Genomic DNA, 55,165 nt, shown 5'->3' with positions numbered 1-55,165 from the left:
GGCAGGCAACCGACTCTCGAAGGCGGTGCACCCATCGTGAGTGATCAACCGGTGATCGCGGCGCGCGATCTCACCAAGACGTACACGTTCCACCAGCAGGGCGCCGGGCTGGGTGGGGCGATCAAGAGTTTGGTACGGCGGAAGTACGAGACGCGGCTCGCGGTCGACGCGGTGTCGTTCAGCATCGAGCGGGGCGAAGTCGTCGGCCTGCTCGGGCCCAACGGGGCGGGGAAGACGACGACCCTGAAGATGTTGTCGGGGTTGCTCTACACAACGTCCGGCGAGTTGCAGGTGCTCGGCTGCCGGCCGTCGGACCGGAAGTACGACTACCTGCGACGGATCGCGCTCGTCATGGGCCAGAAGACGATGCTGTGGTGGGACGTTCCGGCCATGGAGAGCCTCCTGCTGCACAGGGACATGTACGGGCTGCCGGCGGCGGAGTTCGAGCGGAACGTTGCCGAGCTCGCCGAGCTGCTCGACGTACAGGACCTGCTGAATGTCCAGGTTCGCAAGACGTCCCTCGGTGAGCGGATGAAGCTCGAGTTGCTGGCGGCGCTCGTGCACGGGCCGGAGATCCTGTTCCTGGACGAGCCGACGATCGGGCTCGACGTCGTCGCCAAGGCCCGGGTCCGCACGTTCCTCGAGGACCTGAACCGAGTTCGCGGTACGACGATCCTCGTCACCAGCCACGACATGGACGACATCGAGGCGCTCTGCTCGCGGGTGATGATCATCGACCACGGGCGCCTGCAGTACGACGGCGGTCTCGACGATCTCGTGCGTACGGCGCGACCCCGCAAGCTCGTCCGGGCGACGTACGCGAACGAGGTCGACGCCGGCCCGCTGGCAACGCTGGACGATGTGACTGCGGTCGAGAGCTCCGGCCTGGTGGTCAAGCTCGAGGTGGATCGCGAGCGCGCCGGCCAGGTGCTGGAACAGCTCACGCGGCTTGGCCCGCTCGTCGACCTCGACGTCGCGGACGCCGACATCGAGGAGATCATGCGCGACCTGTTCCTGCGCCGCAGCACGCTGGCGGACCCGTCGTGAGCGCACTGGTCCGCAACCTCCGGGTACTGCGCCGGATGACCGCGGCCGAGATCGCGCAGCAGTCCATCTACCGCGGCGCCTGGGTCATCTTCATGGCGGCCAACATCTGCGTGCCGATCATCTCGTTGCTGATCTGGCGTACGGCGATCGCGAACGGGGCCCGCCTCCCGGTCGACGAGAGCTACCTCACGACGTACTTCGTGCTGCTGAGCTTCGTCACGATGGCGACCTCCTCGTGGATGACCGGCTTCCTCGCCAACGACATCCGGCTCGGCAAGCTGTCCAGCTGGATGGTGCGGCCGGCGTCGCTGCTGATCGGGTTCGTCGCGAACAACCTGTCGGAGAAGTTCCTGAAGATGATCGCGCTGGTCCCGATGATCGGCGTGCTGTGGTGGATCTTCCAGGACTCGATGAGTATCCCGGCCGGCCCGGGCCACTGGGCGTTGTTCGGGGTCAGCCTGGTGCTCGGGGCGATCCTGGTGTTCACGATCGACATCCTGATCGCGTCGCTCGCGTTCTGGATGGACGACGTGACCGCACTCGCACAGGCCCGGGTGATCATCGCGGGCGTCCTGTCCGGCGCCGTCGTACCGCTGGCGCTGATGCCGGACTGGTCGCGTGGGTTCGTCGACAACCAGCCGTTCCGGTTCACGGTGTCGTTCCCGGTCGAGATCGTCGTGGGGTCGTTGTCCGGGGCGGAGCTCCTGGTGGGGTTGGGGCTTCAGCTCGGGTACGTCGTCGTGTTCGGCGTACTCGCTCGACTCGTCTGGTCGGTCGGGATCCGCGCGTACTCGGCGGTCGGCGCATGAGCGACCTCCGTACCCACGCCGACGAACGGCGGCCGCTGGATCGCACCTGGCTGCATGTGCAATTGCGGCACCTCCGGCTGTGGCGGCGGTTCCTCGCGCAGGCGATCGTCCGCGAGACGCACTACCGGGCGCACTTCCTGACCACGTTGCTGGTCGGGTTGGTCCAGCTCGGGCTCGGGACCGTGCCGATCCTTTTGCTGTACGGATACACCGACGAGGTGCACGGCTGGTCGCGGGCCGAAGTGATCGCGCTAGTAGGGATGTACCAGATCGCGACCGGTCTGCTGGCGACGTTCGTCGCCCCGAACCTGAACCGGATGACGTCGTACATCACCGAGGGCGAGCTCGACGGCGTGCTGCTGCGGCCGGTGTCGAGCCAGTTCTACTTGACGCTGCGGTGGATCAACGTCGCGGAGCTGAGCAATGTTGCCAGCGGCATCGTTGTGCTGGTCGTCGGCCTGGTGCAGGCCGACGCCGGGCCGAGCGCGGTGGACATCCTGCAGGCGGTGGTGCTCGCCGCGGCCGGCCTGGTGCTGCTCGTCTGCGTGTGGAGTGCGATGTCCTTCCTCGCGTTCTGGTTGCAGTCGGTGAGCCCGATCGGGTTCGTGTTCCTGAACCTGGTCGAGGCGGGGCGCTATCCGCTGGTGTTCTTCCCGACTGCGGTGCGCGCGTTTCTCACGTTCGCGTTCCCGGTGGCGTTCGCAACGACGTTCCCCGTGCAGGCGGTGGCCGGTGGGATCGGGTGGGCGCCGGTTGCGGGCGGAGTCGGGTTGGCGCTCGTGGCCGTCGTACTGGTGCGTCTGTTCTGGCGACACGGGGTTCGTTCGTACGCGAGTGCGTCGAGCTAGCCTCACAGTTTGGCCGACTGCTTCGTCGTACCGGTATGACACAGACGAGCTATGACGTGGCAATCGACGAGTTGCTGGAGCGGCGGGTCGAGGCCTGCCGAAGGACATCGACGCGCTGATGTCGCTGTACGCCGACGACATCGTGTACTACGACGTGATCGCGCCGCTGCAGTTCATCGGCGCAGACGAGGTACGGCGCAACTTCGTCCGCTGGTTCGACGAGTACGACGGGGGGATCGGCCTGGAAACCCAGGACCAGCGCGTCGCCGTGAGCGGGGATGTCGCCTTCGCCCACATGCTCCACCTGGACAGCGGCACCCGCCGCAACGGCCTCGAACTCGCAGTCTGGGTCCACTCAACCGTCTGCCTACGCCACATCAACAACCACTGGCTGATCACCCACGAACACATCTCAATCCCCCACGACCCCAACGACTGGACCGCCGTAGTAGACGCAACCCCCTGACGGTGGCCGCACCCTCGTCGGGGCTTTAGCGCCCACCGGTCCCACGATCGGCAAACCTTCGTCGAGGCGTCGCCCCCACCGGCCTGACCGCGGCGAGCTCGTTGCGGGTGCAAGTGGTGGTCGCCCGGCTCGTGGCAGGATCGGCTGCGGGAGGCGATCGCGATGGTCTCAGCCGATGAGGGACGGCCGCCAACGAGTCATGAGCGGATGGCGGGGCAGCCTTGGGATGCGTCGTACCAGGACGGACCGCCCGCTTGGGATTTCGGCGGCCCGCAGCCGGCCGTCGCACAGGCAGCTTCGCGTTTCACAGGCCCGGTGCTCGACGCCGGCTGTGGGACCGGCGAGAACGCCCTGCACGTGGCATCCCTCGGTCTGCCCGTGCTGGGCATCGACGTCGCCGAGACCGCGCTGGCCCTCGCCCGCGAGAAGGCCGCTGCGCGGGGGCTCAAGGCCGAGTTCGCGTACGCCGACGCCCTTCACCTCGACCGCTTGGGCCGCAGCTTCCAGACGGTCCTCGACTGCGGCCTGTTCCACACCTTCGACGCCGACGAGCGCCAGGAGTACGTCGCAAGCCTGGCCGCAGTCACCCAGCCCGGCGCAACCCTCTACATCCTGTGCTTCCGCGACGCCGGCCCCACCAGCGGCCCACACCCCCTCACCCAGGCAGCTCTTGAGGCCCCCTTCACCACCGCCTGGTCCGTCATCACAGTCACCCCAACCGAAATCCGAGCCAACCTCCCCCACACCACCACCGCCCCCGCCTGGCTAGCAACAATCCGCCGTACGACGTAGCGCTGAGGCCCGGAGCTGACCGAGCAGTCCCGCGACGGCGTGGGCGCGAATCGAGACCTTGACACCCCCGCAGTGGGCAACTACCGGAAATTACGCGTGCTCGCCAACCGCTCCCTGTTCAAGGCCCCGCCCCGTGTCCTCCGCACTCCGCCGGACCCGGGTTGCGGTGTGCGACGCCGCCGGAGGCGGCCGACAAGACAGCCACCGCGCAGCGGTGTCCGACCAACCTCGCCCGAGACTCCCCCGGTCGCGGAACTTCCCACCCCGGTTCCGGAACTTCTGCCATCCCCACAACTTCAGCTGCACGCGCCGTGGGAGCATCGAGGATGGTCGAGCCCATCATTCAGCGCGGCATCAAGATCGCCGGCGAGAATCCGATGATCGTTCTGTATCGCCCGGGCAGCGACGACATCGTCGTACTGGTGAGCATGTGGACAGCGCGGTACTCGCCTGTCGGTGCAGGGCGGGCGCTGTTGATCTGGACCGATCCGGACGGGTCGGGACTCGGGTCCGACGCGCCGGTCGGGATGTACGCCGACAACCCGGAGTTGGCCGGGTACGTCTGGGAGCACTTCTATCGCGACTACGACCTGATCCGCGGACGCGGGATCGAGACCGGCCCGCCGGTTCCGGCCCGGTTCGTCGAGGTCTCCGGCGGCGAGCGGTTCCACCGGATCACGGGCGTCGCCGCTGCGACCACGATCGAGCTCGAGTGGCGCGACGTACTCGACTGCTTCGAGGTGCGAACACAACTCACCGGCTTCGACACGTACGCCGTCGCCTGCCCATGCGCCGCAGCCGACGTCCGCGTGAACAGCACCACCGCCCGCGGCGAAATCCACCAACCCGAAGGCTGGTTCGGCAGCTCCGCCGCCTTAGCATTCGCCGAAACCTGGCGCGAGACCTAACCGGCGAACATCTCGCGGAGGGCAGCTTCCTGTTCGGCTGTGAGGTTCGACTGGATGAGTTGTGGCATCTGGAGGCCGGTGGCGGCGAAGGCGGCTCTGATCTTGTCCTGTACGGCGTCGCTCGACAGCAGGAACAGGGCCGACGTACCAGGTGTGACCTGATCGCGCACCGACTTGATGAAGTCGTCGCTGATCCCCACGTCGACCAGCGATCCGGCGATCGCACCTGACGCGGCCCCGATCGCAGCACCGGCGAACGGCATCAGGAAGATCATCCCGAACAACATCCCCCAGAACATGCCGCCGATCGCACCGACTCCGGTCAGATTCCGCACCTGCCGAGTCTTCGGCCGCCTGGCCTCCGGCTGCCACGACACCGACGCGGCATCATGCACCTTGATCAGCCCCTGCTTGGCCAACCCCTCCAAAGTGCCGATCGCCTGATTCGCCCCATTCCACGTACCGAACTTCCACACCGTCAACGTCGCCATCCGCCACCTCCAACTCCCACCCTCCCGGACCACCCCCGCCCTCACCTCATCCCTTGCAGGTGAGGCCTACTCGCCTCGGTCCGCTGACACGAGCGGCAACGTACGGGCGCTCTCCCACAACGTCTCGAACTGGCTCGCGAAGAGCTCGAACCACTGCCCGTCACGATCGGCGCGCAGGCTGAACGACGGATCGCCTCGATGCTCCGGTGCTGATGGGGCCGACCGGCGGGGAGCCTGGTGGACTCCCCGCCGGGGTCTCGGTTGATCGCCGAACGCGGCTAGGCGTGTGCACGACTCGCGGCGTCGACGAAGTCGGCCAAAGAACAGGCGCCGTCGGAGGCGGTGTCCTTTCAGTCTTTCAGGCCGGATTGGGTTACTCCTTGGATCAGGTAGCGCTGCAGGAACAGGAAGATCAGGACCAGCGGCAGGATGGAGACGGCCGCGGCCATGAAGAGTTCGTGGATGTTGATGGTTTGGGCGGTGACGAAGGTGGACATGGCAACCTGGACGGTCCAGGAGGAGGAGTCCTGGCCGATCACCAGGGGCCAGAGGAACGAGTTCCAGTTGCCGATGAAGGTGATCGCAGCGAGCGCCGCGAAGAACGGCAGGGAGTTCGGTACGACGATCCGCCAGAACACCCCGAAGTGCCCGGCCCCGTCCACCCGCGCCGCCTCCTCCAACTCCCGTGGGAAGTTCAGGAAGTACTGCCGGAACAGGAACGCCGCGAACCCACTGAACAGCGTAGGAATGATCAGCCCGCGCAGTGAGCTGACCCAGCCCAGCGACGACACCACGATGAAGCTGGGGATGAACGTGACCGCGGCCGGGATCATCAGCGTGGCGACGATCGCGTAGAACACCTTGTCGGCGTGCCGGTACGGGATCCGGGCCAGGCCGTAGCCGGCCATTGATGCCAGCAGCAACTGTCCGGCCGTGCCGACGATGCCGACGACGGCGGAGTTGTACAGCGAGCGCGCCATCGGCACCTCGGTGTCGTTGAACAGTTCGCTGATGTTGCCCCACTGCAGTTCACGCGGGAACAGCGTCCAGTCCGGCGCGGTGATGTCGGCTTCGGTGGCCAGCGCGTTGCGCAGGATCAGGTAGAACGGCAGCAGGAACAGCACCACCGCCACGACCAGCGCGACCCACCGGAGCGCCAGCCCGACCCGGCCGGCGGTGCTGCGGCTGAAGCCGATCGGCTGCGGGGTTCCCGTCGTACGCTCGGTGACGGCCATCAGTCACTCGCCTTCCCGAATCCGAAGATCCTGTTCTGCAGCAGCGTGACGAGCATGATGATCACCGCCAGGATCAGCGCGCCGGCCGAGCCGTGGCCGAGGTCCTGGATGGACCCGAGCGAGATGCCGTAGAGATAGACCAGCGGCGGCCGGGCGAAGTTCACGTTGCCGACGAGGTTGTAGAACTCGTCGAACGCCTGATACGCCGCGATCAGGTTCAGGATCAGTACGGCGACCGACGTCGTCCGCAGCTGCGGCAATGTGATGTACCGGAACACCTGCCATCCCGGCCGGGCGCCGTCGACGTACGCCGCCTCGTAGAGCGTCGGCGAGATCCGCTGCAACCCGGCGATGAACAGGATCATGTAGAACCCGAGCTGCAGCCAGAGCCGGACGGTGATGAGCGGGATCCAGTACCACGGCGGGTCGACCGTGGACAGCCAGGCGATGTTCTCGATGCCGAACCAGCCGAGCACGGTGTTCGCGAGACCGAAGCGGACGCCGTTGAAGATCGACAACCGCCAGATCAGCGAGGCGACCACGTACGAGCAGGCGGTCGGCAGGAAGAACACCGACCGGAAGAACGCCCGCGCCACGTTCACCTGGTTGACCAGCAGCGCCAGCCCCAGTGACAGCACGAACGTCAGCGGCACGATGAACACCGCGAAGACCGTGAACGTGCCCAGGCTGGACAGGAACGCCTGGTCGGTCAGCATGTCGATGTAGTTCTGCAGCCCGACGAACTTCGAGGGCGTGACCGTGTTGTAGGCCTCGAAGAAGCTGAGGACCAGGCTCCAGATGATCGGCAGGTACGAGAAGACCAGCAGGCCGAGGAAGAAGGGCCCGACGAAGACCCAGAACCAGCGGGTGTTGCCTGCGATCCCCTGCTTCCGCCGCCGGCCCCGCTGCTCACCAGTGGCAGCGGGGCGCTCCGTCTTCGCGGGAACGGTACTGGTCATCCGAACAGCCGCGTCAGCTCGGTGTTGACGGTCTTCTCGGCTTTGGCGATCTCGGCGGCGGGGTCGGCTCCCTTCCGGATGATGTTGGTGAGCATGTCGTTGAACGCCGTGTTCATCTTCGGCGTCCAGGCCGGGTCGTCGGTGTGACCGTGGTCCTGGGTGAGCTTGACCGTCTCGGCCGCGACGCCGCTCTGCAGCTTGGAGGCCTTGGCGGCGAGACTCTTGCGCGGCGGGATGTGGAAGCCGTAGTTGAGCGACCAGTCCTCCTGGAAGTCCTCCTTGTCGATCCACAGCCACTTGACGTACTTCTTGGCGGCGTCGATGTTCGGGCTCTTCGCGGAGACGAACTGCGTCCAGCCGCCGGAGTACACGGCCGGCTGACCCTGCGCGTCGAGCTTCGGGAACGGGATCACGCCGAGGTCGTCGCCGAGCGCCTTCTGCATCCCCGGCACCGCCCACATACCGATCCACTGCATCGCGACCAGGCCCTGGTTGATCGCTCCCGGGTCCCACCAGTCCGTCGGCGCACCGAGCAGCACGCTCTTGTCGGCGTACAACTGGTGCAGCTTCCCGAAGGCCTGGGCGGCGCGGGCGTCGGTGAATCCGGGCTTGTGGTCCTCGGTCAGGCGGTCGCCACCGGACGACCAGAGGGCCGGCCCGCCCATCGCGAGACCGCCGTCGTTGCCGACGAAGATGCCCTTCATCTTGTTCGTGGTGAGTTCCTTGGCCGCGGCGATCAGGTCGTCGACGGTCTCCGGCGGCTTGATTCCGGCCTTGTCCAGCAGGCTCTTGCGGTAGTAGATGACCTGCGGGTCGACGATCATCCGGATGCCGTAGACCTTGCCGTCGACGGTGTTGGTGGCCAGGTCGCCCGGCTGGAAGTCGTCCTTGACGTCGGCGATGATGTCGTCCAGCGCCACCACCTGGTTGCTCTTCACCATGCCGATGTTGAGCTGGCTCTCGAAGACGTCCGGTCCCTTGTTGGACAGCAGGCCGGACGACAGCTTGCTGCCGTAGTCACCCGGGGTCCACTGCACGGCGACGTTCGCGTCGGTGTACGCCTTGGCGTACTTGAGCGCTGCTTCCTTCGTGCCGGTCTCGCCGTACTGGTGGTACCACTGCGACAGAGTGACCTTGGCTCCGCCGGCGTCTCCCCCGCCGCCGGACGGCCTGCCGGTATTGCTCCCGCACGCGGCGGTGAACGCGGCCAGCGCGGCCAGGCCGCCGGTTCGCTTCAGCAGGTCCCGCCGGGTCAGACCGGCGTTCGGAACGTGAGCAGGCATGCACAAACCACCTTCCAGGAGAGCTGCAGAGAGTTACTTAACGGTGTTAAGCATCTCCGGTTTCGCACACGCTACAACTCCACCGACCGATCGCAACAGAGCTTGGCAGATGACGGTTCGGGTACGGAAACCCGGACCGGCGGCGCCTTTCCCTCGCCAGGTGAATCGTTGGAGAAGTGCCAGCACCATCGCTCAAAAGCGCGTCCGGCGCAAGACCGGACACGCTCTTGTTTGTGCGAGTTTGTTGAATCGAGTTCTTGAGGATCAGCCGAACGTCTCGCCCGCCTCGGCCTTGCGGACCAGCAGCGCCGGCGGCTCGAACCGATCGCCGTACGACGCCGCGAGCTCGCGGGCCCGCTCGACGAAGGCCGGCAGACCGTACGCGTTGACGTACTGCAACGCGCCACCGTACAGCGGCGGGAACCCGATGCCGAAGATCGAGCCGATGTTGGCGTCAGCGACGGAGCGTAGTACGCCCTCGTCGAGACACTTGATCGTCTCCAGCGACATCGCGAACGTCATCCGTTCCTGCAGGTCGACCATCGGTACGGCGTCCCGCGCCCGGTCGAAGTGCTCCCACAGACCCCGCCACAACCGCTTCGGTCCATCGGCCGGGTAGTCGTAGAACCCGGCGCCGGCCGCCTTCCCGCGCCGGTCGAACTCGTTGACCAGCCGATCCGTCACGGCCATCCCCGGATGGTCGTCGAACGCGCCCGCGCTGTCGCCGGCCGCGAGGGCCGCGTCGCGGATCTTCTGCGGCAGCGTCAGCGTGACCTCGTCCAGCATTGCCAGCGGCGGCGCGGGGAAGCCCATCTGGGTCGCGGCCCGCTCGATCGTCACCGGGTCGACGCCTTCGGCAACCATCGCGGCGCCCTCCATCACCAGGGTGCCGAACACCCGCGAGGTGAAGAAGCCCCGGCTGTCGTTGACCACGATCGGCGTCTTCTTGATCTGCCGAACCACGTCGTAGGCCTTGGCGATGGCCCGGTCCGAGGTCTTCTCCCCCACGATCAGCTCGACCAGCGGCATCCGGTCGACCGGCGAGAAGAAGTGCATGCCGATGAAGTCGCCCGGCCGGTCGATCCCGCCGGCCAGCGAGGTGATCGGCAGCGTCGACGTGTTCGAGCAGAGCAACGCGTCCGGCTCGACCACGCCGGCGATCTCGGCGAAGACCTTCTGCTTGAGCTCCTCGCTCTCGAACACGGCCTCGATCACCACGTCGCAGCCGGCCAGGTCGTTCGGGTCCGCGGTCGGCGTGATCAGGCTGAGGAACTCCTCCACCTCGCCCGCGGTCTTCCGGCCCTTCTGCACCTGCTTGGCGAGCAGCTTCTCGGAGTACTCCTTGCCGCGAGCGGCCGCCTCGAGCGAGACGTCCTTCAGGACCACCTCGATCCCGGCCTTCGCGCACACGTACGCGATCCCGGCGCCCATCATGCCCGCGCCGAGCACCCCGACCTTGCGGGCCGAGTACTTCGGTACGCCGTCCGGCCGCGAGGCGCCGGCGTTGATCGACTGCAGGTCGAAGAAGAACGCCTGGATCATGTTCTTCGCGATCTGCCCGGTCGCCAGCGACACGAAGTACCGGGACTCGATCCGCGAGGCGGTGTCGAAGTCGACCTGGCTGCCCTCGACCGCGGCGCTCATGATCGCCCGCGGCGCCGGGTACGGCGCGCCCTTCAGCTCCTTGCGCAGGTTCGCCGGGAAGGCCGGCAGGAACGCGGCCAGCTTCGGCGAGGCCGGTGTGCCGCCGGGGATCTTGTATCCGTCGCGATCCCAGGGCTGCTTGGCGTCGCCGTCGTACGACGCGATCCACCGGTAGGCCGCCTCGAGCAAGTCGTCGGCCGGGACGACCTCGTCGACGATCCCGACCTTGAGGGCATGCGCGGGCTTCATCCGCTGGCCCTGCAGCAGGACCTTCATCAGCGCGTCCTGCAGGCCGAGCATCCGGACCGTGCGGGTCACGCCGCCGCCACCGGGCAGCAGACCGAGCGTCACCTCGGGGACGCCGAGCTCGATCCGGTTGTCGTCGGCAACGATGCGGTGGTGGCAGGCGAGTGCGATCTCGAGCCCGCCGCCGAGCGCGCTGCCGTTGATCGCGGCAACCACCGGGACGCCGAGGGTCTCCAGCAATCGCAACTGCCGCTTGACCTCTTCGATGGTCTCGAAAACCTCGGCCGCGTTCTCCGGCTGGATCTTCGACAGCATCTGCAGGTTGCCGCCGGCAAAGAAGGTCGGCTTGGCGCTGGTGATCACGACACCCTTGAGTGTGTCCTTCTCGCCGCGCAGCCGGTCGACGGTCTCCCCCATCGCGGCGACGTAGGCCTCGTTCATCGTGTTCGCCGAGGCCGACGGGTCGTCGATCGTCAGCGTGACGACACCTTCGGCGTTGTTCCAGGAGATCATGCCGCGAGCCTCTCGATGATGGTTGCGACGCCCATGCCGCCGCCGACGCACAGGGTGGCCAGGCCGTACCGGAGCTCACGCCGCTCCAACTCGTCCAGCAGGGTTCCGACCAGCATCGCGCCGGTGGCGCCGAGCGGGTGGCCGAGCGCGATCGCGCCGCCGTTCACGTTCACCTTCTCGTGCGGTACGCCGAGATCCTTCATGAAGTGCAGTACGGCGGCCGCGAACGCCTCGTTCATCTCGAACAGGTCGATGTCGCCGACCGCGAGCCCCGCCTTGGCCAGCGCCTTGCGGGCCGCCGGCGCCGGACCGGTCAGCATGATGGTCGGGTCGGCCCCGCTGACCCCGGTCGCGACGACCCGGCCGCGCGGCGCCTGGCCGAGCGCCTCGCCGGCCTGCTCATTGCCGATGGCAACCAGGGCGGCGCCGTCCACGATGCCGGACGAGTTGCCCGCGTGGTGGACGTGCTCGATTCGCTCCACCGTCACGTACTTCTCCAGCGCGACCGCGTCGAAGCCGCCGTGCTCGCCGATGGCCGCGAACGACGGACGCAGGCCGGCCAGCCTCTCGACCGTCGTACCAGGACGGACCAGTTGGTCGTGGTCGAGGATCTGCAGTCCGTTGCGGTCGCTGACCGGGACGACCGAGCGGGCGAAGTAGCCGTTGGCCCAGGCCTTGGCGGCCCGTGCGTGCGACTCAGCGGCGTACGCGTCGACGTCGGTGCGGGAGAAGCCGTCCAGGGTCGCGATTAGGTCCGCGCTGATGCCCTGCGGGATGAAGTTCGTCTGCAGCGCGGTCTCGGGGTCCATCGCCCAGGCGCCGCCGTCGGAGGCCATCGGGACGCGTGACATCGACTCGACGCCGCCGGCCAGGATGAAGTCCTCCCAGCCGGAGCGCACTCGCTGAGCCGCTTGATTGACCGCCTCCAGGCCGGACGCGCAGAAGCGGTTGAGCTGCACGCCGCCGGTCGTCTCCGGGTAGCCGGCCGCGAGCACCGCCGTACGAGCGATGTCCATGCCCTGGTCGCCGATCGGCGTGACGACGCCGAGGACGACGTCGTCGATCGCGGCCGGGTCGAGGTCCGGATGCCGATTCCGCAACTCGTGCAGCAGGCCGGTGATCAGCTGGATCGGCTTGACCTCGTACAGCGCGCCGGTCGGTTTGCCCTTGCCACGCGGAGTCCGGATCGCGTCGTACAGGAACGCTTGACTGGTCATGCTCCAGATTGTGACAGTTATGGTGTCACGATGGTCAAGTAGGGGTCGTTATGATCTCCGCCATGTCGGAAGTCGCGGGGGACGAAGCGACCCTGACCGTCGACGAGTTGTCGACGCGGGTCGGAATGACGGTACGGACGTTGCGGTTCTACGCCGGGCGTGGGTTGATCCCGCCGCCGATCCGGCGTGGGCGGGTCGGGTACTACGGTCCGGAGCACATCGCGCGGCTCGACCTGGTGCGGGAGTTGCAGGCGCACGGGTTCACGCTGTCGGCGATCGAGGGCTACCTGGACCGGATCCCGGCCGACGCGACGCCGCAGGACATCGCGCTGCACCGGACGCTGCTGACCCCGTGGATGCGTGACCTGCCGGAGACGCTCGACCGGGCGACCTTGGTACGGCGTACCGGCCGCGAGCTCACCGACGACGACATCGAGATGCTGGTCGCGCTCGGCGTGGTCGAGCCGACGCCCGACGAGGACGTGTTCCAGGTCGCGACCGCGCACCTGAGTCTCGGGGTCGAACTGCTCGACCTGGACCTGCCGGTCGAGGCGGTGCAGGCAGCCGGCCGGATCTTCACCGAGCACGGCCGCGCGATCGCCGAGGAGCTGACCGAGGTCTTCCGGACGAAGGTCTGGCCCCACTACCGCGACTCCGGCGGCCCCCCGGAACACATCCAGCAACTCGTCGAACGCTTCAAACCCGTCACCATCCAAGGCCTGGTCCTGGCCTACGAACGAGCCGTCGGCGAAACCCAACGAGACACCATCAGGCGCACGGGCACCAAACCACCAAGGCGTTGAGTACCACGCGGCCGGAGCACCTCGTGCGAGGGCTCCGGCCGGGTGGGTCAGAACTTGCCCGCGTTGAGGGCTTCCTGGAGTTTGCGGGTGGTTGCGCTGCCCCAGGTTCCGTCGACGCCGGCGCCGACCTTCGCCTGCAACGCCTTGACGGTGATCGGACCGATCCCGCCGTCCGGAGTGACGCCGAGGTACTTCTGCAGCGCCTTCTTCGTCTGCGGACCGAACTTGCCGTCCACCGCCAGGCCGGATCCGTGCTTGTTGAGCGCTGTCTGCAGCGCGGCGTACGTCTTCGGGCCGAGTTGGCCGTCGACCACGAGCTTCCCGCCGCCGGGCTGAGGCCCGATCACGCCGGTTCCGGAGAACGGGTTGTAGGACCCGATCGAACGGCTGCACCAGTCCGACCGGATCGAGACGTGCAGGTGCTGGTCGGAGTGCGATCGCTCCCGCCAGTCCCGGCGGGCCGAGAACTGCTTGCCGCCGAAGTTCAGGTACTTGACCCACGGCGCCTTGCCCGCCTTCGCGTCGGCGAGTAGCCGGGCGCCCAGGCCGGGGGCATTCTGCAGGTCGATCGCCGTCACGACGTACCCGGGCAGCTTGCCCGGCCACGCATCGATCGTGAACGGCGTGTGGTCCTCAGGGGTCGCATCGGTCAGATGACCCTTGTCTCCAAGAGTGCCGAGCACCTTCACGCCATGCTTGCGCGCGAGCGCCTCCAGCTCCGCGATCGGTGTGGCCTTCTTCCACGGTTTCCCCGCTGCAACCCAGTCGCGGTACGCCTTTGTCGCCATTGGTTCTTCCCTTCGCCGGTCACTGTTTCCGCAGACCGTAGGCAGTTCCGGCGCGCCGCGACGCAGACTTCAACCCTGTTTGAAGTAACCGTTGGCCGCGGGGGTACGGCGTCGTACGATCGCTGCACGCCATGGTCGGCAAGTCACTCGGGGGTCGAGATGCTGCGCGTCCATTTCTCTGCGGGCGATCTCGGTCGCGTCCGGATCGCACCCGGTGTCGACCCACTGTGGGAGACCGTGTTGAGTCTGCAGCGGCTGCAGACCAGGTCTGGGGCGCTGGTGTTCGACGGGTGGTTGCGGGCGACGCGCCGGCGGCTCACCGATCGGCGGCAGCGCAACCTCGTCCATGTGCTCTCGTCGATCGCCCCGCGGCAGCGGTACTTCCCGGACTTCCTCACCCCGGCCGAGTCCCGCGACGGCTTCGAGTCCGGGATGGACGCCGTACTGTCCACCCCGCGGCCAAGGCTCACCGCCGAACTGGAGAAGGTCTGCCGGTACGGCGGCCGGCCGATGCCGCCGTGGATGAGCCGGATCGCGCGGTCCGAACGCCACGCGATGAGTTCACTCGGGACGATGCTCGCCGCCTACTACCGCGCTGCGATCGTGCCCCACCTGGCCCAGGTCGAACAAGCTGTTGCGGCGGACCGGGCCGTTCGCTCCCAGGCGATCACGGCGAACGGCGCCGAGGGGCTGTTCGCGTCGCTCGGTCCGGACGCGGTCTGGGATGCGAACGTCCTGCAACTGCCCTATCCGTGTGAGGTCGACATCCGGCTGGACGGTCGCGGCGTGACGTTCGTGCCGTCGTACTTCTGCTGGGGCAAGCCGGTCGCGCTCTCCGACAAGAAGCTGCCGCCGGTCGTCGTCTACCCGATCGAGCATCCGGTCGACGCGTGGCACACCTGTGGACACGCCGACCGGCGCCTGGGCTCGCTGCTGGGCCGGACCCGGGCCGAGATGCTGTGGCGCATCGCCGACGGCGCGAGCAGCAGCGAACTGGCCGCGGCTCTCGACGTGACCCCGGGTGCCGTGACGCACCACACCGCCGTACTGCGGGAGGCCGGGATCATCGTGACGACCCGCGACGGACGGTTCGTGCGGCACGCGATCACGCCACTCGGCGCGGCGCTGCTCCGGGGGTTCATAAGGTGATGTCGAAGGTCGTTCGGCCGCTGGGTGGTTCTTCGGTTACGTCGATGTGGTTGACGGTGGCGTACGGCGGGCCGTGGGCGGACCAGTCGATCATTCGCCGGACGGCGTCCTCGGGGCCCTCGAACAGCGCCTCGACAGTGCCGTCGGGCCGGTTGCGGACCCAGCCGGCGACTCCTGCCGAGCGGGCTTCGCGGCGGCAGGAGTCGCGGAAGAACACGCCCTGGACGCGTCCGTGGACGACGACCCGACGGCAGATCACTCGTTCGGCACCTTGAGGTACGTGAGGCCGCGCAGGTCGAGGTAGGTGTCGGTCGGGGTGGTCACGACGCGCAGCAGCACGCTGTCGCAGCCGGTGCAGCGGGCGACGAGTCCGGGCGCGTCGACGTACAGCCTGGTGTCGGCGAACACGCCGGTCTGGCCGCAGCCGGCACAGCGGGCGATCGCGGCGGTGATGTCGACCGCGAACAGCTGACTCATGGCGCCGGCAGCCGCATTGCCGTCAAGGTGGGTCGCCTCACTCATCGTCGTCCTCGCTTCGCTGCGGGCGCCGATGAGGCACCGGGCACACTGTGCTTGATGGTGAACTCGCTTCGCTCCTTCACGATGAGCCTCCTGTCGGTCCGAAACGTTCGGTTCGCACTCGGGCCGGATCGTGGCCGGCCGCGACCAGCAGGTCCGCGGCCGCCTCCACGAACGGCGTCGGCCCGCAGACGTAGGTTGTCGGGTTCTCGGCCGGCGTGAACGCGAGCCGCTCGATCACCTGGGCGTCGATCCGCCCGACCCGCGGCTCACCCTCCGGCGCCTCCCGCGTGTAGACGAGACTCACATGGACGTGGTCCGCCGCGGCATGGTGTTTCAGGTCGTCCACGTAGATCACCGAGCCAGGACGCCGCACCGAGTAGATCAGGCGGACCGGCGCCGTACTGGCCGCGGCGGCGTGGGCGCGCAGGATCGCCATCAGCGGGACGATCCCCGATCCCCCGCCGATCAGCTGCACCGGCCCTTCCTGCTCCGGCTTCCACACGAACCAGCCGCCGACCGGTCCACGGATCTCCAGCTGGTCGCCGGGCTTCACGACCTCGACCAGGTACGGCGAGACCTCGCCGTCCGGCACCACCTCGACGGTCAACTCGATCGTGCCACCGGCCCACGCAGACCCGATCGAGTACGACCGGGAGGCGCGGTACCCGTCCGGCGCGGTCAGCCGGACGTCGAGGTGCTGCCCGGCCTGGTGTCCGGGCCAGTCCGGTACGTCGAGGACCAGCGTGCGAGCCGACTCGGTCTCCCGCCGTACCTCTGTGACCGTGGCAACCTGCCAGGTCAGTCGCCGGCGTATCGCTGTTCTTTCCATGGATCTCCGTACTCGTGGTAGCCGGCGGTCTCCCAGAAACCGAGGTCCTCGGTGTCGGACAGGACCAGCCCGCGGACCCACTTGGCGCTCTTCCAGAAGTACAGGTGCGGTACGAGCAGCCGGGCCGGGCCGCCGTGCTCGGCCGGCAGCGGGTCACCGTCGTACTCGTAGGCGATCCAGGCCTGGCCGTCGAGCAGGTCCTCGAGCGGCAGGTTGGTGGTGTAGCCGCCGTAGCTGTGCGCGAGCGCGAAGTCGGCCCCGGTCTCGACGTCGGCCAGCAGGGTGTCGAGCGAGACGCCCTTCCAGGCCGTCTCGAGCTTGGACCACCTGGTCACGCAGTGGATGTCCTTCGTGATCTCCTCGGCCGGCAGCCCGAGCAGCCCGGCCCAGTCCCAGCGGTGCTTCTCGCCCGACTCGGTCGTGACCGTGAACTCCCAGTGCTCGGTCAGGATGTGCGGCGTCGGCCCGGCCGACAGCACCGGAAAGTCCTCGGTCAGGTACTGCCCCGGCGGAACCTGCGCTCCACCCCGCCGTCGTCCGGCGAATCCCTCCGAAACGATCCCCATCACGACCTCCCCTCTTCGCCTACAGCGCAGTCAATCACGGCCACGCCGGATTCGGCCCGTCCCGGGCCCGACTTGCATAGACTGCTCCTTGCCGTCGCTGCCCCGGCCCCTGGCGGCTCCCTCGACGGAAGCAGCCCGGGAGGCGTCCCCTGATGAGTGAGTGGTTCGCGCTGCGACCGGTGCACGAGCCGAAGTCGCGGGAGCCGGAAATCAGGAGGCGCCGGCCGCCCGAGCCCGACCCGGAGCCGGTGCCGGCTGAGGAGGCGGCCGACGACGAGTGACGATGTCGGCCTCTGGGTACCGGACCTATCGGGCTGTGGTTCGAAACGGGGTGTGAACGGATCGCAGCGAGAGTCCTGGGTGTGGTCCTGCGTGCGGATGAGCGGGGTTTCAGCGGTCGGGCCGCTAGGGTGGAGTATCCGTATCCGCCCGGTGGCGGCAACATTCTGGACGGAGTGGGTGGACCAAGACCGCAAGGCCCGGATCTGGGCGGCGATCGACGCCGTTGCCGAGCGTGAGAAGGCATCGCCGTCGCTGCAGCACGCAGTACTTGCCTGCGCCCAGGTTCTGTCTGCGACGGGCGCCGGATTGTCCATGATCCGTGACGGCGGCGGGTTGGAGCCGGTGCTCGCCACCGGACCCCTGATCGGCGAGCTCGACGAGCTGCAGTCGACCCTGGGGGAAGGGCCGGGCTGCGACGCCGTCGTGGCCGGCGCGCCGGTCCTGTACGCCGATCTGAGCGGCGCCGAGGCAGGCTGGCGCTGGCCGGCTTTCGCACCTGTCGCTGCCGAGCGGGACGTGTGCGGCGTGTTCGCCTTCCTGGTCGGCGCAGGCGCTGCCAGGCTCGGCGTACTGAACGTGTACCGGCGCCAGGCAGAACCGCTGCGACCCGACGAGCTCCAGGATGCGCTGGTCTTCGCTGACGCGCTGTTCGTCCTAGCTCTGGACGAACAGCGCGGCCTCAGCGCGGACCTGCACGCGGTCATCGACACCGCGTTCGTCACCCGCCGGGCTGAGGTCCACCAGGCGGCCGGAATGGTCGCGGCGCAACAGAAAATCACCGTCACCGATGCGCTCGCACGACTGCGGGCGCACGCTTACAGCCAAGGGGATCCGTTGCACCTGATCGCCGCTGACGTCATGGCCGGGCGGCTGCGCCTGGCGAGCGATCCCGACGACGGAACGAATATGAGGAGGAGCGATGGGCGCGACTGACCGGCGGGTGCGGGAGGTGTTCATCGAGCTGACCGACACCCTCGTCGACGACTTCGACATCATCGACTTCCTGGACCGGCTCGCGGGGCGTTGCAGCGAGCTCCTCGGTGTGACCGCCTGCGGCATCCTGCTGGTCGACCACCACGGCGCGCTGAACCTGGTCGCGGCGTCCAGCGAGCAGGCCCGGCTGGTGGAGCTGAGCCAGCTGCAGAACTCCGAAGGGCCATGCCTGGACACGTTCGCCACCGGAGAGCCTGTGCAGCGCGCCGACCTGCGCGACGACGACCCGCGCTGGCCGCGGTTCACCGCGGCGGCGATCCGGGCCGGCTACCGGTCAGTACATGCGGTGCCGATGCGCCTGCGCGACGTCGTGCTGGGCGCCGTGAACCTGTTCGGCGACGACGCGGGACCGCTGGACCCGGACACGCTCGCGCTCGCCCGGGCACTGGCGGATGCGGCGAGCATCGGGATCGTTCACCAACGCGCCATGTTCCGTCAGGAGGTCGTCACCGAGCAGCTGCAGACCGCCCTGAACAGCCGGATCCTGATCGAGCAGGCCAAGGGGTACCTCACCCACAGCCTCGGTATTGGCATCGATGCAGCCTTCGCAACACTCCGCAGATACGCGCGGGACCACAACCGTCGCCTGACCGAGGTTGCCCAGGACGTCGTCGACGGCCGCATCTCGTTGTCCGCTCCGGACACGCCAGGCACCTGATGTTTACGGAGTGCGACAGATCTGGCGTTCGCCCGGTCTGAGGGTTACTCTGAGCGAGCCTGTTCAGGCCTGCCCCAGACCCCGGCAGCCGACGGTGCCGCACGTCGGAGGGGTCGCGCGGCGCAGGGAGGTCAGCGTGCGGACGCCCGCCGCACGACTGACGGAACGAGGCGCAGAACCCCGCCGTTCTGCGCCAGGCCCGGGCAGTACGGCGGGTCTGCCGCGGCTCAGATGCCCATTGTGCGGCCGATGATCTCCTTCATGATCTCCGTGGTGCCGCCGTAGATGGTCTGGATGCGGGTGTCGAGGTAGGCCTTGGCGATCGGGTACTCGGTCATGAAGCCGTAGCCGCCGTACAGCTGCAGGCAGCGGTCGGCGACCTTCTTCTGCAGCTCGGTGGTCCACCACTTGGCCATCGCGGCCTCGGCCACCGTCAGGGTGCCGGCAGTCAGCTCCTGGATGCAGCGGTCGACGAAGACGCGGGCGATCTGGGTCTCGGTGGCCAGCTCGGCGAGCACGAAGCGGCTGTTCTGGAACGAGCCGATCGGGCGGCCGAACGCCTTCCGCTCCTTCACGTACTCGAGCGTTCGCGCGAGCAGGTTCTCGCAGGCCGCGGCCGCGACGACCGCGATCGCGAGCCGTTCCTGCGGAAGCTTCTCCATCAGGTAGACGAAGCCCTTGCCCTCCTCGCCGAGCAGGTTCGCGACCGGGACCCGGACGTTGTCGAAGAACAGTTCCGCGGTGTCCTGTGCCTTCAGCCCGATCTTGTCCAGGTTGCGGCCGCGCTCGAACCCGGGCATCCCGCGCTCGACGACCAGCAGCGAGATGCCCTGGGCGCCCGCCGCCGGGTCGGTCTTCGCGACCACGATCACGAGGTCGGCGAGGATGCCGTTCGAGATGAACGTCTTCTGCCCGTTCAGCACGTAGTGGTCGCCGTCACGCCGGGCTGTGGTCTGGATGCCCTGCAGGTCGCTCCCGGCGCCCGGCTCGGTCATCGCGATCGCCGTGATGGTCTCACCGGAGCAGAACCCGGGCAGCCAGCGCGCCTTCTGCTCGTCGGTCGCGTAGTCCAGCAGGTACGCCGAGTTGATGTCGGTGTGGATCGCAAACCCCACCCCGCTCGCCCGGGCCCTGGTCAGCTCCTCGATCACCACGGCGTTGAAACGGAAGTCGCGGGCGCCGCCACCGCCGTACTCCTCCGGCATCATGAAGCCGAGCAGGCCCGCGTGGCCGGCGGCGGTCCACAGCTCGCGCGGGACGATGCCGGCCTCCTCCCAGGCGTCGTGGTGCGGCACGATCTCCTTGTCGCAGAAGGCCCGGGCAGTCTCCCGGAAGGCGTCGTGATCGGCGTCGAAGAGCTGGCGTTCCACAGGTGGTTCCTCTCAGGCTCTGATCAGTTCTGGACGGCGGCGCCGGAGTCCAGCAGGTCGTCGATGTCGGTGACACCCCAGTCGGCCAAGGCCTCGCGGGTGTGGCTCCCGGCGGCCGCGGGCGGTCGCCCGAGGCTGGTCGGCGTACGGGAGAACCGTGGCGCCGGAGCGGGCTGGCGGACGCCGTCCTGCTCGACGAAGGTGCCGCGGGCAACGAGGTGCGGATGCTCGCCGGCGAGCGCGAGGACCGGCGCGACACAGGCGTCCGAGCCGTCGAAGACCGCCGTCCACTCGGCCTGGGTGCGCTGGAGGAAGGTCTCGGTCAGGACCTTGCGGAGCTCGGGCCAGTTCGCCGGGTCGTTGCGGTCCGGTACGGCGATGCCGAGCGTGGCGATCAGCTCGTCGTAGAACGGCTGCTCGATCGCTCCGACAGCGACATGCTTGCCGTCCGAGGTCTCGTACACGTCGTAGAACGGCGCGCCGGTGTCGAGCAGGTTCGTGCCGCGTTCCTGCCGCCACGACCCGGCCGCCAGCGCGCCGAGCATCATCGTGGTCAGGTGCGCGGAACCGTCGACGATCGACGCGTCGACAGTCTGACCACTGCCGCTCCGCTGCGCCTCGTGCAGGGCGGCGAGCACGCCGACGACCAGGTAGAGCGAGCCGCCGGCGAAGTCGCCGAGCACGTTGGATGGCACCTGCGGCGGGCCGCCCGCACGACCGATCAGGTGCAGCGCGCCCGACAGCGCGATGTAGTCGATGTCGTGCCCGGCGGTCTGCGCGAGCGGCCCGTCCTGACCCCAGCCGGTCATGCGTCCGTAGACGAGCTTCGGATTGATCGCGAGCAGGTCGTCGGGCCCGAGCCCGAGCCGCTCGGCGACCCCGGGCCGGAACCCCTCGACGAGTACGTCGGCCTGCGCGACGAGGCGTCGTACGACGTCGATCGCCGCCGGGTTCTTCAGGTCCAGGGCCACGCTGCGGCGACCGCGGTTGACCAGGTCGAGCTCAGGCGGCCCGAAGGACAGGCCGCCGCCGGGCCGGTCGATCCGGAGCACGTCGGCGCCGAGCTCGGCCAGCACCATGCAGGCGAACGGCCCGGGACCGATCCCGGCCAGCTCGACGACCTTGACCCCTTCGAGTGGACCCATGCCGCCTATTGTGACAGTCCTACTGTCACAGTCGTCAAGCCATCCTGCGTGTGCCGACGAGGGCGCTGATCAGAGCGGTCAGTGGCAGCAGCACGCTCAGCGTGATGATCGCGACCAGCACGGCCGACCACCCCGGCGAATCGCCCTCGAGATGCCCGAGGTGGAACACCATGTGCGTCACGGAGAACGCCAAGTAGGCCAGCAGCGCGACCCGGGTCAGCAGCCAGTCGAAACTGACCGCGGCCGCGGTGAGCACGATGGCCATCCCGAGCTTCATGCCACCCAGGTCGCGGAAAAGATGCTCGCTGTACGGCGGCGTCCAGTCCACCGTCGGCATCTCGTAGAAGCTGGCCGGCAGGAACGTCATCCACACGCCCAGCACGAGCTCGAACGCGGCGAAAATCACCAGGACGGACCGCACGTAGAGGTTCACTCTTTGCCGCCGAGGTAGTCGTCGAAGGTGACCGTGCCGTACGGCGGCCCGACGACGTTGGCGTAGCCGTCGACGAAGGCCCCGAACATCTTGCCTGGGACCTTGACCGGCACCACCGGCCGACGCGATCCCCGGGCAGCCTTCCAGGCCCGGGCGAGCTCCGGCACCGGCCGCGTCTCCGGCCCACCGATGTCCGCTGCCCGGCCGATCACCGGCCGGCCGACGAGCTCGGTCAGGCGGGTGGCGACGTCGGACACGGCGATCGGCTGCAACGCGGCGGCCGGCGCGAAGATGGCCGGCATCTTGATGCTGAAGATCCGGTCGAGCAGGTTGTGGAACTGGGTGGCCCGCAGGATCGTGTACGACGCCCGGGCCTCGATCAGCCGCTCGGCCTCGAGTTTGTGCTGGTAGTACGCCAGCGGGATCCGGTCGATGCCGGCGATCGACATGTACAGCACGTGCGTCGACGCCGGCGCGGCGTCGAGCAGGTTGCGGGTCTGCTGGATGTCCTTCTTCCCCTGCGCGGTGGCGAGGTGGACGATCATGTCGACGCCGTCGGCGGCCGCGCGGATGCCGTTGCCGGTGGTCAGGTCGCCGGTGACCAGGCCCGGTCCGGTCCGGCGGCTGAGCACCCGGACGGTGTGCCCGGCGGCGCGCAGCTGTTCGACCGTCGGCCGGCCCAGGGACCCGGTGCCGCCGGTGACGAGGAGGGTTGTCATCTTTGGTGTCCTTTCGGTCACCAAGGAAGATCTGACAGCCCTCCGATTCGTGACAGTTGTGCGGCCGCGAACGTGAGTTTGTCCGGATTCATCACGAACCGGAGGTCGGTCACCCCGCCGTCGTCGCCGAAGTCGACGAAGCAGACCGCCTCGACGCCACGGGGGCTGACGGCAAGGAACGTCGGCTGCCCGTTCGCCTCGCCGAACCGGACCTCGAGGCCCTCGCCGAACTTCTGCAGGGCACCGACCAGGTAGCGCGCGACCCGCTCCCGGCCGGTGAGCGCGTTCCGCGCCGCGAACACCTTGCCGCCGCCGTCGGCCCGCGACACCACGTCCTCGGCGAGCAGCGCCTCCAGCTCGGCTAGCTCGCCCTGCTGGGCGGCCGCGATAAACCGTTCGACCAGGCGATGCCACTCCTTCCGGTCGACCCGGCGCTCGCGCCGCGGCTCGGCAGCCACCCGCTTCGACGCCCGGGAGACCAGTTGCCGGGCGTTGGCCTCGGACGTGCCGATCAGTTCGGCGACCTCGCGGTAGCTGTAGGCGAAGGCTTCGCGCAGTACGTACGCCGCCCGCTCGGCCGGCGTGAGCCGTTCGAGCACGACCAGCAACGCCATCGACACCGAGTCGCGCTCGGCGACCACGTCCAGCGGGCCGAGCTCCTCGAAGCGCCCTCCGGTGAGCACCGGCTCGGGCAACCACTCACCCACGTACGTCTCGCGCCGTACCCGGGCCGAGCTGAGCTGCTTGATCGACAGGTTGGTGACGATCTTCGCCAGGTAGGCGTCGGGGTCCTTGACCGTGTCCTGGTCCACACCCTGCCAGCGCAGCCAGGCCTCCTGGACGATCTCCTCGGCGTCGGCCGCCGTACCCATCATCCGGTAGGCGATCCCGAACAACCGCCCACGCAGGCGCTCGAAGTCATCCACGCTGCCCAGTGTTCCGCATCGGGTTCGGGCCTCAGCGGAAGGTCTCGGCGGCGCGCTGGATCTTGGTGTAGAAGTCGGTCCAGGCGGCCTGGTCCATCATGTCGGCGTCGGCGCCGCCCTGGCCGTCGATCAGCTCGCGGACGATGTCGGCGTGACCGGCGTGGTGGGCGGTCTCGTCGACGACGCGGACCAGCAGGGCGCCGAACGTCGTACTGCGCTTGCCCTCCGCCCAGTGCGGGACCTCGGCCGGCGCGTCGAGCGGGAGGTCGGCGATGCTGCGGTCGCTGTGCGCACAGGCGGCCCGGTAGAGATCGGAGATGTACTCCGTGCTCTCCGACGGGAGCGCCCACATGTCGGCGCCCTCCCAGACCGAGCCGTCCTCCTCCCAGGGCAGCGGCTTCTCCGGCGGGCGGCCGACGCTCGTGCCGAGGTAGACGTACTCGATCCCGGTGAGGTGCTTGACCAGGCCGAGCAGGTTCGTCCCGGACGGCACCAGCGGGCGGCGGCGATCGTACTCGCTCAGTCCGTCGAGCTTCGCGAGCATCAGCGCACGGGTGGCCTGGAGGTACTTCTGCAGCTCAGCCTTCATGACTGAGCACGCTAACCGAGACCTCAGACAGTTTCCGGCGCACCCGGCGGGACGAAGGGTACGGCGCTCGGTCCGTGCTCGATCAGCTTCATCAGGTCAGCCGTGTCGACGTACGCGTCGATCGCGTCGGCCAGCCGGTCGAGCCGGGCCTCACGCAGCGCGGCGAACGAGACCGTACCGTCCGGCGCCGGCTTGCCGGTCAGGCCGGCGACCTCGGTCAGGAACGCGTGCCGGGCCGCGTCGTCGTCGAGCAGCCCGTGCCAGATCGTCCCCCAGGTGTTCCCGACCCGGCACCCGCCCGGGAACGCATCCGCCACCCCGGTGACCGTCACCACGCCGTGGTGGATCTCGTACGCCGTCGCCGCCGGCCGAGCCAGCACCTTCTCGGCCGCGAACGCAGTTGCCACCGGCAACAGCCCAAGACCGCTGTGATCCCCGCCGCCCTCGACGCCGTGCGGATCCGAGATCGCACCGCCCAGCAACTGGTACCCGCCACAGATCCCGAGCACCGGCCGCCCGGCCGCGACGCGAGCCGCCACCGCCTCGGCCAGGCCGTGCTCACGCAGCCACTGCAGATCCGCCACGGTCGCCCGCGACCCCGGCAGCACGACCAGATCGGCGTCCCGGATCTCGGCCGGGCTGGTCGTGAAGAACACGCTGTTCGTCGGCTCGACCGCGAGCGCGTCCAGGTCGGTGAAGTTGCTGATCCGCGGGAACCGGACCACCGCGATCGTGAGCAGGTCGGCCGGGGCGCTCCGCCGTACCGGGATGTCGAGGGCGTCCTCGCTGTCCAGCCACAGCTCGGGCAACCACGGGAGCACCCCGTACGTCGGCCGGCCGGTCGCGGACGTGAGCATGTCGATCCCCGGCTGCAGCAGCGACACGTCACCGCGGAACTTGTTCACCAGGAACCCGCTGAGCAACGCCTGGTCCGCGGCGTCCAGCAGCGCGACCGTCCCGAACATCGACGCGAACACTCCCCCGCGGTCGATGTCGCCGACCACGACGACCGGCGCTTTGATGTGCTGCGCGAGTCCCATGTTCACGTAGTCGGACTGCCGCAGGTTGATCTCCGTCGGGCTGCCCGCGCCTTCGCTGATCACCACGTCGTACCTGGACGCCAGGTCGTCGTACGCGGCGAACGCAGCCTTGGCCAGCTCGGCCCGCTCGGTGAGAAAGCCGCGCGCGCTCAGCTCGCCCCACGGCTCCCCCATCAGGACGACGTGACTGCGGCGATCGCTGCCCGGCTTCAGCAGCACCGGGTTCATCGCGGCCTCCGGCTGAGCGCCGGCGGCGACGGCCTGGATCCACTGCGCCCGGCCGATCTCGGCGCCGTCCGCACAGACCATCGAATTGTTCGACATGTTCTGTGCCTTGTACGGCGCCACCCGGACACCCTGACGCGCCAACCACCGGCACAGCCCGGTCACCACGGTCGTCTTGCCCGCGTCGGACGTCGTACCGGCAATCAGCAGCGAACCCACCCGGCCTACCTTAGTGCGCGCATCACCAGTGCCAGGTAGAGGCGGAAGCGGCCGTTGGGATTGCCCAGCTCGAAGCCCAGCACGCTCTCCGCATGCTCGAGGCGGTAGGCCACCGTGCTGTGATGCCGGTAGACCAGCGCGGCCGCCTTCCGGACCGAGTCGGTGAAGCAGTACGCGCGGAGGATCGCGAGCAGATCGTCACCGCCCGGCTCGGCCGCGATCCGATCGAGTGCGGCGACGTCCGGCGAGGCCGCGATGTCCTCGGGACGCAGCCGCTCGGCCAGGACCAGCAGACCGCCGAGAGCGTCGGTCCTGACGACTGGCTCCTCCGGTGAGGTGAGGCGCAGCGCAGTACAGGCGTCCCGCCAGGACTCGGCCGCACGAATCGCAGGCAGCGCCGGTCCGACGCCGGTCCGCACTCCGCTGGCCGCCTCAACCGGTACGTCTCCCGGCCACAAGGTGACCACGCGGTCGCCGACAACTGCGGAGAGCGTGCGCATCGCGGGCGGACCGGTTGACACGGCGACTCGCAGCGACGCGGTCGGACCGACGCCGAGCAGGTGCAGGGCACGGGACCGCTCGGCGATCCCTGCGGAACCCGAGACGACCAGCTCGACCAGAGCCGGATCGCCGACCGCAGGCAGGCCACTCACGGTCCGGTCGAGCAGCACCGAGCCCGCTAGCGCGAACCGCTCGAGCACGATCTCGTCGAGGGACAGCGCGGCCCCGTCGCGGGCCAACCAGAAGAGGGCGTCGCCGTACTCGCGGACCTGGGCGGCGGCAGGTGGTCCGGCGATGTCAACGGCGCCGGATGGGTCGGCCCGGAGCACCAGGCCACGACCGGCGGCCTCGATGCCGACCGGGCTCTCGGCGAGTGCCGCCGTACTCTTCAGAAGCGTGGTGAGGTCGGCCTTGCCGGTCATCAGGGCGTCGAAGAAGCCGATCACGCGCACGGCGCTCTCCGCGTCCGCGTCCAGCGCGGACAGCCGCAGCAACAGGCCCTTCATGAATCGAGGCTACCGGCTCACCGCTCCGCCAGACGGCGGAATCCCGGCGCCGGACTACCGCCATCCGGCGGCTGTGGCATGGCAGGGTGGACCCGCATGCTCGACTCACCCTCGAGCAAGGAGACCGCGATGACCGACTACCCGTTCGACCCCGAGCTCCAGCCCTGGCTCGCGATGCTGCCCGAGATCGACCTGGCGGACATCGTGGCCAGCCGCAGTCAGACCGACGAGCTGCTCAGCCAGCTCCCGCCGGTGCAGGTGCCGGACGGCATCGGCATCCGTGACGTGTCGATCCCCGGCCGGGACGGCGCACCCGACATCACCGCCCGGGTTTATGCGCCCACTGAGGCGAGCGACGCGTTGCGGCCGGGGTACGTCCAGATCCATGGCGGTGGATTCGTGCTGGGTGACCTCGACACGTTCGAGCAGGCGCCGGTCGACGTCGCCGCGACCTGTGGTGCCGTGGTCGTTGCCCCGGACTACCGGCTTGCTCCGGAGCATCCGTTCCCAGCTGGGCTCGAGGACTGCTACGCCGCCTTGGAGTGGCTCGCTGCCAACGCCGACGAACTGGGTGTCGATCGGGACCGGATCGCGGTCGGTGGGGAGAGCGCGGGCGGTGGTCTGGCTGCTGCTGTCGCACTGCTCGCTCGCGACCGCCAGGGGCCGGCGCTGTGTTTCCAGATGCTCGACATTCCCGAACTCGACGACCGGCTGGACACCGAGTCGATGACGACGTTCGTCGACACGCCGTTGTGGAACCGGCCGGCCGCCGTACTGAGCTGGAAGTACTACCTGTCCGGGGATCCCGAGAAGCTCGGGTTGCAGTACGCCGCTCCGGCGCGGGCCGAGGACCTTGCCGGGCTGCCGCCCGCGTTCGTGTCGACCTGCGAGTTCGACCCGCTGCGCGACGAAGGGCTGATCTACGCACAACGTCTGCTCGCGGCCGGTGTCAGCACGGAGCTCCATCACTACCCCGGCACGTTCCACGGCTCGTCGATGGTTCGCGGCGCTGCCGTCACCCAGCGCATGGAGGCCGACAAGCTGGCCGCCCTCCGCCGGGCACTCGGCTGACGCCTACTCGACGCCGTCGACGGCAGGAGTGACGAACCGGTCAGTCAGTCGGTGACGCGAGTTGCAGCACCTCGGCGGTGGCGAGCTTGGCCAGGTCGGCGCCTTCGACGAGCAGCTTGGACGCGCGGACGCCGCTGCCGATCACGACCGGTCCGGCGTTCACGACCGCCTCGTCGACCAGGACCGGCCAGTCCGGGGGCAGTCCGATCGGCGTGATGCCGCCGTACTCCATCCTGGTCGCGCTGACCGCGTCGTCCTGGGCGGCGAAGGAGATCTTCCGCACCCCGAGGTGCTTGCGGATCACGCCGTTCACGTCGGCCCGGTGGGTGGCGAGCACCATCACCGCGGCGTACGTCGACTCGCCGGCGCGCTTGCCGTGCACGATCACGCAGTTCGCCGAGGCGGCCATCGGTACGTCGTACTCCGCGCAGAAGGCGGCCGTGTCCGCGAGACCGGGATCGATCGCGGCGGCGTACCCCGGGATCGTCCCGAGCGCGTCGCGGACCGGCTCGGCCAGCAGCTCGGGGACCTCGGCGGCGGGCTGCCAGTCGAGCTTGCCCAGCACCGGCCCGGTCACTCCGACTTCCGCTTCGTCAGGTCCTCGTACTCCGGGTGCTCGGCGAGGAACTCCTGGTAGAACGGGCAGGCCGGCTTCACCCGCAGGCCCGCGTCCCGGGCGTCCTCCAGCGACTTGATGGCGATCCGCCCGGCCACGCCGCGCCCGCGGAACTCCGGAATCGTCTCGGCATGCAAGAAGCTGATGACCTCGGGGTACAGCTTGTAGTCGACGAAGCCCATCAGGTTGCCCTCGGAGTCGACCGCCTCGTACCGGCTGCGCTCCTTGGCGTCCACCACGCTGATCTCGTTCTCCATGCGGGCCACTGTAGGAGGTGCGGCAAGGAAGTCTGTGGACGGGTTACTGCCTGTTGCCGTGGACAGGCGGTAGCATCGCGGGCTGAAATGGGTGCGTGGACGGGTGCTGGGTTGGGTGACCAAGTGACGGTGTCGGGTGGCGAGGGTGGACCGACCGCTCTCCGGATCATGCTGGGCGGACAGCTGCGGCGGATGCGGGAGCAGGCCGGGATCAGTCGCGCCGACGCCGGCTGGCAGATCCGCGCCTCCGAGTCCAAGGTCAGCCGGATGGAGCTCGGCCGGGTCGGGTTCAAGGAGCGCGACGTCAGCGACCTGCTCGAGCTCTACGGCATGCAGGACGAGGAAGAGCGCTTCCGGCTGATGGAGCTTGCCCGGGCCGCGAACAACCCGGGCTGGTGGTCCCGGTACGGCGACGTGATGCCGAGCTGGTTCACCAACTACGTCGGCCTGGAGGTCGCGGCGACGCTGATCCGGACCTACGAGGTGATGTTCGTCCCGGGCCTGCTGCAGACCGAGGAGTATGCGCGGGCCGTCGTCCAGATGGGCAAGGCGTACCTGCCGGCCGAGGAGATCGAGCAGCGGGTCGCGCTGCGGGTGACCCGCCAGCAGATCCTGAACCGGCCCAACCCGGCCCGGCTGTGGGTGGTCGTCGACGAGTCCGTGCTGCGCCGCCCGGTCGGCGGTGAGGACATCATGCGGGCCCAGATCGAGCACCTGATCATGTGGGCGCAGCAGCCGAACATCACCCTGCAGATCATGCCGTTCAGCAGCCTCGGCTACCCGGGCGCGGGTGGCGCGTTCAGCATCCTGCGGTTCCCCGAGGGCGACCTGCCGGACATCGTCTACATCGAGCACGCGGCCAGCGCGCTGTACCTGGACAAGCTCGAAGAGGTCGACGAGTACGTCGCGATCATGGAAGCCCTCACGATCGCGGCCGCGCCGATCTCCCAGACCGAGAGCCTCCTCAAGGAGGCCCTGGCCCGGATGGACTGACCTCAGGCCACCGTGAGGTCGACCTTGATGTTGCCACGGGTGGCGTTGGAGTACGGGCAGACCTCGTGGGCCTTCGCGACCAGCTCCTCGGCGACGGCGCGCTCGACACCCGGCAGGCTGACTTCGAGGACGACCTCCAGGCCGTAGCCGGCGCCGCCGTTGATCGGGCCGATGCCGACCTGCGCGGTGACGGTCGAGCCGTCGGCGTCCTGGCGGGCCTTGCGGGCCACCAGCTTGAGCGCGCTGTGGAAGCAGGCGGCGTACCCAGCAGCGAACAGCTGCTCCGGGTTGGTGCCCTTGCCGTTGCCGCCCATCTCGACCGGCGGCGCGACGACGACGTCCAGCTTGCCGTCGTTGGTTGCGACCTTGCCGTCCCGGCCGCCCTGCGCGGTGGCCTTGGCGGTGTACAGAACCTTCTCTACGGCGATCGTCATATCTGCGTCTCCTGGGGGGTTCAGCGGGTGGGGTCGAGGACGAGCTTGCCGACGGTGCGGCGGGCTCGCAGGTCTTCGTGGGCGGTGGCGGCGTCGGACAGCGCGTACTCGCCGCCGACGATCGGGCGGAGCTGGCCGCTCGCGGTCAGGTCGAACAGCTCGGCCAGCGGGTCGCCGAGCAGCGCCGGCTCCTTGAAGCAGTCGGCCAGCCAGAAGCCCGCGATCGTCTTCGAGCCCTTCATCAACCGGCTCGCGTCGATCGGCTGCGCGGCCTGCCGGGACGCGGCGCCGAAGGTGACCAGCCGGCCGAACCGCGCGAGCGCCGCGAACGACTCGTCGAACGTCGGCCCACCGACCATCTCCAGCACGATGTCGACCGGCTTGCCCCCGTTCGCCTCGAGGATGCGGTCCTTCAGCCCTTCCGGCTCACCGTCGATCGCGGCGTCCGCACCGAGCTCGAGCACCTGCTTGCGCTTCTCCTCGCTGGACGCGGTCGCGATCACCCGACCGGCGCCCCACAGCTTCGCGAGCTGTACTGCGAGGGACCCGACACCACCGGCGCCGGCGTGCACCAGCACGGACTCCCCCGGCTGCAGATGCGTCGAGGTCTTCAGCAAGTGCCAGGCCGTGGTGCCCTGCAAAACAAGGGCGAGCGCCTGCCCGTCGGTGACACCCTCCGGCACATCCCAGGCGTACGGCGCGTGCGCGACAGCCTTCTCCGCATAGCCTCCGGACCCAACCAGCGCGACGACCCGGCGACCGTCGCCGGTCGTGCCGACCACCTCGCCGCCCGGGATCAGCGGGAGCACGGTCTTGGACAGGTACGAGTTCTCGACCTGATGGGTGTCCGCGTAGTTGATGCCGGCCCGGTCGACCGTGATCAGGACCTGCCCGTCGCCGGCGACCGGCTCCGCGACGTCGCTGACCTTGAGGACCTCGGGTCCGCCGAACTCGGTGATCTCTATCGCACGCATACACCGTACTATACACTGTACGTTATGGATGTCGAAGGGAGGTGCGTCACATGGCGAGGACGCCGCGGAACACGCTGAGCTCGGAGCTGATCGTCCGGACTGCCCTGGAGTTGATGGAGTCCAAGGGCACCGACGGCTTCAGCCTGCGCGGGGTGGCCGCGGAGCTCGGGGTCGGGCCGATGGCGCTGTACACGTACTTCCGCAACAAGGACGACCTGTACGACGCTGTCCGCGACCACCTGATGGGGCTGCTGCCCGCCGTACCTGAGGATGTGGAGTGGCCGGAGCAGGTGCGGTTCGTGTGCCGGAGCCTGCGGTTGCTGATGTTGCAGCATCCTTGCCTGGCGCAACTACTGTCCGGGCGGCCGTTGAGCGGTCACGAGACGGCGCGGGTCGCCGAAGGGTTGCTCGGCGTGCTGCGGCGAGCCGGGTTCGACCCGGAGACGGCGGCGCGGACGCACACCACGTTGTTCACTTACGTGCTCGGGGCAACGTCCTGGGAGATCCAGATGGCCGCCGAGCGCCGCGACCCGGAGGCCTGGCGGCGGTTGCGGATGACGATGGAATCGCTGTCCGCCCGCGACTTCCCGTCCGTCGTCGAGCTCGCGCCGGAGCTGGCCCGGACGACGGGTGGCGACGAACAGTTCGACTACGGCCTGGACCTGTTGCTGGCCGGGCTGCGGCTCAGAACACCATCGTGACGATGGCGACGATTCCGATGCAGACGATCAGGGCGCGCAGGGCAACCGGCGGGAGCTTGCGGCCGTAGCGGGCGCCGAGGAAACCGCCGATGGTGGAACCGACCGCGATCAGGGCGGCGGCCAGCCAGTCGACGTCGGCGACGATGATGAACAGGATCGCGGCGACCGAGTTCACGAACGTCGCCAGCACGTTCTTCAAGCCGTTCATCCGCTGCAGGTTCGAGTCCAGCCCCAGACCCAGGATGGCCATCAACAAGACACCTTGCGCGGCGCCGAAGTACCCGCCGTACACGCCGGTGGCGAACACCGCGGGAATCACCCACCAGGCACCCCGGTGGTGGTGCGACGGCACACTGATCCACCGCGACAGCCACGGCTGAAAGGCCACCAGCACACAGCCGAGCAGGATCAGCACCGGTACGACGGCATGGAAAGCCGAATCGGGCAACGTCAGCAGCAGCACAGCGCCGAGGATGCCGCCGGTCAGCGAGGCCGGGATCAGCCGGATCATCCGGCCGCGCTGGCCCTCCAGCTCACGCCGGTAGCCGATCGCGCCGGCCGCCGTACCGGGAGCGAGGCCGACGCTGTTGCTCACGTTCGCCAGCACCGGCGGGATGCCGACGGCAAGCAACGCGGGGAAGGTCAGCAGCGTGCCCGACCCCACCACGGCGTTGATCGTGCCCGCGCCCATCCCCGCCACCAGGACGAACAGCGCCTCGAACCATGTCATCGCTGCCAGACTCTACGCACCTGACAGGCTCCCCCGCTCATCGGTCCATCCGTTGAGCGGGCAACCTTTCGATCGTTCCATCCGCCCGGACAGCACGAAGCCCTCCCGGGCGACCCGGGAGGGCTTTGTGTACTGCTGTCTCAGCGCTCCAGCGGCGGCTCGGCCGACGGCGGAGCCGGGGGCTCCGGGGTCTGGCCGACCGACGGCGGAGCCTGCTGCTGGCTGCGGCTGCTGACCGCTGCCTTCTGCGCGGCGGCGATCGCCTCCGCGACGGCGTGGTCGGCCTCGGCGACGGCGGCATCCGGTTCGGCGCCGGTGTCGATCGCCGGGACCTCGCCGTTGGCCAACTCCGGCGCCTCCCACGAGCCTTCGGCCTTCTGCGGGATGCCGGCCACCTGGCCGACCGCGCTGCCGAGCCCCTTGAGCGCGTCGCCGATCTCGCTCGGCACGATCCACAGCTTGTTGGCGTCGCCCTGCGCGATCGACGGGAGCATCTGCAGGTACTGGTAGGCGAGCAGGCCCTGGTCCGGCTTGCCGGCGTGGATCGCGTTGAACACCGTGGTGATGGCCTGCGCCTCACCCTGGGCCTTCAGGATCCGGGCCTCCCGCTCGGCCTGCGCCCGCAGGATCCGGGACTCCTTGTCACCTTGGGCGGTGAGGATCGCGGACTGCTTCTGGCCCTCGGCCGACAGGACGGCGGACTGCCGCATACCCTCGGCGGTCAGGATCGCGGCGCGCTTGTCGCGGTCGGCGCGCATCTGCTTCTCCATCGAGTCCTGGATCGACGGCGGCGGGTCGATCGAGCGGAGCTCGACCCGGTTCACCCGGATGCCCCACTTGCCGGTCGCCTCGTCCAGCACGTACCGCAGCTTCTCGTTGATCTCCTCGCGAGACGTCAGCGTCTGCTCGAGGTCCATGCCACCGATGATGTTGCGCAGCGTCGTCATGGTGAGCTGCTCGATCGCCTGGATGTAGTTGGAGATCTCGTACGTCGCCCGGACCGGGTCGTTCACCTGGAAGTAGATGACGGAGTCGATCGACACCATCAGGTTGTCCTCGGTGATGACGCCCTGGGGCGGGAACGCGACGACCTGCTCGCGCATGTCGATGGTGTACCGGACCTTGTCGACGAACGGCGTCAACAGGTTCAGGCCGGGCTGCAACCCGGTCTTGAACTTGCCGAACCGCTCGACGATCCCGACGGTCTGCTGCTGCACCACCCGGACGGACTTGATCAGTGTGACGATCACCAGCAAGGCGACCACTGCCAGCACTACGAGGAACGCGGTCACTTGACCCTCCACTCGAACAGAACCCTCAGGACGGACAGTCTTTCCTATCGACGGTCCACTCGCCGTACCGGTTCCCGGCGCGCCGGGTGCCTGTTCGCGCAGGTATCTCTGTCGTCCTCTGCAGTCGACAGTACTGCGGCCACCCGGTCACTCAACCGGGATGCTCGACGGTACGGCGCGGGTCAGCTCGGCGGCGGATCGGTGGGCTTCGGATCCTGGTGCGTCGGCTGCGGATTCGGGAGCTGGTGCAGTGAGTCCCCGACCGGGTAGACGACGGCGGTGGCGCCGTCGATCCCCATGATCTCCACCCGGGTCCCGGGCGCGATCGTCGACACCTCGTCGAACGGGCGGGCCGTCCACAGGTCGCCGCCGATCCGGATCGAGCCGCCGCCGTCGGGGTGGATCTCCTTGACCACGGTGCCGGTGCGGCCGATGACGTGCGCCGAGCCGGTCTTCAGCTCGCCGCCGTGATGGAACTTGCGGGCCAGCAGCGGACGGATCGCCGCCAGCATGGCCGCGGCCGTGATCAGCCCGACGACGATCTGCAGCCAGAGCAGCCCCGGGAAGATCGCCGCCACCCCGGCGGCGGTCAGCGCGCCGGCCGCCAGCATCAGCAAGGTGAAGTCGAGGGAAGCCAGTTCGGCCAGACCGAGGACGGCGGCCGCAGTCAGCCACGCCGCCCAGATGTTGTCCCGCAGCCAATCCATCATCTGCCAAGCCTATCCAGGTTGAGGGCTCCTAGCAGGTTGTTGGACGCGCGCCGTCCGCCGCGGGATCCCGGGTCAGAGGGCTCGGGCGGTGTAGCGGCCGTCCTCCTGCTTGAGGGACAGGGCCAGGTCGAAGGTCTCGCTGAGGGTCTCGGAGGTGAGCGCCTCGTCCATCGGGCCGGCCGCGACGATCCTGCCCTGCTTGAGCAGCAGGGCGTGGGTGAAGCCCGGCGGGACCTCTTCGACGTGGTGGGTGACGAGCACCATCGCCGGCGCGCCGACCGCGGTCGCGATCGAGCTGAGCGACCGGACCAACTGCTCGCGCCCGGTGAGGTCGAGGCCGGCCGCCGGCTCGTCCATCAGCATCAGTTCGGGGTCCGTCATCAGCGCGCGGGCGATCTGGACCCGCTTGCGCTCGCCCTCGGACAGCGTGCCGAAGGTCCGGTCGCCGAGGTGGCCGATGCCGAGCTCGGTCAGCAACTCCTTGGCCCGCTGGTGGTCCAGCTCGTCGTACTCCTCCCGCCAGCGGCCGAGTACTGCGTACGACGCGGAGACCACGACGTCCGACACCCGCTCGCCGCGCGGCAGCCGGTCGGCCAATGCGGCACTGGTGAGTCCGATCCGCGGCCGGAGCTCGAAGACGTCGACCGCGCCGAGCACCTCACCGAGCAGGCCGGCGACACCTGCGGTCGGGTGGATCTGGGCCGCGAGGATTTGCAGCAGCGTCGTCTTGCCGGCGCCGTTCGGGCCGATCACCACCCACCGGTCGGCCTCGTCGACGGTCCAGTCGATCCCGTCGAGCAGCAGCGCCCCACCACGAACGATCGACACACCGGCCAGCTCCACCACTGCAGTCATGCCCAAAACCTACGGGGTCGCTCCGCCGCGCTCGCTCCCGGCCCGCTGATGTCGTCCGGCGGACGACGTGGTGCAAGACTGGCGGGCGTGTTGACGACCTCCGCCTCGGTTCGGTTCACCGTGTGGACGAACGCGATGTTGACCGGCGCCTGCGACCCCGACACCGCCGCGCAGAAGATCCTCGGCGACGACGTCGGGCACCACGTCGCGGGCCTGGCCGCGCATCCCGCGCCTGCCACGTTGCCGGTGGCGCTGAACCTGCTGCGCGCCGCCGGCGCCACCCAGGCACACCTCGCGCTGCCGGTCCCCGGCGACCCGATCGGCCTGGCCGGACCGCCGCCGTTCAACGAAGCCGCGCTGGAGTCGGGTGAGGCCGTCGTACTGACCGGGCCCGAGATCGGGCTGGTTCCGGCGTACGTCGGTCCGGCCGTGCAGTGGACCGTGATGGCGGCGACGAGTCCGCCGGCGGCCGACTTCGGCGAGGCGGATCGCGGGTTGCGGATGGCGTTGATCGACGCGGCCGAGTCGCTGGCCGCGCTGGACGTGGCGCGGTGGAAGCCGGAGATCGCGGACGCGCTGATCGACATCCGCAAGATCGGCAGCGGTCGCAACGACGACCTGGCGCCCGGGTATCAGCCGCGCGCCGTGAAGACGGCCGCGACTGCTCGCCGCTGTCTGGCAATCGCCGACGCGGCGCTCGAGGACGACGGCGCGGCGGTCACCGGCGCCGAGGCAGATGCCCGCCGCCGCGCGCTGACGGACCTGGCGGCCGCCGCTCGCCGGGCGTTGGTCGCGGCCTGCGCGCCTCCCGTTCACGACTGAGATATGGACCGGACGGACGCCGTACAGCTGATGTGGGTAGCGTTCGTGGTGCCATGACAGGACAGGCTGAGCTCGAGACGCCACCGCCCGATCGCCCGACGTTGCTGGTCACTCTGACCGGCACGGATCGCCCGGGCCTGACCTCTGCTGTGCTTTCGACGCTCGCCACCCGCGGGGTCGAGGTCATCGATGCCGAGCAGGTCGTGCTGCGAGGTCGACTGGTGCTCGGTGTGCTGGTGTCGGCGCCGCGCGATCACAAGATCCTCAAGGAAGAGCTCAAGGCGCTCGAACCGATCCTCGACGTCGACATCTCGGTCAAGAAGGGGATCGGCGACAACGAGCCGCGGCGCGAGGGCCGCAGCCAGGTGACCGTGATCGGGCATCCGCTGACCGCGGCCGGGCTGGCCGCGGTGGCCGGCCGGATCGCCGACACCGGCGCGAACATCGACCGGATCAGCCGGATGGCGCGCTACCCGGTGACCGCGATGGAGATCGCCGTCTCCGGCGTCGATCCGGAGGCGCTGCGGACCGTCCTCGCGCTGGAAGGGGTCCGGCAGAAGCTGGACGTCGCCGTCCAGGCGGGCGGGCTGTACCGGCGGGCCAAGCGGCTGATCGTCATGGACGTCGACTCGACGCTGATCCAGGGCGAGGTCATCGAGATGCTCGCCGGTCACGCCGGCCGGTTGGAGGAGGTCGCCGCGGTCACCGAGCGGGCGATGCGCGGTGAGCTGGAGTTCGCCGAGTCCCTGCACCACCGGGTCGCGGCGCTGGAAGGCCTGCCGGTGTCCGCGCTGGACGAGGTGTACGAGGCGATCCAGCTGGCGCCCGGAGCTCGGACGCTGGTGCGGACGCTGAAGCGGCTCGGGTACCAGTTCGCGATCGTCAGCGGCGGGTTCAGCCAGATCACCGACAAGCTGGCCGCCGACCTCGGCATCGACTACGCCGCGGCGAACCAGCTGGAGATCGTCGACGGCAAGCTGACCGGCCGGGTGATCGGCGACGTGGTCGACCGGGCCGGGAAGGCGGTCGCGCTGCGGCGCTTCGCCGAGAAGTCCGGTACGCCGCTGTCCCAGACGGTTGCGATCGGTGACGGGGCCAACGACCTCGACATGCTCGCCGCCGCCGGGCTCGGCGTCGCGTTCAACGCCAAGCCGGTCGTCCGCGAGGCGGCCGACACCCACGTGAGCGTGCCGTACCTGGACACGATCCTGTACCTGCTCGGCATCAGCCGCGAGGAAGTGGAAGCCGCGGACGCGGATCACCCGGCCTGAGCTGGATTCCCGCGCGGGTGCGCGATGATCGAGGCATGTTGCCACCGGGGTTCACGAGCAGACCCGCGACGATCGCGGATGCCGAGGCGATCTACCGGCTACTGGCGGCCGGCGAGATCCAGTGGCACGGCCGCGCCGAGGTGGTCCCGGACGGGGTCGCCGCGGATCTCCAGCGGCCGGAGCTCGACGTCGAGCGCGACACGCTCGTCGTCCACGCCGCCGACGGTGAGCTGGCGGGATGGGGTTGGCTGCATCTGGGCAAACGCGGTCAGATCGACGTGCATCCGTCGTACCGGGGTCTTGGGATCGGTACGGCGCTGGTCGAGTGGGCGGAGGCGCGGTCGCGCGAGGTGGGCAGCGAGTGGTTGGCGCAGGCGGTCGACGACGCAGACAAGGCCGGGACGGACCTGCTGAGGTCGCGCGGCTACGAGGTGCTCGCGACCAACTGGCTCCTGGAGCGCCCCATCGCTGCGGCTTCCTTCCAGGCATTGGACGGCATCACGATCAGCCGGTACGACGAGGCGCAGGCGCACGCAGTGCACGAGCTCATCGAGGCGGCGTTCTCCGAGTTCCAGCCGCGCCGGAAGTCGTACGACGAGTGGGCCCGGCTGACCGTGGACCGGGAGACCTTCCTCCCGAACGCTTCGACGCTGGCCTACGCCGGGAACGAGCTCGTCGGCGCCGTCGTCGCGCTCGACCTGCCGGAGACCGAAGAGGGGTACGTCGAGCAGCTCGCCGTCCGCGCGGACCAGCGCCGCAAGGGCGTCGCCCGCGCCATGCTCGACGCGACCTGCGCCGAGTTCGGCCGGCTCGGCCGGCGGGACTGCATCCTCTGGACGCACTCCGGGACCGGCGCGCTCGCCATGTACGAACACCTCGGCATGCGGGTCCGCCGCAGTACGACGGTCTACCGCCGCCAGCTCTGATCCGGACCGTGACGAGCTGTTGACACGTTGCCATGAGAGCGCTCACATTGACCTCACCAACCCCTGGAGGTCGCTATGCGTTCCCGCCCCTTGATCGCCGCATTGCTCACCCCACTACTCGTCGCCGGCGCAGTCACCGGCGCGGTCACCGGCGCAGTGGTCGCCGCTGACGCCAGCGTGCCGCCGCCCGCGTCCGGCTGGACGACCGTCTGGAGCGACGACTTCGACGGCCCGAGCGGCACGTTGCCGTCGAGTGCCAACTGGATCATCGACACCGGCCACGGCTACCCCGGCGGCCCCGCGAACTGGGGTACCGGCGAGATCCAGAACTACACGAGCAGCACGAACAACCTGGCCCTCGACGGCACCGGGAACCTGCGGATCACGCCCCGCCGGGACGCGGCCGGCAACTGGACGTCGGCCCGGATCGAGACCCAGCGCAGCAACTTCAAGCCGCCGTCCGGTGGCGTGCTCGCGATCGAGAGCCGGATCCAGATGCCGAACGTGACGGGCAACGCGGCCCTCGGCTACTGGCCTGCTTTCTGGGCGCTCGGAGCGCCGTACCGGGGGAACTACTGGAACTGGCCGGGCATCGGCGAGTTCGACATCATGGAGAACGTCAACGGGATCAACTCCGTCTGGGGCGTGCTGCACTGCGGCGTGAACCCCGGCGGCCCGTGCAACGAGACCAGCGGCCTCGGCGCCAGCCGCGCGTGCCCGGGCTCGACTTGCCAGTCCGGTTTCCACACCTACCGCTTCGAGTGGGACACCAGCAGCACGCCGAACCAGTTGCGCTGGTACGTCGACGGACAGCAGTACCACGCGGTCAGCCAGGGCCAGCTGCCCGCGGACACGTGGACGAACATGACCTCGCACGCCGGCTACTTCATCCTGCTGAACGTCGCCATCGGCGGCGCCTTCCCGGATGCGCTGAACGGACCGACCCCGCGACCGGAGACCGTTCCGGGCCACCCGATGGTCGTGGACTACGTCGCGGTCTGGTCACGCGGTGGTGGCACGACTCCTCCCCCGACCACTCCGCCGCCCGGTGGTAGCAGCGCCTACAGCACGATCCAGGCCGAGTCGAACAGCCAGCAGTCCGGCATGGGCGTGGAGACGACGACCGACACCGGTGGCGGCCAGAACCTGATGCAGATCGGCAACGGCGACTGGGCGCTGTTCAGGGGACTCGACTTCGGCAGTACGGCGGCGACCCAGTTCGTCGGGCGTGTCGCGTCGGGCGCCGCAGGTGGGGTCAGTGGGCTGGTCGAAGTCCGGCTGGACAGTCGTTCCAACCCACCGATCGGCAGCTTCGCGATCGCCAACACCGGCGGCTGGCAGTCCTGGCGCACCGTCCCGGCCAACATCTCCGGTGTGACCGGTGTCCACGACGTCTACATCACCTTCACCAGCGGCCAACCCGCCGACTTCGTCAACCTCAACTGGCTCACCTTCGGCCGCTGACCGGATAAGGCTCCTGAGGGGGTCAGCACCTATCCTTCGGCTATGTCTGAACAGCAGGGTGGGGTGAGCAGCGGGCCGGGGGCCCTGTTCGCCATCGGTGGCGCCGAGGACAAGCTGAAGAAGCGCACGGTGCTGCAGGAGTTCGTCGAGGCCGCGGGCGGATCGAAGGCCCGGATCGTGGTCGTGCCGACCGCGTCGGCCCTCGGCCCGGATGTCGTCGACGTCTACCACGCCCTGTTCGCCGCTCTTGGAGCCGAGAGTGTCGTCGGCGTCCGCCCGGAGACCCGGGAGGACGCCGACGACCCGGCGTTCATCGAGCCGCTGCACAACGCCACCGGCGTGTTCATGACCGGTGGTAACCAGCTCAAGCTCGCCGGTGTCGTCACCGGTACGGCGTTCGGTCGCGCAGTCACCGCCGCCCACGCCCGCGGCGCGGCAGTCGGCGGCACGTCGGCGGGCGCGAGCATCCTGGCCGAGCACATGATCGCGTTCGGACGCGCCGGCGCGACCCCGCGGCAGCGGATGAGCCAGCTGTCCGGGGGTCTCGGCCTGGTCCAGGGCGCGATCGTCGACCAGCACTTCGCCCAGCGGAACCGGTACGGCCGGCTGCTGTCGCTGGTCGCCCAGTCCCCCGGGCTGCTCGGCATCGGCGTCGACGAGGACACCGCGGCGGTGGTCCGCGGCTCCCACCTGGAGGTCGTCGGCCGTGGTGCGGTGACGATCTTCGACGGCAGCCGGATCACGTCCAACGCCCACTACGCCAAGCGATCCGAGCCGATCCTGGCGTCCGGCGTCGTACTGCACGTGCTGCCTGCGACCGCGACGTTCGACCTGCAGGCGCGGGTGCTGCTGTCGTACGGGCCGCAGCCGCCGGCCGAGGAGATCGCCGAGCTGCAGGCCGCCGAGCGGGATCTGCAGAAGCTCGCCAAGGAGATCGCCGCCGAGGGGGTGTCACCCAAGTACTACGCGGATCGCAAGCGCCGGGCCGGTCGCCGTACGTCGAAACGGCCGGCGGCGGCCGGGGAGTCCAGACCGGAGGCGACCGAGCCGATCACGGCCGGCGCCGAACTCGACCACCCCGACCTGCCCGCACCCCGATCAGACAACGGATCCGCATGACCGACACGCACGGCACCCCCGCCCCCGACCTGAAGATCATCGAGACCCGCGTCTACCGCGGGCCGAACGTGTGGAGCTACGAACCGGCCATCCATCTGGTCGTCGACCTGGGCTCGCTGGAGAGCTTCCCGTCGAACACCATCCCCGGGTTCACCGAGAAGCTGCTCGCGGACCTGCCCCGGCTCGACCAGCACCACTGCTCGCGCGGCCGCAGGGGCGGCTTCATCGAGCGGCTGCACGAGGGCACCTGGCTCGGCCACATCGCCGAGCACGTCGCCCTCCAGTTGCAGCAGGAGGCCGGCCACGACATGCGCCGCGGGAAGACCCGCCAGGTGAAGGGTGTCCCGGGCCGCTACAACATCACCTACGCGTACGCCGACGAGTCGGTCGGGCTGGCCGCGGGCGAGCTCGCCGTACGGTTCGTCAACCATCTGGTCCAGCCGGATCCTGCCTTCGACTTCACCACCGAGCTGGAGAAGTTCATCAAGCAGGCCGAGCGGACCGCGTTCGGGCCGTCGACGCAGGCGATCGTGGACGAGGCGGTGTCCCGCGACATCCCGTGGATCCGGCTGAACAAGGCCAGCCTGGTCCAGCTCGGCCAAGGTGTGCACGCGAAGCGGATCCGGGCCACGATGACGTCGGAGACCGGGTCGATCTCGGTCGACATCGCCAGCGACAAGGACCTGACCACGCGACTCCTCGCGTCGGCCGGCCTGCCGGTGCCGCGGTCGGAGTCGGTCCGGACGGTCGACGAGGCGGTCGCGGTCGCGCACAAGATCGGGTACCCGGTGGTCTGCAAGCCGCTCGACGGCAACCACGGCCGCGGCGTGTGCCTGAACCTGCAGGACGCCGCCGCCGTCCGCGAGGCCTTCCCGATCGCGGCCGAGCAGTCCAGGCGCGGCTGGGTGATCGTGGAGAACTTCGTCACCGGCAAGGACTACCGCTGCCTGATCATCAACGGCCGGATGGAGGCGATCGCCGAGCGAGTCCCGGCGCACGTGGTCGGTGACGGCGTCCACACGGTGGCCGAGCTGGTCGACATCACCAACGCCGACCCGCGGCGCGGTGTCGGGCACGAGAAGATCCTGACCCGGATCACGATCAACAACGCCGCCCGGGAACTGGTCCGCAACCAGGGGTTCGAGCTGGACGACGTACCGCCCGAGGACACCATGGTGAAGCTGACGCTGACCGGGAACATGTCCACCGGCGGAATCTCGATCGACCGGACCTTCGAGGCACACCCGGAGAACGTCGAGATCGCCGAGGAGGCGGCCCGGATGATCGGGCTGGACATCGCCGGCATCGACTTCATCTGCCCCGACATCACCCAGCCGGTGCGTGAGACCGGCGGCGCGATCTGCGAGGTGAACGCGGCGCCGGGCTTCCGGATGCACACCAACCCGACGATCGGCGAGCCGCAGTACATCGCCAAGCCGGTCGTCGACATGCTGTTCCCGCCGGGCGCGACCAGCCGGATCCCGATCGTCGCGGTGACCGGGACGAACGGGAAGACCACCACGTCGCGGATGATCAGCCACGTCTTCAAGGGCCTCGGCCGCAAGGTCGGGATGACCTCGACCGACGGCATCGTGATCGACGAGCGGCTGGTGATCCGGCAGGATGCCTCCGGCCCGAAGTCGGCCCGGATGGTGCTGCAGAACCCGCGGGTCGACTTCGCCGTGTTCGAGGTGGCCCGGGGCGGGATCCTGCGCGAGGGCCTCGGCTACGAGCGCAACGACATCGCGGTCGTGCTGAACATCCAGCCCGACCACCTCGGCCTGCGCGGGGTGGAGACGCTCGAGCAGCTGGCCGACGTGAAGGCGGTGCTCGTCGAGGCGGTGCCGCGGTCGGGGTACGCCGTACTGAACGCGGACGACCCGCTGGTGCGCAAGATGCGGCGGAAGTGCTCCGGCCAGGTGGTGTGGTTCAGCATGGCCGAGGCGGGCAGCGAGGTCCGCGACTACATCGACAGCCACTGCCGGCGGGGCGGGCGCGCAGTCGTCCTGGAGCGGTCGGACCTGGGCGACATGATCGTGGTCAAGCACGGCCGCCGGTCGATGCAGCTGGCCTGGACACACTTGCTGCCGGCAACGTTCGGCGGGCGGGCGATGATGAACGTGCAGAACGCGATGGCCGCCGCTGCGGCTGCGTTCGCGGCCGGGGCACCGCTGCACGACATCCGGCAGGGACTTCGGACCTTCAGTACGTCGTACTATCTGTCGCCCGGGCGGTTGAACGAGATCGACGTGGACGGCCGAACGGTGATCGTCGACTACTGCCACAACGCGCCGGCGATGCGGATGCTCGGTGACTTCGTCGACCGGCTCGGCGAGAGTCTCAGCGCCTCGTCGGAGCTCGGGCGGCCGTCCCGGATCGGCGTGGTCGCGACCGCGGGTGACCGGCGCGACGACGACATCCGGGAGCTCGGCGAGGTCGCCGCGCAGCACTTCGACGTGGTCGTGGTCCGCGAGGACGCCCGGCTGCGCGGGCGCAAGCGCGGCGAGTCGGCGGCGCTGGTCGAGGCGGGTGTCCGGGCCGCGATGGAGAACGGCGCCCGCTGCCGGCAGGTCGACATCGAACTGGACGAGCTGACCGCGATCCGGCATGCGCTGGGGCGGTCGAATCCGGGAGATCTCGTCGTACTGTGCGTCGATCAGCACCAGACAGTGCTGGCGGAGCTCGAGTCGGTCTCGCACCTGGCGCAGGCCGGGGCGCGCTCGGGTGACGAGGGCGGCGACCCGGACTTCGTCCAGCCCGACGAGGAGCGCGCAGACGATTGACGGGAACTTGCCCGGGGCAAGCCTCGTTGGCCTGTCCGTGACAGCGAAGTGACGACCAGACGACAGTTCTTCGGGTACGCCGGAGCGGCCGCCGCGGGTGCGGCCGTCTCCGGCGGTGCTGTGGTTGCCCTCGACAACGACAAGCCGGCGGAACTGTCAGTCGCACGGACGATCGAGCCGTACGGAGAGCACCAGCCTGCGATCGCTGCGTCCTCTCCGAAGCATGCTGAGTTGGTGGCGCTGAATCTCTTGCCGGGGGCGGACAAGGCGGCGCTTGGTCGACTCATGCGGTTGTGGAGCAACGACATCGTGGCGTTGGCCGGTGGGCGGCCGGCGCCTGGGGATACGGCGCCGGAGCTGGCGGTGGCCAACGTCGCGTTGACGGTCACGGTCGGGTTCGGCGCGCGGGTGTTCGAGCTGACCGGGCAGAAGCCGGCGGGGCTGGACGACCTGCCGGTGATGAAACACGATCGGCTCGACCCGGCCTGGTCCGGCGGCGATCTGCTGGTGATGGTCGGCGCCGACGACGCCGTCAGCGTGGTGCACGCCGTACGGCGGCTCGTCGCCGACGCTAAGCCGTTCGCGACGCCCGTGTGGCGGCAGACCGGGTTCTGGAACGGGACCGGCTCCGACGGCCGGCCGGTCACCGGCCGCAACCTCTTCGGCCAGGTCGACGGCACCGGCAACCCCGCCGTCGGTACGCCGGAGTTCGACAGCACGGTGTGGTCGACCGACGGCCCCGACTGGTTCCGCGGCGGTACGACGCTCGTCGTACGGCGGATCCGGATGAACCTGGACACCTGGGACGAGCTCACCCGGTCGGAGCAGGAGCGAGCCGTCGGCCGCAAGCTGTCGAACGGCGCCCCGCTGACCGGCGCAGCCGAGCACGACGAGCTCGACCTGCAAGCCCGCGACGCCGACGGACGGCTGGTGATCGCCGAGAATGCTCACGCCCGGCTCTCCCACCACTCCGAGAACGACGGCCGCCGGATCTTCCGCAAGGGCCTCAACTACGTCCACGACTCCGGCCCGGTCCGCGAGTCCGGCCTGATCTTCCTCAGCTACCAGGCCGACGTCGCCGGCCAGTTCCTTCCTCTGCTGGCCCGCCTCGACGCGGCCGACGCCCTGAACGAGTGGACCACCACCATCGGCTCCGCCGTCTTCGCCCTCCCACCCGGCTTCCAGCCCGGCGGCTGGCTGGCCCAGAACCTTCTCGGCTGAAACGTCAGCCAAGGGCTTCAGGGCGGCGGGGCAGCCAGCGGCGCCTCGGTTCGTCGCGGTCGATCCAGTCGAGGTCGTCCGACAGTACGGCGTCGTTGGAGCGGTTGGCGTACGGGTCGGGTGGGGGTGGCGGGGGCGGGAGGGCGCGGAGTTTGAGGGCGGTCATGGGGATGGCGAGGAGGACGGCGAGGACCAGCCAGGGCCAGTACTCGCGGAGGACCGGCTCGAACGACTGGAAGAACGCGTCGGTTGCCGCGTCGGCGGTCTGGTCGACCGGCTGGCCCGTGGGCGCGAGGCTGATGACGCGGACGCCGGCGACAACGCCGAAGGACGCCAGGTAGAACGCGGCCAGCGGGACCCAGAAGTACGCCGATCGCCAGCCACGACGCCAGCAGGCGACGTACAGCAGCAGCGCCAGGCCGACCGCGACGAGCAGGCCGTTCAACTGCCACAGCCAGCGCCAGTCCTGCAACTGGTTCGCCGGGCGCAGCGCCAGCCACGCCACCGGAATCGCCAACGCGAAAGCGGCCACCACCGAGCTTCGGGTACCCACGGCGCCGAACAGCCCGCCCACGGCGCTTGCCACCAGCAACGTGAGCAGGAGCCTGGTGTCGGTGAAGGAGTTCCCGGTCAGCCACCACATGCCCGCGGCAACGACCAGGACGAGCGGCAGGGTCAGCCGGATCCGCCGGACGAACAGCCCGGCCGCGATCCCACCGGCGTACCCACCCAGGATGAGCAGGTCCAGCCGCGACGGCACGAAGAGCGTCGTACCCTCCGGGAGTCCCTTCAGGTAGGTGGCGGCGAAACCCGCCACGAACCAGGCGACGACCGCGGACGGCACCGACCACAGGTAGCGCATGTTCACCCCGTTCCCGCCCCAACCGGCGGGCGGACGGGGCTAGTGCTGGGCTCTCTCGACCTTGGCCTTCAAGATCTCCGGTGTGTCGACGGTAGCCCCCTCGGCCCGCAACCAGGCGTCAAGACTCGCCCGATCCTGCAGAGACATCACCGCGACCACGTCCCTGGGCTTGGCCTCGCCGACCAGCGCCTGCGCCGCCGCCAGCTCGGTCGGGTACGACGGCACGTCGTCCACGCCGACCGACGCCGCGCCCTCCCGGAACACCGCGTCGAGCTCCGACGGCGGCCGGCCCCGCAGGTAGTCGCTCTTGTGGCCGATCATCACCCGGTCCGCGGCCCGGGCGCCCATCGCCCCGAGCGCCAGCACCATGTCGTCGGCCCGGTCGCCCGGTGACCCGAGCGCGAGCAGCAGCCGTCCGTCCGGCGGCCGGACGCCGTGCATGATCTCGAGCAGCGCCTCCAGGCCGGCCTCGTTGTGGGCGAGGTCGATCACCACGGTGAAGTCGCGCAGCGAGTACATGTTCATCCGGCCGGGGTTGTTCTCGTTCGGCGCGAACGAGTTCAGCCCCTCGATCACCGCGGCCCGCGGCAGCCCGAGCCCGAGCGCCGCCGAGGCCGCGGCCAGCGCGTTCTCCACGTTGAAGTGCGACAGCCCCGACAACGTCATCGGTACGTCGACGACCTTCAGCAACGGCTCCGGGTCGCTGGCCTGGTCGAGCACGGTGATGAACCCGTCGAGGACGGTCGTCGCCCGGCCGCCCTCGTCCAGCACGGTCCGGATCGACGGCGAGTCGGGGTCGCGGGAGAACACCCAGCACTTGGCCGGCGAGCCGAGCCGCATCGCGAACGTCCGCGGGTCGTCGCCGTTCACCACGCACCAGCCCCGCGGCCGCGTGATCTGCGTGATGACCGCCTTCACCTCGGCCAACTGGTCGACGGTGTCGATCCCGCCGAGGCCGAGGTGGTCCGCGGTCACGTTCGTGACCACCGAGACGTCGTTCGAGGTGACGCCGACGCCACGCCGCAGGATGCCGCCGCGGGCGGTCTCGGTGACCGCGAGCTGGATCCCGGGCTGGGACAACACCTGACCGGCGCCGCTCGGGCCGGAGAAGTCGCCGTACTTGACCAGCTTGCCGTCGAAGTACACGCCGTCGGTGCTGGACCAGCCGACGTGCAGGCCGGCGGCGCGGCCGATGTGCGCGATCATCCGCGAGGTGGTGGTCTTGCCGTTCGTCCCGGTCACCGCGACCACCGGCACCTTCGGCCGCAGCGTCGGCGGCGGGTTGCCCGGCGGCTCGTTGCGCACCCGGTCGCCGACGGTCCCGATCAGGTCGGTCAGGTCCTCGGTGCCGAACGCGTCCAGGACCTCGACGATCGCCGCGCCGAGCGCCCGGGCCCGGCCTTCGTGTGCCCACGGGAAGGCGACGACGAGCCGCCGTACGTCGGACTCCGGGCGGACCCGGACGCCGATCCGGCCGATCCCGGCCTCCCGCGCGATCCGCCGTACGACGTGACCGGCGACCCGGATCGCGAACCGCTGCCGGAAGCCGGAGCCGATCCGGCCGGGCCGGGTGGCGCCGAGCCCGATGGCCTGGGCGTACGCCTTCGCGGCCGGGGCCGGGGCGTCGACGAGTGCGGACACGTCGAGCGTGAGCTTGACGGCGGCACGGCTGAAGTAGAGGTTGGCTCCGTCCAGGACGCGGAGCTCAACCAGCGATGTGGCCAACCCCTAGGCTCCCATCGCGTGGTAGCCGCCGTCGACGTGCACGATCTCGCCGGTGGTCGCAGGGAAGAAGTCGCTGAGCAGGGCGACGATGGTCCGGCCGGTCGGCTCGAGGTCGGCCGGGTCCCAGCCGAGCGGAGCCTTGTCCAGCCACGGCTCCTCGAACTTCTCGAAGCCCGGGATCGCCTTGGCGGCCAGCGTCTTCAGCGGGCCGGCCGAGACCAGGTTGCAGCGAATGCCCTGGGCGCCGAGGTCGCGGGCCAGGTACCGGTTCGTCGACTCCAGCGCGGCCTTGGCCACACCCATCCAGTCGTACCCGGGCCAGGCCACGGTCGCGTCGAACGTCAGCCCGACGACACTGCCGCCACGGCTCATCAGCGGCGCGCAGGTGACGGCCAGAGCCTTCAGCGAGTACGCCGAGACGTGCACGGCCTGGGACACGTCCTCCCACGGACCGTCCAGGAACTTGCCGCCCAGGATGGTCTCCGGGTTCCCGTACGCGATCGAGTGCACGACACCGTCCAGGCCGTCGACGTGCTCGCGGACGGCGTCCGGCAGCGCGGACAGGTGGTCGGGATTGGTGACGTCCAGCTCCAGCACGGGAGGTTCGACAGGCAGGCGTTTGGCGATCCGTTTCGTGATGCTCAGCGCGCGGCCGAAGTTCGAGATCAGCACGGTGGCGCCCTGTTCCTGCGCCACCTTGGCCGTGGCGAAGCCGATCGAGGAGTCCAGCGTGACTCCGGCGACCAGGATCCGCTTGCCGTCGAGGATGCCCACCGGCGTCCCTTTCTAGAGTTGGTGTTGGCTAGTTACCCATGCCGATGCCGCCGTCGACCGGGATCACCGCACCGGTGATGTACCCGGCCTCCTCGGAGGCGAGCCAGCGGACCGCGTTCGCGATCTCCTCGGTCAGGCCGAACCGGCCGAGCGGGATCTGGCTCAGGTACTGCTTCTGGGTCTCCTCCGGCAGCACCGCGGTCATGTCGGTCTCGACGAAACCGGGCGCGACCACGTTCGCGGTGATGCCGCGGCTGCCCAGCTCGCGGGCGATCGAGCGGGCCATGCCGATCAGGCCGGACTTGCTGGCCGCGTAGTTCACCTGGCCGGGCGAGCCGAGCAGGCCGACCACCGAGGAGATGAACACGATCCGGCCCTTGCGCAGCCGCAGCATGCCCTTGGCCGCACGGCGGGCGACCCGGAACGAGCCGGTCAGGTTCGTGTCGATCACCGAGGACCAGTCGTCGTCACCCATCCGCAGCAGCAGCGTGTCGCGGGTGATGCCGGCGTTGGCCACCAGCACCTCGACCGGGCCGTGCTGGTCCTGGATCGTGTCGAACGCCGCGTCGACCTGCTCCTGGTCGGTGATGTCGCACTTGACGCCGAGGAAGCCCTCCGGCGGCGGGCTGGTGTTGTAGGTGACCGCGACCTGGTCGCCGGCCTCCTTGAACGCGGTCGCGATCGCCAGCCCGATGCCCCGGCTGCCACCAGTCACCAACACAGACCTGCTCACAAGCCCTCCTCACGTCGCCAGTCGCACGAACGCTATCGCGGCCACCGGCACCATCGTTCGAGGGGTTATCCCCCCGAACGATGGGTTCTGTGTCGGTGTACGCGGGGAGAACCCATCACCCGGCGGGATATCCCCTCGAACGATGCGGTGGGGTCAGGAGTCTTCGAGGCGGAAGCCGACCTTCATGCCGACCTGGTAGTGGTCGATCTGGTTGTCGACGATGTGGCCGCGGATCTCGGTGACCTCGAACCAGTCGAGGTGCCGCAGCGTCTCCCCGGCCCGGGTGATGCCGTTGGTGATCGCCTCCTTCACCCCTTCCCTCGAGGTGCCGACGATCTCGGTCACGCGGTAGGTGCGATCGGTCATGAGACGAACCTCTCCATCCTGGCTGCGCCCGGGCGAACGACGCGGCGTACCGTTGTTCTTGGTGAGGAGGATAGATGTCACGACGCCGTGAGCGGGCCGGTGAGACCGTCATTTCGGTGACGAGTGCCCAGCCGGGCCGGTCGGAGGATCTGGACAGCCGGATCGCGCGCTACGCGTGGATGATGTCGATCCGGATCGTCTGCTTCGTGCTCGCCGTCCTCACCCCGTCGCCGTGGCGCTGGATGTTCATCGTCGCGGCCGTCTTCCTGCCGTACGTCGCAGTCGTGCTGGCCAACGCGCACCGGACCACCACGCTGGACGCCGCGGCCCCCTTCGTGGCGCCCGAACGCCCTGCGATCGGATCGCATCCGGTCGTCATTGCGAAGCCCGCCGACGAGCCTGATCCGGGCCGCAAGATCGACACCGAAAAGTGATCTGTGCCGGGACTGGAAACTTTGGCACCATCCGTGTCAGAATCTCCCGCGTGCTCTGAAGTTCACTGATGAAATTCAGGGACTTGATGCGGCGTCGGACGGCTCCCCCCGTGGCTGTCCGACGTCGCTTCATTTCCCCACTCTTTTGATTATTGAGTGGTCAGCAACAATCTCCCAGGAATGGCTGTCATGACCGAAGAAGTCCTGCCGTCCACCTGCTCTGCCAGGGGTTGCGGGGCGCCGGCGCAGTGGGCGCTGCTCTGGAACAACCCGAAGATCCACACCCCGGATCGGCGCAAGACCTGGCTGGCGTGTGACGAACACAAGGACAGCCTGTCCGACTTCCTCGGCCGCCGGTCATTCCTGCGCGAGGTCGAGCCTTTCTCCGGGTGAATCCGCGGAGACCCGAAAAACTGCATTTCCGGATTGGGCCAGAACCGGGCGCGGTGGAATCAGCGCTGCTTGGCGCGTTCCGGCCGTTGCGGTGGTTCAGCCGCCGATCGCGGACATCGGCCGGGTCGGCTGCAGGAAGCTCGGGTCGTTGATCCCGTGCCCCGGGAGTTTGTTCCGCATCGCGCGCCGCCAGCGGTCGGCCAGCTCCTCGTCGTCGGCGCCGGCCCGCAACGCCGTCCGCAGGTCCGACTCGGTGCGGGCGAACAGGCAGTCGCGGACCTGACCGTCGGCGGTCAGCCGGACCCGGTCGCAGTCACCGCAGAACGGGCGGGTGACCGACGCGATGATGCCGACGGTCTGCGGCCCGCCGCGAACGGTGAAGGACTCGGCCGGGGCACTCCCCCGGGCCGCCGCGTCGGTCGGCTCGAGACCGAACGGCTCGGAGAGCTGGTCGAGGATCTCGTCCGCGGTGACCATGGTGGCCCGGTTCCAGCCGTGCTGGGCGTCCAGCGGCATCTGCTCGATGAACCGCAGCTCGTAGCCATGTTCCAGGCAGAACTCCAGTAGCTCCGGCGCCTGCTTGTCGTTGAGGCCGCGCATCAGGACTGCGTTGACCTTCACCGGCGTCAGCCCGGCCGCCTGCGCCGCTTCGAGCCCGGCCACCACGTCCTTGAGGCGATCCCGGCGGGCGAGCTGCACGAACGTGTCCGGCCGGATCGTGTCGAGGCTCACGTTCACCCGGTCCAGGCCGGCGTCCTTGAGCGCCGTGGCCTGCCGGGACAAGCCGATCCCGTTCGTGGTCAGCGACACCTGGGGCCGCGGCAGGAGCTCCGTCGTACGCGCGACGATGTCGACCAGGCCGCGGCGGAGCAGCGGCTCGCCGCCGGTGAAGCGGATCTCGTGCACGCCGAGTAACCGGACGGCGACGGAGACGAGCCGAACCACCTCGTCATCCGTCAAAAGCTCGGGCTTCGCCAGCCAGTCGAGGCCTTCCTCCGGCATGCAGTACGTGCAGCGCAGGTTGCATCGATCCGTCAGCGACACCCGCAGATCCGTGGCGACCCGGCCGAACCTGTCCGCCAGACCCAGCTGCGTCACCTCTTCGGTAGCCGTCACGCCCCCCAGCCTACGTGCCGGGGACCGACTGTTTCAGGGCATGGCTTAAGTTCGAGATGTGGGTCGTCTGATGAATGTCCGCTGGATCGCCGCCGCGCTGGCGGTCCTGGTGCTCGCCGGGGTGTGCGTCCAGCTGGGCCGCTGGCAGTTCCACCGCCTCGACGAGCGCAAGGCACGCAACGACGTCACCCGCGCCAACCTGGCCGCTCCCCCGGCCCCGATCGACCAGATCGTCGGCGCGGACGGCGTGGTCGGCGACCAGCACGCCTGGCGGACGGCCGTCGTCACCGGCCGGTACGACGCCTCTAAGCAGATCGTCCTGCGGTACCGCAACGTGAACGACCGCCCGGGGTTCGAGATCGTCACCCCGCTGGTGCTCCCCGACGGCAAGGCGGTCCTGGTCGACCGCGGCTTCCTGACCCGCCAAGGCGCCGAGCTCGCCCCTGGCCACGTCCCCGCGGTCCCGTCCGGCGAGGTCACGATCACCGGCCGGCTGCGCCGCAGTGAGCGCGGCGGAAGCACCACGGGCGGCACCCCGGACAACGGCACGGCACGCCTGATCAACGGCCCGGACTTCGCCAAGGTCCTCAACCTGAACCTGTACGACGGCTACCTGACCATCGACAAGCAGGAACCGGCCAACGACGCCGCGTTCGGCGGGTTCCCGGGTCCGGAGATCGACGACGGGCCACACTTCTTCTACGGGCTGCAATGGTTCTTCTTCGCCCTGCTCGCCCTCGGTGGACTGGTCTACTTCTCCCGACAGGAAGTACGCGGTGACAAATCCGAAGACGACGCGGCCGAACCGGCCAGGCCCGAAGTCCCTGCCGGAGCGGCGGATCGAGGACTACGCGCTGATCGGTGACCTGCAGACGGCCGCGCTGGTCTCGAAGCAGGGCTCGATCGACTGGCTGTGCTTCCCGCGGTTCGACTCACCGGCCTGCTTCGCCGCGCTGCTCGGCACCGACGAGAACGGGCACTGGCGGCTCTCACCCCGCGACGCCGACGCGAAGAGCAGCCGGCACTACCGCGGCGACACGCTGGTCCTGGAGACCGAGTGGTCCACGCCGGGCGGCTCGGTGCGGGTGATCGACTTCATGCCACCACGTGATGCGGCGCCGGACGTCGTACGGATCGTGCAAGGGGTCAGCGGGACCGTGTCGATGCGGTCCGAGCTGCGGCTGCGGTTCGACTACGGCCACGTCGTTCCGTGGGTACGGCGGGCCGACGGCCAGGTGGTCGCGATCGCCGGGCCGGATGCGGTGTCGTTGCGGTCCGACGTCCACCAGTACGGCCGCGACTTCGCGACGTACGCGGACTTCGAGGTGTCGGCCGGCGACCAGGCCTGGTTCGTGCTCACCTGGCATCCGTCGCACCACCCGGTGCCCAACCCGACCGACGCGATCGCCTCGCTCGCGCCGACCGAGAGCTACTGGACCGAGTGGATCGGGCAGACAGCCGACGCGGACGGGTTCGAGGACGAGGTCACCCGGTCGATCCTGACGCTCAAGGCGCTCACGTACGCGCCGTCCGGCGGCATCGTCGCGGCGCCGACGACCTCGCTGCCGGAGTTGCTCGGCGGGCAGCGGAACTGGGACTACCGGTTCTGCTGGCTGCGCGACGCCACGATGACGCTGGCGGCGATGCTGCGCTCCGGGTTCACCGACGAGGCCGCCGCATGGCGGGACTGGCTGCTGCGGGCAATCGCCGGCGACCCGGCCGACCTGCAGATCATGTACGGCGTCACTGGCGAACGCCGGCTGACCGAGTTCGAGGCCGACTGGCTGCCCGGGTTCGGCGGCGCGCAGCCGGTGCGGATCGGCAACGCGGCCGCGGAGCAGCTGCAGCTCGACGTGTTCGGCGAGGTGATGGACGTCCTCGCGCTCGCCCGGGAGACCGGGATCGGGCCGAGTGACGACGCCTGGGCGATGCAGCGCGGCCTGATGCGGCACCTGACCGGCATCTGGGACCAGCCGGACGAAGGGATCTGGGAGGTCCGCGGCGGGCGGCAGCAGTTCACGTACTCGAAGGTGATGGCCTGGGTCGCGTTCGACCGGGCCGCCCGGGCGGTCGAGCGGTTCGGCATGAGCGGTCCGGCCAAGCAGTGGCGCGCGACCGCGGACCAGATCCACCGCGAGGTGTGCGAGAAGGCGTTCGACGCCGACCGCGGAACGTTCACCCAGGCCTTCGGCAGCAAGGCGTTGGACGCCGCGGTGCTGCTGATCCCGCAGGTCGGGTTCCTGCCGCCGGACGACCCGCGGGTGGCCGGCACGGTCGACGCCGTCCAGAAGGAGCTCGGGTACGACGGCTTCGTCCGCCGCTACCACACCGAGCACACCGACGACGGCCTGCCGGGCGACGAGGGCGCGTTCCTGATCTGCTCGTTCTGGCTGGCCGACTCGCTGGCCCTGCTCGGCCGGGTCGGCGAGGCCCGCGAGCTGTACGAGCGACTTGTTGCCCTGCGCAACGATGTCGGCCTGCTCGCGGAGGAGTACGACCCGGTCAGCGGCCGGATGCTGGGGAACTTCCCGCAGGCGTTCTCGCACCTCGGGCTGGTCAACACCGCCTGGCACCTCAACAACAGCGAGAGTCCGCTGCGCCGGTCGGCGTACTAGAACTTGCCGTCGGCCACCAACTGGCCTCGGCGTGCGAGATCCGCACCCGTGAGGCAGGATGGTGCCGTGGACCTCGGACTGCGCGATCGCACCTACATCGTCACCGGCGCCAGCGCCGGCCTCGGCTTCGCCACGGCGAAGGCGCTGGCCGCGGAAGGCGCCCGGGTCGTCATCTCCAGCCGGAACGAGGAGTCGATCGCGCGCGCCGCGGCCGAGCTCGGCGAGAACGTGGTCGGCATCCCGGTCGACAACGCCGACCCGGAGAGCGCGGAGCGGCTCGCCGCGACCGCGATCGCCAAGTGGGGCGAGCTGCACGGCGCGCTGATCAGCGTCGGCGGCCCGCGCCCGGGGACGGCCCTCGACACCGACGAGGAGGACTGGCGCAACGCCTTCGACAGCGTGTTCCTCGGCGGCCTCCGGATCGCCCGCGCGGTCGCCCGGGCGGGCTCGGAGGGCACGTCGATCGCGTTCGTGCTGTCGTCGTCGGTGAAGTCCCCGATCCCCGGCCTGGCGATCTCGAACGGTCTGCGCCCCGGCCTGGCCATGATCGCGAAGACGCTCGCCGACGAGCTCGGCCCGAACGGGATCCGCGTCAACGGCCTGATGCCCGGCCGGATCTCCACCGACCGCCTCAAGGAGCTCGACGCCAAGGGCGGCGACCCCGACGCCGCCCGCCGCGCCTCCGAGAAGACCATCCCCCTGCGCCGCTACGGCACCCCCGACGAGTTCGGCCGCGTCGCCGCCTTCGTCCTCTCCCCCGCCGCCTCCTACCTCACCGGCAGCATCATCCCCATCGACGGCGGCGCGCTCCGCGGAATCTGAACCCCCGGGCGACCGACAGCCCTGAGGTACGGCTACTCCGGCGAGCAGACTGTCGTCGCGGGTACTCGCCCACGCGGGTACTCGCCCACGCGGGCCGTGGTTGCGCGTGCTGCGGTAAGCGGGCCGTGGTCGCGCGTGCTGCGGAAAGCGGACTGTGGTTGCGCGTGCTGCGGAAAGCGGACTGTGGTCGGGCGTGCTCCGGGCCGGCGGACTGTGGTTCGCGTGCTGTTGCAGGCGGAGTGTGGGGGCGCGGCTCCGGGCTGCTTGATCGTGCTGGTCGTGGGGGGGGGGGGGGGGGGGGGCGGGGGGGGGCGCCGGCCCGGGGCGGGGCCCCCCCCCCCACACCCACCCCCCCCCCCCCGCGC

Annotated in this window: 59 protein-coding genes; 26 read left to right on the top strand and 33 right to left on the bottom strand. The window is 69.4% G+C overall.

The features are described from left to right. The first annotated feature begins 36 nt into the window (after positions 1-36). From ACIBGM_RS24285 to ACIBGM_RS24260, 6 genes are all read left to right on the top strand, one after another. Positions 37-1,047: an ATP-binding cassette domain-containing protein gene (locus ACIBGM_RS24285; RefSeq protein ID WP_360533586.1), complete on the top strand. Its 1,011-nt coding sequence runs from the start codon at positions 37-39 to the stop codon at positions 1,045-1,047. After that, entirely contained in the window at positions 1,044-1,856 is an 813-nt protein-coding gene (locus ACIBGM_RS24280; RefSeq protein WP_396386841.1) for an ABC transporter permease, read from the top strand. Before ACIBGM_RS24285 ends, ACIBGM_RS24280 begins: the two co-directional genes overlap by 4 nt. Beyond that, on the top strand, positions 1,853-2,704 hold the full coding sequence (locus tag ACIBGM_RS24275; RefSeq protein WP_396386840.1) for an ABC transporter permease: 852 nt from the start codon (positions 1,853-1,855) through the stop codon (positions 2,702-2,704). Before ACIBGM_RS24280 ends, ACIBGM_RS24275 begins: the two co-directional genes overlap by 4 nt. A 94-nt stretch (positions 2,705-2,798) precedes the next feature. After that, a complete protein-coding gene (locus ACIBGM_RS24270) occupies positions 2,799-3,170 on the top strand; it encodes a YybH family protein (protein ID WP_396387063.1) in 372 nt (123 codons plus the stop codon). A 207-nt stretch (positions 3,171-3,377) separates the two neighbouring features. Continuing rightward, complete coding sequence (locus ACIBGM_RS24265) at positions 3,378-3,962, top strand: class I SAM-dependent methyltransferase (RefSeq protein WP_396386839.1); 585 nt, start codon at positions 3,378-3,380, stop codon at positions 3,960-3,962. A 326-nt stretch (positions 3,963-4,288) separates the two neighbouring features. Next, the gene (locus ACIBGM_RS24260) at positions 4,289-4,870 is read left to right on the top strand and encodes a hypothetical protein (protein ID WP_396386838.1); all 582 of its coding nucleotides are present in this window, start codon (positions 4,289-4,291) and stop codon (positions 4,868-4,870) included. On the opposite strand, the gene ACIBGM_RS24255 is transcribed toward ACIBGM_RS24260, so the two are convergent. From ACIBGM_RS24255 to ACIBGM_RS24230, 6 genes are all read right to left on the bottom strand, one after another. Continuing rightward, entirely contained in the window at positions 4,867-5,361 is a 495-nt protein-coding gene (locus ACIBGM_RS24255; protein WP_396386837.1) for a DUF1269 domain-containing protein, read from the bottom strand. The genes ACIBGM_RS24260 and ACIBGM_RS24255 overlap by 4 nt on opposite strands. A gap of 350 nt (positions 5,362-5,711) precedes the next feature. Beyond that, entirely contained in the window at positions 5,712-6,596 is an 885-nt protein-coding gene (locus ACIBGM_RS24250) for a carbohydrate ABC transporter permease (protein WP_360533566.1), read from the bottom strand. Next, positions 6,596-7,555, bottom strand: a complete 960-nt coding sequence (locus ACIBGM_RS24245) for a sugar ABC transporter permease (protein WP_360533563.1) — start codon at positions 7,553-7,555, stop codon at positions 6,596-6,598. Before ACIBGM_RS24245 ends, ACIBGM_RS24250 begins: the two co-directional genes overlap by 1 nt. After that, entirely contained in the window at positions 7,552-8,838 is a 1,287-nt protein-coding gene (locus tag ACIBGM_RS24240) for a sugar ABC transporter substrate-binding protein (RefSeq protein ID WP_360533560.1), read from the bottom strand. Before ACIBGM_RS24240 ends, ACIBGM_RS24245 begins: the two co-directional genes overlap by 4 nt. Before the next feature lie 264 nt (positions 8,839-9,102). Then, positions 9,103-11,241 (bottom strand): 3-hydroxyacyl-CoA dehydrogenase NAD-binding domain-containing protein, encoded by a 2,139-nt coding sequence (locus ACIBGM_RS24235; protein ID WP_396386836.1) that lies wholly within the window; start codon positions 11,239-11,241, stop codon positions 9,103-9,105. After that, entirely contained in the window at positions 11,238-12,458 is a 1,221-nt protein-coding gene (locus ACIBGM_RS24230) for an acetyl-CoA C-acetyltransferase (protein WP_360533554.1), read from the bottom strand. The genes ACIBGM_RS24235 and ACIBGM_RS24230 overlap by 4 nt, the downstream gene beginning before the upstream one ends. Positions 12,459-12,520: 62 nt before the next feature. Here ACIBGM_RS24230 and ACIBGM_RS24225 point away from each other — a divergent pair, with 62 nt between their 5' ends. Further along, positions 12,521-13,261: a MerR family transcriptional regulator gene (locus tag ACIBGM_RS24225; protein WP_360533551.1), complete on the top strand. Its 741-nt coding sequence runs from the start codon at positions 12,521-12,523 to the stop codon at positions 13,259-13,261. A 47-nt stretch (positions 13,262-13,308) separates the two neighbouring features. Here the strand turns inward: ACIBGM_RS24225 and ACIBGM_RS24220 are convergent, their stop codons facing one another. Next, positions 13,309-14,049 carry a peptidoglycan-binding domain-containing protein gene (locus ACIBGM_RS24220; RefSeq protein WP_360533548.1) on the bottom strand — a complete coding sequence of 247 codons (741 nt, stop codon included), beginning with the start codon at positions 14,047-14,049 and terminating at the stop codon, positions 13,309-13,311. A gap of 159 nt (positions 14,050-14,208) precedes the next feature. On the opposite strand from ACIBGM_RS24220, the gene ACIBGM_RS24215 reads away from it, so the two are divergent. Further along, a complete protein-coding gene (locus ACIBGM_RS24215; RefSeq protein ID WP_360533545.1) occupies positions 14,209-15,198 on the top strand; it encodes a helix-turn-helix domain-containing protein in 990 nt (329 codons plus the stop codon). Here the strand turns inward: ACIBGM_RS24215 and ACIBGM_RS24210 are convergent. The 4 genes from ACIBGM_RS24210 to ACIBGM_RS24195 all read right to left on the bottom strand — a co-directional run bounded on the left by ACIBGM_RS24210 (position 15,188) and on the right by ACIBGM_RS24195 (position 17,115). Further along, positions 15,188-15,457, bottom strand: a complete 270-nt coding sequence (locus ACIBGM_RS24210; protein WP_360533542.1) for an acylphosphatase — start codon at positions 15,455-15,457, stop codon at positions 15,188-15,190. The two genes, ACIBGM_RS24215 and ACIBGM_RS24210, sit on opposite strands and share 11 nt — an antisense overlap. Then, positions 15,454-15,720 (bottom strand): DUF6510 family protein, encoded by a 267-nt coding sequence (locus ACIBGM_RS24205; RefSeq protein ID WP_360533539.1) that lies wholly within the window; start codon positions 15,718-15,720, stop codon positions 15,454-15,456. Before ACIBGM_RS24205 ends, ACIBGM_RS24210 begins: the two co-directional genes overlap by 4 nt. Positions 15,721-15,796: 76 nt before the next feature. Then, a complete protein-coding gene (locus ACIBGM_RS24200) occupies positions 15,797-16,549 on the bottom strand; it encodes a ferredoxin reductase (RefSeq protein ID WP_360533536.1) in 753 nt (250 codons plus the stop codon). Then, positions 16,519-17,115 carry a sulfite oxidase-like oxidoreductase gene (locus ACIBGM_RS24195; RefSeq protein WP_360533533.1) on the bottom strand — a complete coding sequence of 199 codons (597 nt, stop codon included), beginning with the start codon at positions 17,113-17,115 and terminating at the stop codon, positions 16,519-16,521. Before ACIBGM_RS24195 ends, ACIBGM_RS24200 begins: the two co-directional genes overlap by 31 nt. Before the next feature lie 152 nt (positions 17,116-17,267). Between ACIBGM_RS24195 and ACIBGM_RS24190 the strand changes: the two genes are divergently transcribed. The 3 genes from ACIBGM_RS24190 to ACIBGM_RS24180 all read left to right on the top strand — a co-directional run bounded on the left by ACIBGM_RS24190 (position 17,268) and on the right by ACIBGM_RS24180 (position 19,048). After that, on the top strand, positions 17,268-17,396 hold the full coding sequence (locus tag ACIBGM_RS24190) for a hypothetical protein (RefSeq protein WP_396386835.1): 129 nt from the start codon (positions 17,268-17,270) through the stop codon (positions 17,394-17,396). A 151-nt stretch (positions 17,397-17,547) separates the two neighbouring features. After that, the gene (locus ACIBGM_RS24185; protein ID WP_396386834.1) at positions 17,548-18,330 is read left to right on the top strand and encodes an ANTAR domain-containing protein; all 783 of its coding nucleotides are present in this window, start codon (positions 17,548-17,550) and stop codon (positions 18,328-18,330) included. Continuing rightward, complete coding sequence (locus ACIBGM_RS24180; protein WP_360533524.1) at positions 18,317-19,048, top strand: GAF and ANTAR domain-containing protein; 732 nt, start codon at positions 18,317-18,319, stop codon at positions 19,046-19,048. The genes ACIBGM_RS24185 and ACIBGM_RS24180 overlap by 14 nt, the downstream gene beginning before the upstream one ends. Before the next feature lie 227 nt (positions 19,049-19,275). Here the strand turns inward: ACIBGM_RS24180 and ACIBGM_RS24175 are convergent, their stop codons facing one another. Genes ACIBGM_RS24175 through ACIBGM_RS24140 form a run of 8 tightly spaced genes read right to left on the bottom strand, consistent with a single transcriptional unit; the run spans position 19,276 to position 26,721 of the window. Then, complete coding sequence (locus ACIBGM_RS24175; protein WP_360533521.1) at positions 19,276-20,418, bottom strand: acyl-CoA dehydrogenase family protein; 1,143 nt, start codon at positions 20,416-20,418, stop codon at positions 19,276-19,278. Positions 20,419-20,441: 23 nt separating this feature from the next. After that, complete coding sequence (locus ACIBGM_RS24170) at positions 20,442-21,563, bottom strand: CaiB/BaiF CoA-transferase family protein (RefSeq protein WP_360533518.1); 1,122 nt, start codon at positions 21,561-21,563, stop codon at positions 20,442-20,444. Positions 21,564-21,597: 34 nt separating this feature from the next. Continuing rightward, positions 21,598-21,984: a hypothetical protein gene (locus ACIBGM_RS24165; RefSeq protein ID WP_396386833.1), complete on the bottom strand. Its 387-nt coding sequence runs from the start codon at positions 21,982-21,984 to the stop codon at positions 21,598-21,600. An 8-nt stretch (positions 21,985-21,992) separates the two neighbouring features. Next, positions 21,993-22,715 (bottom strand): NAD(P)H-binding protein, encoded by a 723-nt coding sequence (locus ACIBGM_RS24160; protein WP_360533512.1) that lies wholly within the window; start codon positions 22,713-22,715, stop codon positions 21,993-21,995. A 17-nt stretch (positions 22,716-22,732) separates the two neighbouring features. After that, on the bottom strand, positions 22,733-23,641 hold the full coding sequence (locus ACIBGM_RS24155; RefSeq protein ID WP_360533509.1) for an RNA polymerase sigma-70 factor: 909 nt from the start codon (positions 23,639-23,641) through the stop codon (positions 22,733-22,735). Positions 23,642-23,672: 31 nt separating this feature from the next. Next, on the bottom strand, positions 23,673-24,230 hold the full coding sequence (locus ACIBGM_RS24150; protein ID WP_360533506.1) for a DinB family protein: 558 nt from the start codon (positions 24,228-24,230) through the stop codon (positions 23,673-23,675). Between the two features lie 23 nt (positions 24,231-24,253). After that, positions 24,254-25,714, bottom strand: a complete 1,461-nt coding sequence (locus ACIBGM_RS24145; RefSeq protein WP_396386832.1) for a cobyric acid synthase — start codon at positions 25,712-25,714, stop codon at positions 24,254-24,256. Between the two features lie 5 nt (positions 25,715-25,719). After that, on the bottom strand, positions 25,720-26,721 hold the full coding sequence (locus tag ACIBGM_RS24140) for a helix-turn-helix domain-containing protein (protein ID WP_396386831.1): 1,002 nt from the start codon (positions 26,719-26,721) through the stop codon (positions 25,720-25,722). A 96-nt stretch (positions 26,722-26,817) separates the two neighbouring features. Here ACIBGM_RS24140 and ACIBGM_RS24135 point away from each other — a divergent pair, with 96 nt between their 5' ends. After that, entirely contained in the window at positions 26,818-27,792 is a 975-nt protein-coding gene (locus ACIBGM_RS24135) for an alpha/beta hydrolase (protein WP_360533497.1), read from the top strand. Positions 27,793-27,832: 40 nt separating this feature from the next. On the opposite strand, the gene ACIBGM_RS24130 is transcribed toward ACIBGM_RS24135, so the two are convergent. Together ACIBGM_RS24130 and ACIBGM_RS24125 are read right to left on the bottom strand one after the other, a co-directional pair. Beyond that, positions 27,833-28,369, bottom strand: coding sequence for a YbaK/EbsC family protein (locus ACIBGM_RS24130; RefSeq protein ID WP_360533494.1), 537 nt, complete (start codon positions 28,367-28,369; stop codon positions 27,833-27,835). Next, the gene (locus ACIBGM_RS24125; protein ID WP_360533491.1) at positions 28,366-28,665 is read right to left on the bottom strand and encodes a GNAT family N-acetyltransferase; all 300 of its coding nucleotides are present in this window, start codon (positions 28,663-28,665) and stop codon (positions 28,366-28,368) included. The genes ACIBGM_RS24130 and ACIBGM_RS24125 overlap by 4 nt, the downstream gene beginning before the upstream one ends. A gap of 168 nt (positions 28,666-28,833) precedes the next feature. Here ACIBGM_RS24125 and ACIBGM_RS24120 point away from each other — a divergent pair, with 168 nt between their 5' ends. Next, positions 28,834-29,658: a helix-turn-helix domain-containing protein gene (locus tag ACIBGM_RS24120; RefSeq protein WP_396387062.1), complete on the top strand. Its 825-nt coding sequence runs from the start codon at positions 28,834-28,836 to the stop codon at positions 29,656-29,658. A 2-nt stretch (positions 29,659-29,660) separates the two neighbouring features. On the opposite strand, the gene ACIBGM_RS24115 is transcribed toward ACIBGM_RS24120, so the two are convergent. Both ACIBGM_RS24115 and ACIBGM_RS24110 read right to left on the bottom strand, forming a co-directional pair. Beyond that, positions 29,661-30,092: an organic hydroperoxide resistance protein gene (locus tag ACIBGM_RS24115; protein WP_396386830.1), complete on the bottom strand. Its 432-nt coding sequence runs from the start codon at positions 30,090-30,092 to the stop codon at positions 29,661-29,663. A 20-nt stretch (positions 30,093-30,112) separates the two neighbouring features. Further along, the gene (locus ACIBGM_RS24110; RefSeq protein WP_396386829.1) at positions 30,113-31,066 is read right to left on the bottom strand and encodes a zinc-binding alcohol dehydrogenase family protein; all 954 of its coding nucleotides are present in this window, start codon (positions 31,064-31,066) and stop codon (positions 30,113-30,115) included. Between the two features lie 50 nt (positions 31,067-31,116). On the opposite strand from ACIBGM_RS24110, the gene ACIBGM_RS24105 reads away from it, so the two are divergent. After that, complete coding sequence (locus tag ACIBGM_RS24105) at positions 31,117-31,767, top strand: TetR/AcrR family transcriptional regulator (protein ID WP_360533482.1); 651 nt, start codon at positions 31,117-31,119, stop codon at positions 31,765-31,767. Here the strand turns inward: ACIBGM_RS24105 and ACIBGM_RS24100 are convergent. From ACIBGM_RS24100 to ACIBGM_RS24085, 4 genes are all read right to left on the bottom strand, one after another. Next, a complete protein-coding gene (locus ACIBGM_RS24100) occupies positions 31,751-32,497 on the bottom strand; it encodes a sulfite exporter TauE/SafE family protein (RefSeq protein WP_360533480.1) in 747 nt (248 codons plus the stop codon). The genes ACIBGM_RS24105 and ACIBGM_RS24100 overlap by 17 nt on opposite strands. A gap of 140 nt (positions 32,498-32,637) precedes the next feature. Continuing rightward, positions 32,638-33,789, bottom strand: a complete 1,152-nt coding sequence (locus tag ACIBGM_RS24095; protein ID WP_360533477.1) for an SPFH domain-containing protein — start codon at positions 33,787-33,789, stop codon at positions 32,638-32,640. 182 nt (positions 33,790-33,971) lie between these two features. Next, complete coding sequence (locus ACIBGM_RS24090) at positions 33,972-34,499, bottom strand: NfeD family protein (RefSeq protein ID WP_396386828.1); 528 nt, start codon at positions 34,497-34,499, stop codon at positions 33,972-33,974. A gap of 72 nt (positions 34,500-34,571) precedes the next feature. Next, positions 34,572-35,354 (bottom strand): ABC transporter ATP-binding protein, encoded by a 783-nt coding sequence (locus ACIBGM_RS24085; RefSeq protein ID WP_360533471.1) that lies wholly within the window; start codon positions 35,352-35,354, stop codon positions 34,572-34,574. A gap of 87 nt (positions 35,355-35,441) precedes the next feature. Between ACIBGM_RS24085 and ACIBGM_RS24080 the strand changes: the two genes are divergently transcribed. From ACIBGM_RS24080 to ACIBGM_RS24050, 7 genes are all read left to right on the top strand, one after another. Beyond that, positions 35,442-36,176, top strand: a complete 735-nt coding sequence (locus ACIBGM_RS24080) for a hypothetical protein (protein ID WP_360533468.1) — start codon at positions 35,442-35,444, stop codon at positions 36,174-36,176. 53 nt (positions 36,177-36,229) lie between these two features. After that, positions 36,230-37,447 carry a phosphoserine phosphatase SerB gene (serB, locus tag ACIBGM_RS24075; protein WP_396386827.1) on the top strand — a complete coding sequence of 406 codons (1,218 nt, stop codon included), beginning with the start codon at positions 36,230-36,232 and terminating at the stop codon, positions 37,445-37,447. 35 nt (positions 37,448-37,482) lie between these two features. Continuing rightward, on the top strand, positions 37,483-38,373 hold the full coding sequence (locus ACIBGM_RS24070; RefSeq protein WP_396386826.1) for a GNAT family N-acetyltransferase: 891 nt from the start codon (positions 37,483-37,485) through the stop codon (positions 38,371-38,373). A gap of 75 nt (positions 38,374-38,448) precedes the next feature. Next, positions 38,449-39,837, top strand: a complete 1,389-nt coding sequence (locus ACIBGM_RS24065) for a carbohydrate-binding protein (protein ID WP_360533459.1) — start codon at positions 38,449-38,451, stop codon at positions 39,835-39,837. A 42-nt stretch (positions 39,838-39,879) separates the two neighbouring features. Then, positions 39,880-40,956, top strand: a complete 1,077-nt coding sequence (locus tag ACIBGM_RS24060) for a cyanophycinase (RefSeq protein ID WP_396386825.1) — start codon at positions 39,880-39,882, stop codon at positions 40,954-40,956. After that, positions 40,953-43,739, top strand: a complete 2,787-nt coding sequence (gene cphA / locus ACIBGM_RS24055) for a cyanophycin synthetase (RefSeq protein ID WP_360538322.1) — start codon at positions 40,953-40,955, stop codon at positions 43,737-43,739. The genes ACIBGM_RS24060 and cphA overlap by 4 nt, the downstream gene beginning before the upstream one ends. A gap of 48 nt (positions 43,740-43,787) precedes the next feature. Then, positions 43,788-44,960: a Dyp-type peroxidase gene (locus tag ACIBGM_RS24050; protein WP_396386824.1), complete on the top strand. Its 1,173-nt coding sequence runs from the start codon at positions 43,788-43,790 to the stop codon at positions 44,958-44,960. A 4-nt stretch (positions 44,961-44,964) separates the two neighbouring features. Here ACIBGM_RS24050 and ACIBGM_RS24045 read toward each other — a convergent pair whose 3' ends face one another. From ACIBGM_RS24045 to ACIBGM_RS24025, 5 genes are all read right to left on the bottom strand, one after another. Then, the gene (locus tag ACIBGM_RS24045) at positions 44,965-45,822 is read right to left on the bottom strand and encodes a hypothetical protein (RefSeq protein WP_396386823.1); all 858 of its coding nucleotides are present in this window, start codon (positions 45,820-45,822) and stop codon (positions 44,965-44,967) included. A gap of 39 nt (positions 45,823-45,861) precedes the next feature. Beyond that, positions 45,862-47,547 (bottom strand): Mur ligase family protein, encoded by a 1,686-nt coding sequence (locus ACIBGM_RS24040; RefSeq protein ID WP_396386822.1) that lies wholly within the window; start codon positions 47,545-47,547, stop codon positions 45,862-45,864. A gap of 3 nt (positions 47,548-47,550) precedes the next feature. Then, positions 47,551-48,321 (bottom strand): enoyl-ACP reductase FabI, encoded by a 771-nt coding sequence (gene fabI, locus ACIBGM_RS24035; RefSeq protein WP_360538314.1) that lies wholly within the window; start codon positions 48,319-48,321, stop codon positions 47,551-47,553. A gap of 28 nt (positions 48,322-48,349) precedes the next feature. Then, positions 48,350-49,054, bottom strand: a complete 705-nt coding sequence (gene fabG / locus ACIBGM_RS24030) for a 3-oxoacyl-[acyl-carrier-protein] reductase (RefSeq protein WP_360538312.1) — start codon at positions 49,052-49,054, stop codon at positions 48,350-48,352. A gap of 153 nt (positions 49,055-49,207) precedes the next feature. Beyond that, on the bottom strand, positions 49,208-49,420 hold the full coding sequence (locus ACIBGM_RS24025; protein WP_360538310.1) for a dodecin: 213 nt from the start codon (positions 49,418-49,420) through the stop codon (positions 49,208-49,210). 74 nt (positions 49,421-49,494) lie between these two features. Here ACIBGM_RS24025 and ACIBGM_RS24020 point away from each other — a divergent pair, with 74 nt between their 5' ends. Both ACIBGM_RS24020 and ACIBGM_RS24015 read left to right on the top strand, forming a co-directional pair. Next, positions 49,495-49,854 (top strand): DUF3099 domain-containing protein, encoded by a 360-nt coding sequence (locus ACIBGM_RS24020; RefSeq protein WP_396386821.1) that lies wholly within the window; start codon positions 49,495-49,497, stop codon positions 49,852-49,854. 189 nt (positions 49,855-50,043) lie between these two features. Beyond that, on the top strand, positions 50,044-50,247 hold the full coding sequence (locus tag ACIBGM_RS24015; RefSeq protein ID WP_360538306.1) for a hypothetical protein: 204 nt from the start codon (positions 50,044-50,046) through the stop codon (positions 50,245-50,247). A gap of 96 nt (positions 50,248-50,343) precedes the next feature. Here the strand turns inward: ACIBGM_RS24015 and moaA are convergent, their stop codons facing one another. Then, a complete protein-coding gene (gene moaA / locus ACIBGM_RS24010; protein ID WP_396386820.1) occupies positions 50,344-51,363 on the bottom strand; it encodes a GTP 3',8-cyclase MoaA in 1,020 nt (339 codons plus the stop codon). 70 nt (positions 51,364-51,433) lie between these two features. Between moaA and ACIBGM_RS24005 the strand changes: the two genes are divergently transcribed. The 3 genes from ACIBGM_RS24005 (at position 51,434) to ACIBGM_RS23995 (ending at position 54,800) form a co-directional block, all read left to right on the top strand. After that, on the top strand, positions 51,434-52,228 hold the full coding sequence (locus ACIBGM_RS24005; protein ID WP_396386819.1) for an SURF1 family protein: 795 nt from the start codon (positions 51,434-51,436) through the stop codon (positions 52,226-52,228). Beyond that, the gene (locus ACIBGM_RS24000; protein WP_396386818.1) at positions 52,140-53,978 is read left to right on the top strand and encodes a glycoside hydrolase family 15 protein; all 1,839 of its coding nucleotides are present in this window, start codon (positions 52,140-52,142) and stop codon (positions 53,976-53,978) included. The genes ACIBGM_RS24005 and ACIBGM_RS24000 overlap by 89 nt, the downstream gene beginning before the upstream one ends. Positions 53,979-54,044: 66 nt before the next feature. Further along, the gene (locus ACIBGM_RS23995) at positions 54,045-54,800 is read left to right on the top strand and encodes an SDR family oxidoreductase (protein WP_360538298.1); all 756 of its coding nucleotides are present in this window, start codon (positions 54,045-54,047) and stop codon (positions 54,798-54,800) included. Positions 54,801-55,165: the final 365 nt, after the last annotated feature.

Source organism: Kribbella sp. NPDC050470 (assembly GCF_044458365.1).
Taxonomy (GTDB): domain Bacteria; phylum Actinomycetota; class Actinomycetes; order Propionibacteriales; family Kribbellaceae; genus Kribbella.
This window is presented reverse-complemented; position numbering and strand designations above follow the sequence as displayed.

Bases quoted from the DNA above. Each gene is read 5' to 3' on its own strand.
- ACIBGM_RS24025 (WP_360538310.1), bottom strand. From the start codon at position 49,420: ATGACCGATCGCACCTACCGCGTGACCGAGATCGTCGGCACCTCGAGG.
- ACIBGM_RS24240 (WP_360533560.1), bottom strand. From the start codon at position 8,838: ATGCCTGCTCACGTTCCGAACGCCGGTCTGACCCGGCGGGACCTGCTG.
- ACIBGM_RS24045 (WP_396386823.1), bottom strand. From the start codon at position 45,822: ATGCGCTACCTGTGGTCGGTGCCGTCCGCGGTCGTCGCCTGGTTCGTG.
- ACIBGM_RS24225 (WP_360533551.1), top strand. From the start codon at position 12,521: ATGTCGGAAGTCGCGGGGGACGAAGCGACCCTGACCGTCGACGAGTTG.
- ACIBGM_RS24015 (WP_360538306.1), top strand. From the start codon at position 50,044: ATGACCGAAGAAGTCCTGCCGTCCACCTGCTCTGCCAGGGGTTGCGGG.
- ACIBGM_RS24005 (WP_396386819.1), top strand. From the start codon at position 51,434: ATGAATGTCCGCTGGATCGCCGCCGCGCTGGCGGTCCTGGTGCTCGCC.
- ACIBGM_RS24065 (WP_360533459.1), top strand. From the start codon at position 38,449: ATGCGTTCCCGCCCCTTGATCGCCGCATTGCTCACCCCACTACTCGTC.
- ACIBGM_RS24275 (WP_396386840.1), top strand. From the start codon at position 1,853: ATGAGCGACCTCCGTACCCACGCCGACGAACGGCGGCCGCTGGATCGC.
- ACIBGM_RS24100 (WP_360533480.1), bottom strand. From the start codon at position 32,497: ATGACATGGTTCGAGGCGCTGTTCGTCCTGGTGGCGGGGATGGGCGCG.
- ACIBGM_RS24150 (WP_360533506.1), bottom strand. From the start codon at position 24,230: ATGAAGGCTGAGCTGCAGAAGTACCTCCAGGCCACCCGTGCGCTGATG.
- ACIBGM_RS24180 (WP_360533524.1), top strand. From the start codon at position 18,317: ATGGGCGCGACTGACCGGCGGGTGCGGGAGGTGTTCATCGAGCTGACC.
- ACIBGM_RS24250 (WP_360533566.1), bottom strand. From the start codon at position 6,596: ATGGCCGTCACCGAGCGTACGACGGGAACCCCGCAGCCGATCGGCTTC.
- ACIBGM_RS24020 (WP_396386821.1), top strand. From the start codon at position 49,495: ATGTCACGACGCCGTGAGCGGGCCGGTGAGACCGTCATTTCGGTGACG.
- ACIBGM_RS24120 (WP_396387062.1), top strand. From the start codon at position 28,834: ATGCTGGGCGGACAGCTGCGGCGGATGCGGGAGCAGGCCGGGATCAGT.
- ACIBGM_RS24085 (WP_360533471.1), bottom strand. From the start codon at position 35,354: ATGACTGCAGTGGTGGAGCTGGCCGGTGTGTCGATCGTTCGTGGTGGG.
- ACIBGM_RS24070 (WP_396386826.1), top strand. From the start codon at position 37,483: ATGTTGCCACCGGGGTTCACGAGCAGACCCGCGACGATCGCGGATGCC.
- ACIBGM_RS24265 (WP_396386839.1), top strand. From the start codon at position 3,378: ATGGCGGGGCAGCCTTGGGATGCGTCGTACCAGGACGGACCGCCCGCT.
- ACIBGM_RS24200 (WP_360533536.1), bottom strand. From the start codon at position 16,549: ATGGAAAGAACAGCGATACGCCGGCGACTGACCTGGCAGGTTGCCACG.
- ACIBGM_RS24235 (WP_396386836.1), bottom strand. From the start codon at position 11,241: ATGATCTCCTGGAACAACGCCGAAGGTGTCGTCACGCTGACGATCGAC.
- ACIBGM_RS24060 (WP_396386825.1), top strand. From the start codon at position 39,880: ATGTCTGAACAGCAGGGTGGGGTGAGCAGCGGGCCGGGGGCCCTGTTC.
- ACIBGM_RS24140 (WP_396386831.1), bottom strand. From the start codon at position 26,721: ATGAAGGGCCTGTTGCTGCGGCTGTCCGCGCTGGACGCGGACGCGGAG.
- ACIBGM_RS24090 (WP_396386828.1), bottom strand. From the start codon at position 34,499: ATGATGGATTGGCTGCGGGACAACATCTGGGCGGCGTGGCTGACTGCG.
- ACIBGM_RS24105 (WP_360533482.1), top strand. From the start codon at position 31,117: ATGGCGAGGACGCCGCGGAACACGCTGAGCTCGGAGCTGATCGTCCGG.
- ACIBGM_RS24215 (WP_360533545.1), top strand. From the start codon at position 14,209: ATGCTGCGCGTCCATTTCTCTGCGGGCGATCTCGGTCGCGTCCGGATC.
- ACIBGM_RS24205 (WP_360533539.1), bottom strand. From the start codon at position 15,720: ATGAGTGAGGCGACCCACCTTGACGGCAATGCGGCTGCCGGCGCCATG.
- ACIBGM_RS24110 (WP_396386829.1), bottom strand. From the start codon at position 31,066: ATGCGTGCGATAGAGATCACCGAGTTCGGCGGACCCGAGGTCCTCAAG.
- cphA (WP_360538322.1), top strand. From the start codon at position 40,953: ATGACCGACACGCACGGCACCCCCGCCCCCGACCTGAAGATCATCGAG.
- ACIBGM_RS24260 (WP_396386838.1), top strand. From the start codon at position 4,289: ATGGTCGAGCCCATCATTCAGCGCGGCATCAAGATCGCCGGCGAGAAT.
- ACIBGM_RS24255 (WP_396386837.1), bottom strand. From the start codon at position 5,361: ATGGCGACGTTGACGGTGTGGAAGTTCGGTACGTGGAATGGGGCGAAT.
- ACIBGM_RS24135 (WP_360533497.1), top strand. From the start codon at position 26,818: ATGCTCGACTCACCCTCGAGCAAGGAGACCGCGATGACCGACTACCCG.
- ACIBGM_RS24245 (WP_360533563.1), bottom strand. From the start codon at position 7,555: ATGACCAGTACCGTTCCCGCGAAGACGGAGCGCCCCGCTGCCACTGGT.
- ACIBGM_RS24220 (WP_360533548.1), bottom strand. From the start codon at position 14,049: ATGGCGACAAAGGCGTACCGCGACTGGGTTGCAGCGGGGAAACCGTGG.
- ACIBGM_RS24190 (WP_396386835.1), top strand. From the start codon at position 17,268: ATGAGTGAGTGGTTCGCGCTGCGACCGGTGCACGAGCCGAAGTCGCGG.
- ACIBGM_RS24125 (WP_360533491.1), bottom strand. From the start codon at position 28,665: ATGGAGAACGAGATCAGCGTGGTGGACGCCAAGGAGCGCAGCCGGTAC.
- ACIBGM_RS24195 (WP_360533533.1), bottom strand. From the start codon at position 17,115: ATGGGGATCGTTTCGGAGGGATTCGCCGGACGACGGCGGGGTGGAGCG.
- serB (WP_396386827.1), top strand. From the start codon at position 36,230: ATGACAGGACAGGCTGAGCTCGAGACGCCACCGCCCGATCGCCCGACG.
- ACIBGM_RS24115 (WP_396386830.1), bottom strand. From the start codon at position 30,092: ATGACGATCGCCGTAGAGAAGGTTCTGTACACCGCCAAGGCCACCGCG.
- ACIBGM_RS24230 (WP_360533554.1), bottom strand. From the start codon at position 12,458: ATGACCAGTCAAGCGTTCCTGTACGACGCGATCCGGACTCCGCGTGGC.
- ACIBGM_RS24170 (WP_360533518.1), bottom strand. From the start codon at position 21,563: ATGGGTCCACTCGAAGGGGTCAAGGTCGTCGAGCTGGCCGGGATCGGT.
- ACIBGM_RS24160 (WP_360533512.1), bottom strand. From the start codon at position 22,715: ATGACAACCCTCCTCGTCACCGGCGGCACCGGGTCCCTGGGCCGGCCG.